The following is a 57671-nucleotide window of genomic DNA, read 5'->3' as shown; positions in this document are numbered from 1 at the left end:
CCCGCCACGCTCGGCGCCTGGCTCGCCGACGGGGCCCGGCGCCTCGCCGACACCCTGCGCGCGGCCGGGCCCGACACCGCGTGCTGGAGCTGGGCCTGGCAGCAGGACTCCGGGTTCTGGGCCCGCCGGATGACGCACGAGACGGTGATCCACCGGGCGGACGCGGCGCTCGCGGCCGAGGCCGAGTACGACGTGGTGCCCGAGATCGCCGCCGACGCCGTCGACGAGTGGCTGCGGATCGTGCGCTACGTGCAGGACATCGACGCCCGGGACGGGGCGCAGGAGCTGAAGGCGGGCGGCCGCACCCTGCATCTGCACGCCACCGACACGGCGCCGGACGCCGCCGCCGAGTGGCTGATCGAGCTGGGCGACGAGGGGATCGTCTGGCGGCGCGACCACGCCAAGGCCGACGTGGCGCTGCGCGGCCCGCTGACCGAGGTGCTGCTCGCGTTCTACCGGCGCCGGCCCCTGGACTCCGGGCGGGTCGAGGTGCTCGGTGACCGCGCGCTGCTCGACTTCTGGCTGGAGCGGGCCACGTTCGGCTGAGCCCGCGTACACATGCGGAAGGGGCCGTACGGGGCACACGCCCCGTACGGCCCCTTCCTTACTGCTAGTTCTGGGCCGCGCCGCGCTTGCGCAGGGCGAAGACCACACCGCCACCGGCGACGACGAGCGCCGCCGCGATGCCGGCGAACAGGCCGGTGTTGCTGCTGGCACCGGTCTCGGCGAGGTCCGAACCACCGGCCGGGGAGGCCGAGTTGTCCGGGGCCGGGGCCGCCGGGGTCTCGGACTCGGGGGCCGACGGGGTCGGCTTCTCGGTCTCGGCCGGGGTCGAGGTCTCCGGGGCCGGGGTCGGCTTCTCGGTGGCCGGAGGGGTCGGCTTCTCGGTGACCGGCGGGGTCGGGGTCGGCTTCTCGGTGGCGCAGGCCGTCGCCGGCGTCTTCACGTCGCCCTTGATGTAGTCGTCGACGTTGTACCGGTCGGTCTTCACGTGGACGCGGTAGGTGGTGTTCGGGGCCCAGTTCTCCTCGAACGTGATGGTCTTGCCCTCACGGGAGCCCACCACGACCTGGTGGCCGAGTTCCTTGCCCGACGCGTCCTCGAGCGTGACGGTCGCCGGCGTGCCGGAGGCGTCGACGTCCGTGACGGTGATGACACCCTTGTCACCGACGCAGGAGGCCTTGGCGGTGAACTCGTTGATGTTGCACGCCGAAGCGGTACCGGCGACGCCCAGCGTCAGCGCGGTCGCGGCAGCCGCCACACCGGCGAAACGGGCGGCGCGTGCGGATATACGGGGGGTTACGGACACGGTTGTCCTTCACGGGATCAGTGCAGAAAAATATGAGGTGCCGCGAGGGGAGCGCGTAGCTCCCGCCTCAGCACCCTCACGGTCCCCTCACGTTTACAAGTGGGCATGACGCAGCGTCAATGGGGAAAGAGGTTTAACCCGCGACTCTTGACCTGTACGTGACCTAACGTGGCTCAGACCAGCCCTAGTTGATCTTCATATGCCCCGGATCCGCTCCAGCGCCTCGCCCGCCTCCTCCACCGAGTCGACGAGCGCGATGCGCGACTCCATCGACCGGCCGCGCGCGAGCGCCCGCAACAGCGGCCAGGCGGGCAGGGTTTCGGTCCAGTGCTCGCGGTCGACCAGGACCATCGGCGTCGGCTCGCCGCGCGACTCGTAGTAGTTCGGCGTGGCGTTGTCGAAGATCTCCTGCACCGTGCCGGCCGCGCCGGGCAGGAAGATGACGCCCGCGTTCGAACGGGCGAGGAGGCCGTCCTCGCGGGTGGCGTTGGCGAAGTACTTGGCGAGGTGCGCGGCGAACGCGTTGGGCGGCTCGTGCCCGTAGAACCAGGTCGGAATGCCCACCGACGGGCCGCCCTGCGGCCAGCGGGAGCGCACCTCGAACGCGGCCCCGGCCCAGTCCGTGACCGACGGCGTGAACGACGGGTGCTTGGCGAGGATCCGCAGCGCCTCGTCGAGGGCGCCGTCGGCCAACGGGGCGGCGTAAGCGCCCAGGTTGGCCGCCTCCATCGCGCCCGGGCCGCCGCCCGTCGCCACCGTGAGCCCGGCGCGCGCGAGGGCGCGGCCGAGCCGGGCCGCGCCCGCGTACTCCTCGGTGCCGCGCGCCATCGCGTGGCCGCCCATCACGCCCACCACCCGCGCCCCGGCGAGCAGTTCGTCGAGGGCGTCGGAGACGGAGTCGTCGTGGACGGCGCGCAGCATGGACGCGAACACGTCGCCGTCGGCCTTGGTGCGCTGGAACCAGGCGTACGCGCGGGCGTCCGGTGTCGCCTCGTACCCGCCTTCCGTGGACAGCCCGTCGAAGAGCTCGTCCGGCGTGTAGAGATGGCCGCGGTACGGGTCGAACGGCAGCCCCGGGACCGGCGGGAAGACGAGCGCCCCCTCGGCCCTGAGCCGGGCGTCCGCCGCCGGGTCCATGGGGCAGCCGAGGAAGACGGCGTCCGCGACGTCGGCGGCGAGCAGCCGGTCCGTGCGCCCCGTCAGGTCGACGGCCTGCACCCGGTGTCCGGCGAGCGTGCCGCGGGCGGTGAGCACCTCGTCGAACTCGGCGAGCGTCTCGATCTCGCGGTCGGACCGGTCCGGCAGATCCGGCAGATCCGGCAGGTCCGGCAGGTCCGGCAGGTCGGACCGGTCTGCCAGGTCCGACAGATCGGATCGGTCCGGGGGGACGGCCGCGCCGCGCGGGGCCGGTACGGACGGTGGTGTTGCTGAGGTCGGCTGCACCCGCCCATGCTAAGCACCGCCGCAACCGGCCCCCGGGCCCCGGTGGTTGCTCAGCTCTCGATGACCGACGGGTCCATCCAGGCGACCTCGAAGGTGTGGCCGTCCAGGTCGTCGAAGGCGCGCCCGTACATGAATCCGTGGTCCTGCTTCTCGCCGGACTCGGTGCCGCCCGCCGCGACGGCCTTCTCGACCAGCTCGTCGACCTTGTCCCGGCTCTCCGCGCTGAGACAGAGCAGCACCTCGCTGCCGGTCGTCGAGTCGATGATCGTCTTCTTGGTGAAGCCCGCGTACTTCTCCTTGGTCATCAGCATCAGCACGATGGTGTCGCTGATCTCCACGGCGGAGGCGGTCTCGTCCGTGAACTGCTTGTTGATGGTGTAGCCCAGCGCGGTGAAGAACTTCTTGGAGGCATCCAGGTCGTTCACGGCCAGGTTCACGAAGATCATCTGCTGGTACATGGGAGGCCCGTCGCCTTCTCTGTGTCGGTGAGGTCTTGCGCGTACGCAGGATTAGACGGACCCCGGCGGCAAAAGTCATCGCCAAGTCATCGGGAAATCAGGGGAATCGCCGAAAGCTCCGCGACGGCCCAGGTCAGTGGCGTGAAGACGAGCAGCAGAGCGCCCGCGCGCAGCGCCGCGACGGCGCGCAGGGACACCGCGGGGGCGCCCAGGCGCAGCAGCGCGGCGGTCGTGTGCCTGCGCGCCTGACGCGCCTCGGCGGCCGCGGTCAGCAGGGTGGCGAGGGTGCAGCCGATGACCAGTACCGCGCCGAGGGCGGTCAGCGGGCCGAGCCCGGGGGCCGACTCGGGGGCGTGCCCGTAGAGGACGTTCGCCGCGTACGCGCCCGACGCCACGGCGCAGACGACGCCGATCGGGCGGCCGATGCGCCGCGCCTCCTCCTGGAGCACGCGCCCGGCGAGCAGCCGCACCGCGCCGGGGCGCACGGCCTGCAGCGCCCATCCGGTCAGGTAGGTGAGTCCGGGCCCGGCGAGCGCCAGGCCGAGCGCGGTCAGTGCCCAGCCGGCGAGGACCGCGCTGGGGCTGCCGCCGAGGCCGCCCGGCATCCGCAGGCCGTCGCCCGCGCCCGCGCGCGCGGCGTACGTCTCCACGGCGAGCCCGGCGGCGAGCAGCGCGACGCCCCACGGCAGGCCGGACGGCGCGGGCACCGGTTCGGCGAAGAGTTCCTCGGGTTCGCCCGCGGACGGCTCCGCGGCCCTGGGTGCTCCGCCGTACCGGCCGCCGCCCTTCGCAGGCGCCGCGGACCTGCGCGGGCGGAGCACGATCGCGCTCGCGCCGGACGCGAGGAGGGGCACGAACGTGAGCAGCGTGAGCGTGGCGGGCAGCGGCAGGGGCCGGTCGGCGGCGAGCAGGCCGCGCGCCGCGCCGTCGAACGGCAGCCCCGACAGGTCGCCGCGCAGGTGCAGGAAGAACAGCAGCGCGAGGAGCGAGCCGAGCGTGCAGGCGATCGCCGTGGAGATCGCGGCGAGGAGGGTGAGGCGGGCCGGGCCGAGGCCGACGGCGGAGAGTCCGGAGCGCGGCTGCGTGCCCGGGTCGGAGCGGGCGACGGCGACCGCGAAGTACACGGTGGCGGCGAGCGGCACGGCGCACCACAGGAGGCGGGCCGCGGCGCCGGTCGCGGCCCCGGGGTGGCCGAGGGCGTAGCCGAGCGTGCAGAGCAGCAGGAAGCCGGTGCCCGCGGAGGCGGCGGCCACCAGGAGTCTGCGGAGCTGGACCAGCGGCCGGCCGCCGCGTACTAGACGGAGAGCGAGCACTCGGCGAGCCCTTCGGGACCGGCGGCCGCGGTGGGCAGCTGCACGGTGGTGACGCGGCGCCCGTCGAGCAGCGGCACCGTGCGGTCGGCGTGCGCGCTGACGTCCGGGTCGTGCGTGGCGAGGACGACGGTGATGCCGTGCGAGCGGGCCGCCGCCGTCAGGGTGCGCAGGACGTGGGCCCGGTCGGCGCGGTGCAGGGTCGCGGTCGGCTCGTCGGCGAAGACCACGTCCGGGGCGTGCACGAGGGCGCGCGCGATGGCCACGCGCTGGCGCTCGGCCATCCGCAGGGCGCCGGGCCGCTTGCGCGCGAGGTGCCCGACGTCGAGCCGCTCCAGCCACTCCTGGGCGGCGTTCTTCGCGGCGCGGCGGCCCGTGCCGCGCAGCATCAGCGGCAGGGCGGTGTTCTCCCAGGCGTTCAGCTCGGGGACCAGGGCGGGCTCGGGGTCGATCCAGCCGAACCGGTCGCGCCGCAGCCGCTCGCGCACCAGCGTGCCCATGGTGTGCACCGGGGTGCTGTTGAACCACACTTCGCCCTGCTGCGGCAGGAGCTGGCCCGAGAGGCAGCGCAGCAGTGTCGTTTTGCCCGCACCGCGGGGGCCGCTCACGGCCAGGGTCTCGCCCTCGCGGACCTCGATGGAGACGCCCGTGAGCGCGGGGGTGCCGTTGTGCGAGACGTGCAGCGTGCGTGCCCAGAGCACGTCGTTGTCCGGCGGGGCCACCATGGCGTACACCTCGGTTCGGATCAGTTGTGCCGGGAAGGGGATCCCGTCCCCCGTACGTCCCGTCCCCCGTACGGGGGAACGAAGGCGGGGCCGATCGGTTACAGGCACGCTAGGTATTCCGGACGATATGTATGGAAAAGACGCGGCCCGGCCGCGCCCATCTCACTCGGATGGGCGCGGCCGGGCCGCTCACGCACTGGCTCCCGGAGCCACGCATTGGCTCCCGGAGGGCTCAGATCTTCGTCCAGGCCTCCGTGAGCACCTGGCGGACGATGGACTCGATCTCGTCGAACGTCGACTGGTCGGAGATCAGCGGCGGCGAGAGCTGGATGACCGGGTCGCCACGGTCGTCGGCGCGGCAGTACAGGCCGTACTCGAAGAGCTTCTTGGTGACGAAGCCGTACAGGACGCGCTCGGACTCCTCGTCCGTGAACGTCTCCTTGGTGGCCTTGTCCTTCACCAGCTCGATGCCGTAGAAGAAGCCGTTGCCGCGGACGTCGCCGACGATCGGCAGGTCGTGCAGCTTCTGGAGCGTCGTCAGGAAGTTCGCCTCGTTGTCGAGCACGTGCTGGTTGAGGCCCTCGCGCTCGAACAGGTCGAGGTTGGCGAGGCCGACGGCCGCGGAGACCGGGTGGCCGCCGAAGGTGTAGCCGTGCAGGAAGGTGTTGTCGCCCTTGTAGAACGGCTCGGCGATGCGGTCCGAGACGATCGCGGCGCCTATCGGGGAGTAGCCCGAGGTCATGCCCTTGGCGCAGGTGATGATGTCGGGGACGTAGCCGAACTTGTCGCAGGCGAACATCGTGCCGAGGCGGCCGAAGGCGCAGATGACCTCGTCCGAGACGAGCAGCACGCCGTACTGGTCGCAGATCTCGCGCACGCGCTGGAAGTAGCCGGGCGGGGGCGGGAAGCAGCCGCCCGCGTTCTGCACCGGCTCCAGGAAGACGGCCGCGACCGTCTCCGGGCCCTCGAAGAGGATCTCCTGCTCGATCTGGTCGGCGGCCCAGCGGCCGAAGGCCTCGGGGTCGTCGCCGTGGATCGGGGCGCGGTAGATGTTGGTGTTCGGCACCTTGTGCGCGCCGGGCACGAGCGGCTCGAACGGGGCCTTCAGGGCCGGCAGGCCGGTAATGGACAGGGCGCCCTGCGGAGTGCCGTGGTAGGCGACCGCACGGGAGATGACCTTGTACTTCGTGTGGTTGCCGGTCAGCTTGTGGTACTGCTTCGCCAGCTTCCACGCGGTCTCGACGGCCTCGCCGCCGCCGGTGGTGAAGAAGACCTTGTTGAGGTCGCCCGGCGCGTGGTGGGCCAGGCGCTCGGCCAGCTCCACCGCCTTGGGGTGGGCGTACGACCAGATGGGGAAGAAGGCCAGCTCGGAGGCTTGCTTCGCGGCGACCTCGGCCAGCTCGCGGCGGCCGTGACCGGCCTGCACCACGAAGAGTCCGGCGAGTCCGTCGAGGTACTTCTTGCCCTGGTCGTCCCAGATGTAGGTGCCCTCGCCACGCACGATGGTGGGAACGGGCGCGTTCTCGTACGACGACATGCGGGTGAAGTGCATCCACAGGTGGTCGTACGCGGTTCGGCTGAGGTCCTTGCTCACGGCTATCGGGTTCCCCACATATAGGTCTGCTTCTTGAGCTTGAGGTAGACGAAGCTCTCGGTGGAGCGCACGCCGGGCAGGGCCCGGATGCGTTGGTTGATGACCTCAAGGAGGTGGTCGTCGTCCTCGCAGACGACCTCCACCATCAGGTCGAACGAGCCCGCGGTCATCACCACGTACTCGCACTCCGGCATGGCCGTCAGCGCGTCCGCCACGGGGTCGAGGTCGCCCTCCGCGTGGATGCCGACCATCGCCTGGCGCCGGAAGCCCACGGTGAGCGGGTCGGTGACGGCGACGATCTGCATCACGCCCTGGTCGAGCAGCTTCTGCACGCGCTGGCGCACGGCCGCCTCGGAGAGGCCGACGGCCTTGCCGATGGCGGCGTACGGACGCCTGCCGTCCTCCTGGAGCTGCTCGATGATCGCGAGGGAGACGGCGTCGAGAGGCGGATTGCCGCCACTCCTCGAACGGGGTCCCTTGGGGTCTGCGCTGCGACTGGCCACGACCTCACTCTGCACGAGGACTCGACAGTTCCGCAAGCCCGGATCGATGTAATCCGTTGTTCAAGGCGTCCGTCGTCACGGATTTCGTAGGTGGGGGGCGGTGGGGGGTGTCGAAAGCGTCGGCGTTCCGCATAGGGTGGGTGTCTCAAGCAGTGGACAGGCGTCAAAAGGGACCATCCACGTGCTATCCACGTCCTTTCCATCCGCAAGGAGGCCGGTCAGTGACCAGTGAGCTGCGTCGTCTGCGCAACTACATCGACGGGGAGTTCCGGGACGCCGGCGACGGCCGGACCACCGAGGTGGTCAACCCGGCCACCGGCGAGGCGTACGCGACCGCGCCGCTGTCCGGGCAGTCCGACGTCGACGCCGCGATGGCGGCCGCCGCCGCCGCGTTCCCGGCCTGGCGCGACCTGACGCCGGCCGAGCGCCAGAAGGCCCTGCTCAAGATCGCCGACGCGTTCGAGGAGCGGGCCGAGGAGCTGATCGCGGCCGAGGTCGAGAACACGGGCAAGCCGATCGGGCTCACGCGGTCCGAGGAGATCCCGCCCATGGTCGACCAGATCCGGTTCTTCGCCGGCGCGGCCCGGATGCTGGAGGGCCGCGCGGCCGGCGAGTACATGGAGGGCCTCACCTCCATCGTCCGGCGCGAGCCGATCGGCGTCTGCGCGCAGGTCGCGCCGTGGAACTACCCGATGATGATGGGCGTCTGGAAGTTCGCCCCGGCGCTCGCCGCGGGCAACACCGTCGTCCTCAAGCCGTCCGACACGACGCCCGCCTCCACGGTCCTGATGGCCGAGATCATCGGCTCGATCGTCCCCAAGGGCGTCTTCAACGTCGTCTGCGGCGACCGCGACACCGGCCGCCTCATGGTCGAGCACGACACCCCGGCGATGGCCTCCATCACCGGCTCCGTGCGCGCCGGCATGCAGGTCGCCGAGTCCGCCGCCAAGGACCTCAAGCGGGTCCACCTGGAGCTGGGCGGCAAGGCGCCGGTCGTCGTCTTCGAGGACACCGACATCGCCAAGGCCGTCGAGGACATCGCGATGGCGGGCTACTTCAACGCAGGCCAGGACTGTACGGCCGCCACCCGCGTGCTCGTCCAGGAGTCCATCCACGACGAGTTCGTCACCGCGCTCGCCAAGGCCGCCGCCGACACGAAGACCGGCATGCCGGACGACGAGGACGTGCTGTACGGCCCGCTCAACAACCCCAACCAGCTCAAGCAGGTCTCCGGGTTCATCGAGCGGCTGCCCGCGCACGCCAAGGTCGAGGCGGGCGGCCACCGCGTCGGCGAGAAGGGCTTCTTCTACGCCCCGACCGTCGTCTCCGGCCTCAAGCAGGACGACGAGATCATCCAGAACGAGGTCTTCGGCCCCGTCATCACCGTCCAGTCCTTCACGGACGAGGCGCAGGCCACCGAGTGGGCCAACGGTGTCGACTACGCCCTCGCCTCCTCGGTGTGGACCAAGGACCACGCGCGCGCGATGCGCATGTCCAAGGTCCTCGACTTCGGCTGCGTCTGGATCAACACCCACATCCCGCTCGTCGCCGAGATGCCGCACGGCGGCTTCAAGAAGTCCGGCTACGGCAAGGACCTGTCCGCGTACGGCTTCGACGACTACACGCGCATCAAGCACGTGATGACGTCCCTCGACGCGTGAACCTCACGTACGAGGAAGTGGGCGCGACCCTGGCGGAGGGTGCCGAACTCCCGCCGGGGTACGCCCACCTGGACCGCCGCGTCCGGCTCGGCTCGGGGCAGGAATGCTTCGAGCGGGCGGGCGCGGCGGTCCTGTCGTGGGGCGCGCAGCGCGGCGCGGGCATGTCGGTCTCGCCCGGCGACGACGCCCGTGAGGGCCAGGACATCGTCATGCGCCTGCTGTGGCTGCGGATCCCCTGCCGGGTGGTGGGGGTCGTCCGCGACGGCACGCGTACCGGCTTCGCCTACGGAACCCTGCCCGGCCACCCCGAACGCGGCGAGGAGGCGTTCCTCGTGGTCCGGGAACCGGACGGATCCGTGTGGTTCCGCATCCGCGCGTTCTCCCGGCCCGGCCGCTGGTACACGCGGGCGGCGGGGCCGGTGGGGCGGATGGTGCAGAGGTGGGCCACGCGGCGGTACTTGCGGGCGATCGTCAGAGCCGCCGGGGACGGCAAGCGGTAAGGCGGCGCCCTGTCGACAGGGTGTCGCTCCGGGCCCCCGCCGCTCGACGCAGCGTCCATTGCGGGGCATCCGGCGCGGCGGCATTCTGCCTGCGTGCGAGCCAAACACCTCTCCTCCCAGGTCACCCGTCGGTCCTTGCTGCGCGCCCTGGGCGGTGGTGCCGGGGCGCTGGCCGTCGGCGCGTTCGCCACGGGGTGCGGGGTGCCCGCCGCCTACGTCGAGCCCGGGGACCGCGCAGGCCGGGACCTCTCGTCCGCCGAGAAGCGGCTGACCTGGGCCAACTGGCCGCTCTACATCGACGTCGATGACGAGGACCCCTCCCGGCGGCCGACCCTGGACGCCTTCGAGAAGCGGACCGGTCTCCAGGTGACGTACACCGAGGAGATCAACGACAACGACGAGTTCTTCGGGAAGATCAGCCCGTCGCTGATGAACCACCAGCGGACCGGGCGCGATCTCATCGTCATCTCCGACTGGATGTGCTCACGGTTCGTGCGGCTCGGCTGGGTGCAGGAGATGGACCGCGCGCGGCAGCCGAACGTCACCGAGTACCTCGACCCGCTGCTGCGTTCGCCCGCCTTCGACCCCGGGCGCAAGTTCACCGTGCCCTGGCAGTCCGGGATCACCGGGATCGCGTACAACAAGCGGCGCCTCGGGCGGGAGATCCGGCACGTCGGCGACCTGTGGGCGGACGACCTCAAGGGGCGCGTCACCCTGCTCTCCGGGCTCGACGAGTCCTTCGCGCTGCTCATGCAGGGCAACGGGGTCGACATCACCAAGTGGACCACCGACGACTTCCACCGCGTCTGCGACCAGGTCGAGAAGCTCGTCGAGTCCCGGCACATCCGCCGCTTCACCGGCAACGACTACATCAAGGACCTGTCCAGCGGCGACGTCCTCGCCTGTCAGGCGTACAGCGGCGACGTCATCCAGCTCCAGGCCGACGACCCGGACATCGCGTTCGTCGTCCCCGAGGAAGGCGCCGAGCTGTGGGCCGAATCCCTGATGATCCCCAACCTCGCCGACCACAAGGCCAACGCCGAGCGGCTCATCGACCACTACTACGCGCCCGAGGTCGCCGCCGAGCTCGCGGCGTGGGTCAACTACGTGTGCCCGGTCCCGGCGGCCAGGGACGTCCTCGCCGCCGCCAAGGACCGGGAGACCGCCGAACTCGCCGAGGACCCGCTGATCTTCCCCGACGACGCGATGCGGTCCCGGCTCGCCATCGCCCGGGACATCGGGCCGTCGGAGCGGACGGAGTTCGCCAAGCGGTGGAACGCGATCGTGGGGCTGTAGCGCTCGGTCCAGGGACACGTTGTCAGTCCAGGTTCCTGAGCGCCGCGTACACGATGCGCTGGGCGACGGGGTTCATGTCCGCGCCCTTAGCGTCGGTGGAGTTGACCGAGTAGACGAGGGTGCGGGAGAGGTCGCGGGTGGCGCCGACCACCGAGCTGTAGCCGTAGCGGCTGCCCGTCTTCACCCAGACGACCTTGCCGTCCTCCGTCACATAGCGCTGCAGGCCCGCGCTCATCGTCGCGCCCTCGATGTCCGACGGCACGGTGAACATCTCCTCCAGCTGGGGCCGCGGGACGATCCGGCCCCGGAACAATGCCGTGATCAGGCGCTCCAGGTCGGCCGTCGTGGAGATCATGTCGCCGCCCGCGAACCGGTCGTACTGGTTCCATTCGGTCACGTCGAGCAGCGTGCCGTCCTCGCGGAGCTGGTAGCCGTGGTGGTGCGGGCCGCGGATGCGGGTGTCCGTGCCGGGGAAGTACGTGTGCCGCATTCCGGCCGGGCGCAGGACGAGCCGTTCGGCCTCGGCCGCGTACGAGCGGCCCGTGACCTTCTCCACGAGGAGGCCGAGCAGGGTGTAGTTGATGCCGAGGTACTCCTGGACCTCGCCCGGGGCGTGCGCCGGGCCCGCGGCGACCGAACCGGCGACCACCTGGCGCGGGGTCAGGGTGTCGAAACGGTGCGGGTACTCCTCCTCGAAGTTCTTGCCCCAGCTCGTTCCCGGCTTCAACCCGCTGGTGTGGTTGAGCAGTTGGCGTACGGAGATGGGGTCGGGGAAGGCGGCGGCGTTCGGGGCGAACAGGTCGGGGAGGTAGCGCTGGACGGGGGCGTTCAGGTCGACCTCGCCGTCGGCGGCGAGGCGCAGGACCGTGGCCGCCGTCACCACCTTCGTGGTCGAACCGGCCCGGAACCGCGCGTTCTCCAGCGCCTTCGCGCCCGTCCGCAGATCGCGGACGCCCGCGACGCCGCGCCAGGAGCCGCCCGTGCCGCCGACGCGGACCAGGGCCGCGGTGGCGTCGGCGTTGGGCAGACCGCTGATGGATTCCCGCAGGGCCGCGGCGTCGGGGGCGGAGTGCGGAGAGCGGGCGGAGGCGTGCGCGGAGGTGTATGCGGAGGTGTGTGCGGCCGGGTGCGGGGCGGCCGAGGCCAGCGGGGCGGCGACGGCTCCGAGAGCGAGGACGGTTGTGACGGCGAGGGCGCGCATGGTGTGACGCTGCAGCTTCAACTGATGCTCCCAGGACAGTGGTTGGGCCGGGCGGGCCGGTGTGCACCATCCTGTGCGGCCGTCGTGGTCCGGAGATCGTCGTGGGGGAGGAGCGCCGACCCTGGTAGTCGCCCGGGCGGCGCCCTAGGGGCTGCCGCCGGACGGGCCCTAGGGGGCCCGTGCTCACTCCTCCCTGAGCGCCGTCAGCAGGTCGACGCGGTTGGTCGTGATCGAGTCGGCACCCGCGTCGATGAGCCGTCGCATCGCCCTGCGGGTGTCCGGCGTCCAGGCGGAGACCAGGCAGCCGTCGCGGTGGACGCGGGCCGCGAGGTCGCGGGTGACCAGCGGGAAGCGGTAGTTGAGCCAGCGCGGGCGGACCGCGTCGAGCAGGGCGCGGCGCGGCGGGGCCAGGGACGTCCAGGTCAGGGCGATCTCGGCGGCCGGATCCGCGGCGCGTACGAGGAGCATGGTGCGGGCGCCCGCGCAGTACTGGACACGCTCCTCGGCGCCCGCGTCGCGCACCGTGGAGACGACCGTGCGGACCGTCTCCGCGTCGGCACCGGGCAGGTCGATCATCAGGCGCGCCGCCGACGCCTGTTCGAGGGCGTCGACGAGGGTGGGCACGCCGCCCGCCGTGAGGCCGCGCACCTCGTCGGCGGAGAGCGCGGAGAGCGGGCGGTCGTGGCGCCACAGGCGTTCGAGCGTCGCGTCGTGGAGGAGGACGGGGGTGCCGTCGCGGGTCAGGCGGACGTCGACCTCCACCGCGTCCGCGCCCAGGGCGAGCGCCGAACGCAGGGAGGGGAGGGTGTTCTCGCGGACGCGGTAGGGGTCGCCCCGGTGGGCCACGGCGGTGACGGTGCGCATGGCCCCCATTGTGGGGCGGAACCCTCGCTTACGCGTCGGCCAGCCAGGCGGCCGTGTACGTGTCGATCTCCGCGGCGATCCGGGCCTTGCCGGGCTCGTCGAGGAAGGAGGCGCGGACCGCGTTCTTCGCGAGGTCGGCGAGGCCGCGCTCGTCGAGGTCGAGGAGGCGGGCGGCGACGGCGTACTCGTTGTTGAGGTCCGTGGAGAACATCGGCGGGTCGTCGGAGTTGATGGTGACGGTGACGCCCGCGTCGACGAAGCGCCGCAGCGGGTGCTCGTCGAGGGTGGCGACCGCGCGGGTCGCGATGTTCGAGGTCGGGCAAACCTCCAGGGGGATGCCGCGCTCGGCCAGGTGTGCGAGGAGCTTCGGGTCCTGGGCGCTGGAGGTGCCGTGCCCGATGCGCTCGGCGCCGAGGTAGGTCAGGGCGTCCCAGACGGTCTCGGGGCCCGTCGTCTCGCCCGCGTGCGGTACGGAGTGCAGGCCGGCGGCGATCGCGCGGTCGAAGTACGGCTTGAACTGCGGCCGGGGCACGCCGATCTCGGGGCCGCCGAGGCCGAACGAGACCAGGCCCTCCGGGCGCAGCGCGTCGTCCGTGGCCAGCCGCGCCGTCTCCTCGGCCGACTCCAGGCCCGCCTCGCCGGGGATGTCGAAGCACCAGCGCAGGACGGTGCCGAACTCGGACTCGGCGGCCTTGCGGGCATCCTCGATGGCGTCCATGAAGCCGCGGGCGTCGATGCCGCGCCGGGTGGAGGAGAAGGGGGTGATGGTCAGCTCGGCGTAGCGCACGTTCTGCCGGGCCATGTCGCGGGCCACCTCGAAGGTGAGGAGCCGTACGTCCTCCGGGGTCCGGATGAGGTCGACCACGGACAGGTACACCTTGATGAAGTGCGCGAAGTCCCGGAACGTGAAGAAGTCCACGAGCGCCTCGGGGTCCGTCGGCACGGCCGAGTCGGGGTGCCGGGCGGCCAGCGTCGAGACGATCCTGGGGGACGCCGAGCCCACGTGGTGCACGTGCAGTTCGGCTTTCGGCAGCCCGGCGATGAAGGTCTGCAGGCTCTGGCTCAACGGTTCCTCCCCAGGAACGTGGGTGATCGGCTGATCGGGGTCACCGGCATCGTATGCGGGCGGCTCCGCCGGTGGGCGGGCGCGGGGTGAGGCCGTGCGCCGAGGACGGGGTGAGGCCGTGCGCCGAGGGCGACGGGCGGCCCGCTTCCGGGCGCCCGGGACCGTGGCCCGGCCGCCCCGTAGCATGTCGGGACCGACACGACGAAGGGGGCGCTTCACATGGGAGGCGAAACCACACCGCAGGGCGACACTCCCTGGGCGGCGCCGCAGGACGCGGCGGCAGGACAGCCGGACGGGTCCCGGGACCGCGCACGTCCGCAGGCCCCCGGGAGTCCGGCGGGTGCCGCGAGCCCGGACCCCCGTGGCATCCATGAGAGCCAGACGGTGACCGCGATGCCGGCGCATCAGATGGCCAAGCCCCCGCAGGCACCGCAGGCACCGCAGCCTCCGCAAGCGCCTCAGCCGCCCCGGTCGCCGTACTCCGCGCAGGCGCCCCAGCCTCCGCAGGCCCCCCAGCCTCCGCAGGTGCCGCAGCAGCCGCACGCGGCGCACAACCCGTACGCCCCGCAGCCGCCCGCCTCCCCCTATGCGGCTCCCCCGAGCGGCAGCGGTTCCGTGCCGCCGCCGCCCGTCTCGCCCGCCGGTCCCGGCATGCCGGCCTACGGCGGCTACCAGGGCGGGCCGCAGTACGGCTACCCGGTGCAGCAGCCCGCCCCGTACGGAGTGCCGCAGTACGGGTATCCGGGCGGGATGCCGATGCAGCCGAGCAACGGGATCGGCGTCACCGCCATGGTGACCGGCATCGTCTCCGCCGTGATGTGTCTGGCCTGGTTCATCTCGCCGATCCTCGGCATTCTCGGCATCGTCTTCGGCATCATCGGCCGGGGCAAGGCCAAGCGCGGCGAGGCGACCAACCCCGGCCAGGCGCTGACCGGGATCATCTGCGGCTCGTTCGGCCTCGCCGTCGGGATCGGGTTCTTCACCCTGGTGTTCGTGCTCAGCAACAGGTGACCCGCCGGGCCCGCCGCCTCAGCGCAGGCGGGCCCGCGCCTCCATCAGCGCGAACCCCAGCAGGTTCGGCCCTCTCCACCCCTGCGGGTTCTCCGCGTCCGCGTCGTCCGCCGCGAGGCCGATGCCCCAGATCCGGTCCACCGGACTCGCCTCCACCAGGACGCGCTCGCCCGTGCGCAGCAAGTACTCCCGCAGGGCCGGGTCGGACCCGAACTTGTGGACGCTGCCCTCGACCACGATCCCGTAGCGCTCCCGCCGCCACACCGTGTCGTCGAACCCCTGGACCAGGCGGCCTTCCTTCTTGGCCTGGGAGGGGTGCCCAGCCGCGAGCACGCGCCGCTCCGCCTCCGCGTCGCCGAAGAGCCGCGCCTTCGCCGCCATCATCCAGTGCTCCGCCGTCGCGTACTCCACCCCGCCCACGGCGAACGGCGACGGCCACCACTGGCTCAGGCAGCTCGGTCCAAGAGTCCCGTCCTCCCGTGCCGTGTGGCCCCAGAAGTGCAGGTACTTCACCCGTGCGCCCGCGCTCACCGCCGCCACCAGCGATTCCCTGCTGTCGATCTCCATGCACGCGAGTCTGGCACGCACCACTGACACTCCGTCCTGCCTTTTCCAGGGAGACTCGACACCTGGTCGACAGATTCCGTCGCGTAACCAAAAGGCAACAACGGAATCACTTGTTGGAGTACAAGTGCTCTGCCAGGATCGGCACTCAAATCGAGCTGGAGCCACGCCGGTGCCCGCGGGACGGGACACCGGCGGCGAAGAGCGAGAGCGAGCACTCATGCACAACCCCACCCCGGCCCGCCCCCCGACGGCCGCGTCGGTCGCCGCCACCGCCCGGGAACGATTCGCGGACGGAGCCGACTTCGTCGCCGGACGCCTGGTCAAGGGCGGATCCGGCCGCACCCACGCCGTCGTGGACCCCGCCACGGGCGAGGACGTGTACACGTACGAACTCGCGGGCCCGGCCGACGTGGACGCCGCCGTCGGCGCCGCCCGCGCCGCCTTCCCCGAGTGGTCCGGCGCGACGCCGGGCGAGCGGTCCGACGCGCTGCACCGGTTCGCCGGGGTGCTCGCCGAGCGCGCCGAGGAGTTGGCGGTCCTGGAGTCGCTGCAGTGCGGCAAGCCGCTCAAGCTGAGCCGGGAGTTCGACGTCCCGGGCACGGTCGACAACACCGCCTTCTTCGCGGGCGCGGCCCGGCATCTGCAAGGGCAGTCGGCGGGCGAGTACAGCGGCGACCACACCTCGTACGTACGCCGTGAGCCGATCGGTGTCGTCGGGTCCATCGCCCCCTGGAACTACCCGCTGCAGATGGCCGCCTGGAAGGTGCTGCCCGCCATCGCCGCCGGGAACACGATCGTCCTCAAGCCCGCCGAGCTGACCCCGTTCACCTCGCTGCTGTTCGCGCAGGCGGCGACCGAGGCGGGCATCCCCGACGGCGTCGTCAACGTCGTCACGGGCGCGGGCCGCGACGCCGGTGAGCACCTGGTCGGGCACCCGGACGTCGCCATGACCTCCTTCACCGGCTCCACGGGCGTCGGCAAGCGCGTCGCCGAGATCGCCACCGCCACCGTCAAGCGGCTCCACCTGGAGCTGGGCGGCAAGGCGCCGTTCGTCGTGTTCGACGACGCCGACCTGGAGGCCGCCGTGCACGGCGCCGTCGCGGGCGCCCTCATCAACACCGGGCAGGACTGCACCGCCGCCACGCGCGCGTACGTGCAACGCCCGCTCTACGACGCCTTCGTGAGCGGGGTCGCCGACCTGATGGCGACGGTCCGCCTCGGCGATCCGTTCGCCGACGGGACCGATCTCGGGCCGCTCATCTCGCACGCGCAGCGCGACCGCGTCGCCGGTTTCGTCGACCGTGCGCGCGGCTACGCGCGCGTGGTCACCGGCGGCAGGGCCCCGCAGGGCGACCTCGCCCGTGGCGCCTACTACGAGCCGACCCTCATCGCCGACGCCGCGCAGGACAGTGAGGCCGTGCAGTCCGAGATCTTCGGGCCCGTCCTGGTCGTGCTGCCCTTCGACAGCGACGAGGAGGGCATCCGGCTCGCCAACGACACCCCGTACGGGCTCGCCGCCTCCGCCTGGACCCGCGACGTCTTCCGCGCGAACCACGCCACCCGCGCCATCAAGGCGGGCTGCGTCTGGATCAACGACCACATCCCGATCCTCAGCGAGATGCCGCACGGCGGCTACAAGGCGTCCGGCTTCGGCAAGGACATGTCCGCGTACTCCTTCGAGGAGTACACCCAGATCAAGCACGTCATGTTCGACAACACCGCGACCGCCAGGAAGGACTGGCACCGCACGATCTTCGGGGACCGCTAGCCAGTGACAGGCCGCCCGACCAGCGGCCGCCGCACCTCATACGAAGACCTCCCGTAAGGGCCTCCCGAAAGGCACCACGCGCATGGAGCAGTACGAGCCCGACCGCCTGTCGCCGGCCCAGGTGGCCGCTGTCCGCCGAAGTCTCGCCCACAGCCGGGCGAGGGCGGCCCTCTCCCGCCGCTCCCTGCTGCGCGGCTCGGCGGGCGGCGCCCTCGCCGTCGGCGGGCTCGGGGCGCTGACCGCCTGCGGCATCCCCGCCGCGAGCAAGTCGGGCGGCGGTGTCTCGTCCGAGGACCACTCGGCGAAGGAGAAGGAGGTCGCCTTCTCCAACTGGACCGAGTACATCGACATGAGCGACGACGAGAAGCACCGGCCCAGCCTGGAGGCGTTCACCAAGCGGACCGGGATCAAGGTCAAGTACACCGAGGACATCAACGACAACGTCGAGTTCTTCGGCAAGATCAAGCCGCAGCTCGCCGCCGGTCAGGACACCGGCCGCGACATCCTCGTCCTCACCGACTGGCTTGCCGCCCGCCTCATCCGCTTCGGCTGGGCGCAGAAGCTCGATCCGGCCCACCTGCCGCACGCGTACACCAACCTGGCCGGCCAGTTCCGCAACCCGGACTGGGACCCGGGCCGCGCCTACTCCTACCCCTGGCAGGGCATCGCGACGGTCATCGCGTACAACACGAAGGCCACGGGCGGGAAGAAGGTCACGTCGGTCTCGCAGCTCCTGGACGACCCGAAGCTGAAGGGGCGGGTCGGGCTGCTCTCCGAGATGCGCGACACCGTCGGCATGACCCTGCTCGACCTCGGCAAGGACCCCGCCGACTTCGGAGCGGACGACTTCGACGCGGCGATCGCCCGCCTCCAGAAGGCCGTCGACGGCAAACAGGTGCGCCGCTTCACCGGCAACGACTACATAGCCGACCTCAGCAAGGGCGACCTGGCGGCCTGTCTCGCCTGGGCGGGCGACGTGGTGCAGCTCCAGGCGGACAACCCGCACGTCCAGTTCGCGATCCCGGACGCCGGTTACATCTCGTCGACCGACAACATGCTGGTCCCGAACAAGGCGCGGCACAAAACCAACGCCGAGAAGCTCATGGACTACTACTACGAGCCCGCCGTCGGCGCCGAACTCGCCGCCTGGATCAACTACGTCACGCCGCTCGACAGCGCCGTCGTCAAGCCGGAACTCCTCAAGATCGACAAGGACGTGGCCAACGACCCGCTCATCGTCCCCGACAAGGAGATGTCGGCCAAGGCGCACAGCTTCCGCTCGCTGACCGCGAAGGAAGAGACGGCGTACGAGGAGAAGTTCGCCCAGCTCACCGGCGGCTGAGCCGAACGGCAGCCCCCTACATCGCCCAAGCCCTCAGACCTCCTTGGACTCACCATGACGACCGACCACGGCGGCGACGTCCGTCTCACCGGGATCAGCAAGACGTACGACAACGGGTTCACCGCCGTCCGGCCGCTGGACCTCACCGTGCCGCAGGGCTCGTTCTTCGCGCTGCTCGGCGCCTCGGGATGCGGCAAGACGACCACCCTGCGCATGATCGCGGGCCTGGAGGAACCGACCACGGGAACGGTTCACCTCGGCGACCAGGACGTCACCGGCCTTCCGCCCTACAAGCGCCCGGTGAACACCGTCTTCCAGTCCTACGCGCTCTTCCCGCACCTGGACATCTTCGAGAACGTCGCCTTCGGCCTGCGCCGGCGCGGCATCAAGTCGGTGAAGAAGCAGGTCGAGGAGATGCTCGACCTGGTGCAGCTCGGCGAGCACATCCGCAAGAAGCCGCAGCAGCTCTCCGGCGGCCAGCAGCAGCGCGTCGCCGTGGCCCGCGCCCTCATCAACCACCCCAAGGTGCTCCTGCTCGACGAGCCGCTCGGCGCCCTGGACCTCAAGCTGCGCCGCCAGATGCAGCTGGAGCTCAAGCGGATCCAGACCGAGGTCGGCATCACCTTCATCCACGTCACGCACGACCAGGAGGAGGCCATGACGATGGCCGACACGGTCGCCGTGATGAACCAGGGCCGCGTCGAGCAGCTCGGCGCCCCGACCGACCTCTACGAGAACCCGGCCTCCACCTTCGTCGCCAACTTCCTCGGCACCTCGAACTTCATCGAGGCCGAGATCGCGGGCCGCGCGGGTGACGACCTCACGCTGAAGGCGGGCGACGGCAAGCTCGTCCTGCCCGTCGCGCGCTGTTCCGCCGCCACGACGACAGGCGGCAAGGTGCTGCTCGGCGTACGGCCCGAGAAGATCTCGCTGACCCACGCCGACGACGCGGGCACCGTCCCCGACGGCCGCAACCGCATCACCGGCCGCATCGCGGACTCCAGTTTCATCGGCGTCTCCACGCAGTACGTCGTCGACAGCCCGCTCTGCGACGCCTTCGAGGTCTACGCCCAGAACATCGAGCGCGATCCCCGTCTGGTGCCCGGCGCCGAGGTCGTCCTGCACTGGAACCCGGCGCACACGTTCGGGCTCGACGCGGGTCAGGATGCCGGGGCGGGCGTGGAGAAGGTCGCGGAGGAGACCGCCGCATGAGCACGAGTGCGATCACCGACGCGCCCCCGGCGCCCACCGAGACCCCGCGCAAGCCCCGGCGGCGCGGCCGCCTCGTCCCGTACTGGCTGCTGCTGCCCGGCATCCTCTGGCTGGTCGTCTTCTTCGCCCTGCCGATGGTCTACCAGGCCTCCACCTCCGTACAGGAGGGCTCCCTGGAGGACGGCTTCAAGGTCACCTGGCACTTCGCCACGTACTGGGACGCGCTCTCCGACTACTACCCGCAGTTCCTGCGCTCGGTCCTGTACGCGGGCTGCGCCACGCTCCTGTGCCTGCTGCTCGGCTATCCGCTCGCCTACCTGATCGCGTTCCGCGCGGGCCGCTGGCGCAACGTCGTCCTCGTCCTGGTCATCGCGCCGTTCTTCACCAGTTTCCTCATCCGTACGCTCGCCTGGAAGACGATCCTCGCGGACGGCGGGCCGGTCGTCGGCGCCCTCAACAGCCTCCATCTGCTCGACGTCACGACCTGGCTCGGGATGACCGAGGGGGACCGGGTGCTCGCCACACCGCTCGCGGTGGTGTGCGGCCTCACCTACAACTTCCTCCCCTTCATGATCCTCCCGCTCTACACGTCGCTTGAGCGCATCGACGGGCGGCTGCACGAGGCCGCCGGTGACCTCTACGCCTCGCCCGCGACCACCTTCCGCAAGGTGACCTTCCCGCTGTCGATGCCGGGCGTCGTCTCCGGCACGCTGCTCACCTTCATCCCGGCGGCCGGCGACTACGTCAACGCGGACCTGCTCGGCTCCACCGACACCCGCATGGTCGGCAACGTCATCCAGACGCAGTTCCTGCGCATCCTCGACTACCCGACCGCCGCCGCCCTCTCCTTCATCCTCATGGCGGCCATCCTCCTCATGGTCACCTTCTACATTCGCCGGGCCGGAACGGAGGACCTCGTCTGATGCGCTGGCTCCGGAGAAATCTCGTGGTGATAGCGGGCCTCATCACGCTCGCCTATCTCCTCCTCCCGAACGTCATCGTCACGGTCTTCTCCTTCAACAAACCCAAAGGCCGCTTCAATTACGCATGGCAGCAGTTCTCGCTCGACGCCTGGAAGAATCCGTGCGGCGTCGCCGACATGTGCGGTTCGCTCTCGCTCAGCCTCCAGATCGCCGTCTGGGCGACCATCGGCGCGACCGTCCTCGGCACGATGATCGCCTTCGCGCTCGTCCGCTACCGGTTCCGGGCGCGGGGCGCGGTCAACTCGCTGATCTTCCTGCCGATGGCGATGCCCGAGGTCGTGATGGCGGCCTCGCTGCTCACACTCTTCCTCAACATGGGCGCCCAGCTGGGCTTCTGGACCATCCTCATCGCCCACATCATGTTCTGCCTCAGCTTCGTCGTGACGGCGGTGAAGGCGCGCGTCATGTCGATGGACCCGCGCCTGGAGCAGGCCGCGCAGGACTTGTACGCGGGCCCCGTCCAGACCTTCCTCCGCGTCACCCTGCCGATCGCGGCGCCGGGAATCGCGGCGGGCGCGCTGCTCGCCTTCGCGCTCTCCTTCGACGATTTCATCATCACCAATTTCAACGCGGGCTCGACCGTGACGTTCCCCATGTTCGTATGGGGTTCGGCGCAGCGCGGAACGCCCGTACAGATCAATGTCATCGGTACGGCGATGTTCCTCGTCGCCGTGGCATGCGTCCTTGCCGGAATGATGGTCGGCAGGCGGAAGAACAAAACAGCGCACTAGATACGACTGAGTTTCGAGGGAGTTGGAATCATGGCCGCACGCGCCATGAATCGCTGGACCGCGTCGCTCGCCGACGCCAAGCCCGTCCCGTACTGGCTGGACGACCCCGGCAGGCCCGAGGCGCGCCCCGCCCTCACCGGCGACGAGCGCTGCGACCTCCTTGTCGTCGGCGGCGGGTACAGCGGACTGTGGACGGCGCTGCTCGCCAAGGAGCGCGACCCCGGCCGTGACGTGGTCCTCGTCGAGGCCAAGGAGATCGCCTGGGCCGCCTCCGGGCGCAACGGCGGGTTCTGCGCCGCCTCCCTCACCCACGGCACGGCCAACGGGCTCGCGCGCTGGCCCGGCGAGATCAAGAAGCTGGAGCAGCTCGGCGCCGCCAACCTCGACGCCATCGAGGACGCGGTCGCCCGCTACTCCATCGACTGCGACTTCGAGCGCACGGGCGAGCTGGACGTGGCGACGCAGCCGCACCAGATGACCGAACTGCGTGCTTTTCACGGGGAGTTGAGCGAGGCCGGTCTGGCCGACGGCCTCGAACTGCTCGACGCCGACCAGGTACGGGAGCAGGTCGCGTCCCCGACGTTCCTCGGCGCCCTGTACGACCGCGACGGTGTCGCCATGCTCCATCCGGCGAAGCTCGCGTGGGGCCTGAAGCGGGCCTGCCTCGACCTCGGCGTCCGGATCTACGAGCACACCCCGGCCGTCCAACTCGCCTCCCGCGCGACCGGTGTGGCCGTCCGCACCCCGTACGGCCGGGTCTTCGCCCGGCACGCGGCCCTCGGTACGAACGTCTTCCCGTCGCTGGTCAAGCGGGTGCGCGCGTACACGGTCCCGGTGTACGACTACGCGCTGACGACCGAGCCCCTCACCGGTGCCCAGCTGGAGTCCATCGGCTGGAAGAACCGCCAGGGCCTCGGCGACTCCGCCAACCAGTTCCACTACTTCCGGCTGACGGCGGACAACCGCGTCCTCTGGGGCGGCTACGACGCGATCTACCCGTACGGGGGCCGGGTCCGGGCCGAGCACGACCACCGGCCCGAGACGTACACGCTCCTCGCCGAGCACTTCTTCACCTGCTTCCCGCAGCTGGAGGGGGTGCGGTTCACGCACGCGTGGGGCGGCGCCATCGACACGTGCTCCCGCTTCTCGGCGTTCTTCGGCACCGCGCACGGCGGGCGGGTCGCGTACGCCGCCGGGTACACCGGGCTCGGCGTCGGCGCGACACGGTTCGGGGCGGATGTGATGCTCGATCTGCTGTCGGGGGAGCGGACGGAGCGCACCGCGTTGGAGATGGTCCGCTCCAAGCCGCTGCCGTTTCCTCCGGAGCCTTTCGCCTATACGGGGATCGCCCTGACGAAATGGGCCCTGGCGCGGGCCGACGACCACGGGGGCCGCCGCAATCTCTGGCTGCGCGCGATGGACAGGCTGGGCCTGGGCTTCGACAGCTGAGTCGCGGCCGCGGCGCCGTCGTGGCTGGTCGCGCAGTTCCCCGCGCCCCTGAGCGGCGCTTCTGCCGGCCCGCAAGAAATTGGCCCGCGAGAAATTAGTTGCCCTGAGCCGCGTAATGCCCGGCCCCTCTCGGCCCTCTCCCTCGTGCGCCTCCGCGCAGGAGTGGAGGGCGGACTTGAGAGGGAGGCTTCGTATGGCTGGGTCGTCCAGGGCTGTCGCGGCGGTCGAGTGGCTCGTGGGGGTGGCGCCCGATCCGGTGGCGTGCCGGGAGGAGTGGGAGCGCAATCCGCTCGGGGTGGCGCTGCTGCCCGCCGGAAAGCAGTGGGACGTGCTGATTCTGCCGGGTGACCTCGGCACGTCCACGCTCGATGTGCTGAGCCGCGTCGTCGACCGGACGGGGCCGGTGCTCGCGGACTTCGGCGACGCCCGGATGGGCTTCTTCGTGCCCGCCGGGACCGTGGCCCGGTGGCTCGGCACCGGGGTGCGCGGCGCCGGGCTCGGCACCTGGATCGTCGTGCCGTACCCGGGCCGCACCGTCGGCGGCGTCCGCTGGGTGGTGGCGCCGGACGGCTCCGGCACGCTCAACGATCCGGGGCTCCTCGAACTCGCGATGCACGAGGCCGCCGCCCAACGCGCGCAGGAGGCGGAGGAGCAGGGCTTCGGGGAGTAGAGCCGCGCAAACCCTTGACAACCAAATTGGTCTGGACCAAGTTGAGCGCACCTCGCTCCGCCCCGCCCCGCCCCGGAGGCCCCCATGGACCGACCCAGACCCGGCACCCGTATCCGCAGACGCGTGCTCACCGCCTTCACGGCCACCGCGCTCGCCGCGACCGGCCTCACCGCGCTGTCCGCCACCTCGGCCCGCGCGGCCGACGCCGATCTCGCCAGGAACGGCGGCTTCGAGTCGTCGCTCGACGGCTGGAGCTGCTCGGCGAACACCGGTGCCGCCGTCACCTCACCCGTGCGGACGGGGACCGCGTCCCTGCGCGCCACCCCGACCGCCGCCGACAACGCCCAGTGCGCGCAGACCGTCAACGTCAAGCCGGACTCGGCCTACACCCTGTCCGGCTATGTCCGGGGCAGCTACGTCTACCTCGGCGCGAGCGGCACCGGCACCACCGACGTGTCGACGTGGACGGCCTCCGCCCCCGACTGGCAGAAGCTGACCACGACGTTCCGCACCGGCCCGTCGACGACGAAGGTCACGATCTACACGCACGGCTGGTACGGCACCCCGGCCTACAACGCCGACGACATCAGCCTCGTCGGCCCCGGCACGGAGGCCCCGACCCCGCCGACCGCGCCCACCGGCCTCAAGACCGGCGCGGTGACCTCGACGAGCGTCGCCCTGTCCTGGAACGCGGTCCCGGGCGCGACGAGCTACGCGCTCTACGCCAACGGGACCAAGTCCCGCACGGTCACCGGCACCTCGACGACCGTCACCGGGCTCACGCCCGCCACCGCCTACAGCTACCAGGTGGCGGCGGTCAACGACGCGGGCGAGTCCCCGAAGTCCGCGACGGTCACCGCGACCACCTCCCCGGGCTCGGACAACGGCGGCGGCTCCTCCGACCTGCCCGCCCACGCCCTGGTCGGCTACCTCCACGCGAGCTTCGCCAACGGCGCCGGCTACACCCGCCTCGCCGACGTCCCCGACAGCTGGGACGTCATCGACCTCGCCTTCGGCGAGCCCACCTCCACCACCTCGGGCGACATCCGCTTCAACCGCTGCCCGGTCACCGAGTGCCCCTCGGTCGAGTCGGACGCCGAGTTCAAGGCGGCGATCAAGGCCAAGCAGGCGGCGGGCAAGAAGGTGCTCATCTCGATCGGCGGCCAGAACGGCCAGGTGCAGCTCACCACCACCGCCGCCCGCGACGTCTTCGTCTCCTCCGTCTCGAAGATCATCGACCAGTGGGGGCTCGACGGCCTCGACGTCGACTTCGAGGGCCACTCCCTCTCCCTGAACACCGGCGACACGGACTTCAAGAACCCGACCACCCCGGTCGTCGTCAACCTGATCTCCGCGCTCAAGACCCTCAAGGCCAAGTACGGAGCCAAGTTCGTGCTGTCGATGGCCCCGGAGACGTTCTTCGTGCAGAACGGCTACCAGTTCTACGGCAGCGGCAAGTGGGGCGGCCAGGACCCGCGCTGCGGCGCCTACCTCCCGGTCATCCACGCCCTGCGCGACGACCTGACGCTGCTGCACGTCCAGGACTACAACTCGGGCCCGATCATGGGCCTCGACAACCAGTACCACTCCATGGGCGGCGCCGACTTCCACATCGCCATGACCGACATGCTCCTCACGGGCTTCCCGGTCGCCGGTGACGCGAACAACGTCTTCCCGCCGCTTCGCCCCGACCAGATCGCCATCGGCATGCCCGCCTCGACCAACGCGGGCAACGGCTACGTCTCCCCGGCCGAGACGAGGAAGGCGCTCAACTGCCTCACCAAGAAGACCGACTGCGGCTCCTACACCACCCACGGCACCTGGCCCGCGCTGCGCGGCCTGATGACGTGGTCGGTCAACTGGGACCGCTTCAACAACTGGGAGTTCCAGAAGAACTTCGACGCCTACTTCGGCTGATCACGTATCCGGCGGCGGTCAGCAGCACCACCGCCAGACACCAGCTCCCCACCACGTCGACCGGCCAGTGATACCCCTGCCGGACGAGCCCGAGGCCCACGGCCGCGTTCACCAGGACGCAGCCGTGGGCCGCCGCGCGTCCTGGGTGCGCCTCGCGCAGCAGCAGGACGCAGAGCCCGTACGCGACCGCCGCCGTCGCCGTGTGACCCGACGGGAAGAACCCGGTCTCCGGGGCCATCGGCGGCGGCCCGGGGCGGGCGAGCCAGGACTGGAGCGGGGCGACCAGGGCCGGGACCAGCGCCATGGTGACGAGCGCCGCGAGTACGGGGACGAAGCGCCGCACACGCCAGGTGACGTACGCGAGGGTCAGGGCGAGGACCGGCAGCGCCACGGACGGATTGCCGAGGTCGGCGAAGAGTTCGGCCGGGCCGGCGGGGATGCCGCTCGTGCGGAGGGCGTCGCCGAGCCGCTCGTCGGGGGAGAGGAGCGGGCCGTCCACAGCGACCTGCCAGGCGAGCGCGGCGAAGGCGAGCAGCGCGCAGAGCGCCGGAAGGAGGAAAACGGTCGGCCGGCCCGGAACAGGGGGGGTGGTTCCGGGCCGGCCGAACTGACCGGTGTGCCGCGCGCCCCGGGGGGTTTGGGGCGGGCGACCGTCCGATCGGTGAGGAGTTCCGGAGCCGGAAGCTCCGGGTGTGTGCGCGAGGGCACGACCAGGGCGGGGCTGGGGAGGCTCCGACCCGGTTTCGCCCACAGTCCCCTGTGGGCGGGGTGTTTCTCTCATCTGCAGAAACCGTACGGCAGGGGACGGGGGACGCGACAGCGGCTTGGCCGATCTGCCATCGGCCCCCCACACCTTCTTCACATGGCCCGACACTCGCCGGGCCGCACGGAATGGACGCCGGTGCGACGGGCGCGCACCGGCGGTCCGGGGTCAGAGCGCGGCGAGCGCGGCCTCGATGATGTCGAGACCCTCGTTCAGGAGGTCCTGGCCGATCACCAGCGGGGGCAGGAAGCGCAGGACGTTGCCGTAGGTGCCGCAGGTGAGGACGAGGAGGCCCTCGGCGTGGCAGGCCTTGGCGAGCGCCGCCGTCGCCTCCGGGTGCGGCTCCTTGGTGGCCGGGTCCTTCACCAGTTCGATGGCGATCATCCCGCCGCGTCCGCGCACGTCGCCGATGACGGAGAACTTCTCCGCCATGGACGACAGGCGCGCCTTCATCGTCTGCTCGATCTCCTTCGCGCGGGCGTTGAGGTCGAGCTCCTTCATCGTCTCGATGGCACCGAGCGCACCCGCGCACGCCACCGGGTTTCCGCCGTAGGTGCCGCCGAGGCCGCCCGCGTGCGCGGCGTCCATGATCTCGGCGCGGCCCGTCACGGCGGCGAGCGGCAGACCGCCCGCGATGCCCTTGGCGGTGGTGATCAGGTCGGGGACGATGCCCTCGTCCTCACAGGCGAACCACTGGCCCGTGCGGCAGAAGCCGGACTGGATCTCGTCGGCGACGAAGACGATGCCGTGGTCGGCGGCGTACTGCCGGATCGCGGGCAGGAAGCCCTTGGCCGGCTCGATGAAGCCGCCCTCGCCGAGCACCGGCTCGATGATGATCGCGGCGACGTTCTCCGCGCCGACCTGCTTGGAGATCTGGTCCATGGCCTGGGCGGCGGCCTCGGGGCCGGCGTTCTCGGCGCCGGTCGGCCACCGGTAGCCGTACGCCACGGGCACGCGGTAGACCTCGGGCGCGAACGGGCCGAAGCCGTGCTTGTACGGCATGTTCTTCGCGGTCAGCGCCATCGTCAGGTTGGTGCGGCCGTGGTAGCCGTGGTCGAAGACGACGACCGCCTGGCGCTTGGTGTAGGCACGGGCGATCTTCACCGCGTTCTCGACGGCCTCGGCGCCCGAGTTGAACAGCGCCGACTTCTTGGCGTGGTCGCCCGGGGTCAGCTCGGCGAGCGCCTCGGCGACGGCCACGTAGCCCTCGTACGGCGTGACCATGAAACAGGTGTGGGTGAAGTCCTGGAGCTGGGCCGAGGCCCGGCGCACGACCGCCTCGGCGCTGGCGCCGACCGAGGTGACCGCGATGCCGGAGCCGAAGTCGATCAGACGGTTGCCGTCGACGTCCTCGATGATGCCGCGGTCCACCTTCGCGGTGAACACGGGCAGCGTGGAGCCCACGCCGGCGGCGACGGCCGCCACGCGGCGGGCCTGCAGCTCCTGCGACTTCGGGCCGGGGATGGCGGTGACGACGCGGCGCTCCTGCGGGATGTCGCTCATGCGGGGCTCCTGGTTCTGGCTGGTCCTGATGCAGGATCTGGTCCTGTCTCCGGATCTGGCGGGTTCGGGGGTTTCTCCGCAGGTTAGGTGCGGGATGAGGAGGGGGTCTTGCTCCATCGGGGTGAGATTGCGCGGGGGTGTTGTCCGCCTTGGACACATACCCGGGGCGGCGCGCGGAACCCGGTGAGGCGCTCAAACAGTGAACTCCCCAGGCACGGGCACTAGATTGAGCCCGGATTCACGCGCGGAGCACAGACGGACCGGCAGGTCAGGGGGCAAGGCCATGAACAGCGAGGGCACGCAGGGCACGGACGGCGTCGCCGGGGAGCACGGGCTTCCCCCCGGCGGCGCGGTACCGCCGCCGCGCCCCGCCCACGCACCGGGGGAGCAGGCCGCCCAGCCGTCCTCCGCGGGCGCCACCTTCCTGACCTGGCTGCGCACACCGCGGCCCGCCGCCGCGCCCGGCGTGTGGCGGTTCGGGCACCGGCCGCGCGCGGCGCAGGAGCCCGAGCGGACCCCGACCCGGCAGCTCCTCAGCGGCGCCCTCATCGCGTTCCTGGTGGGCTGGCTGGTGTGGTCGCTGCTGTGGAACGGCTACCTGGGCGGCTGGTGGCTCCTTCCGCTCTACGCGATGATCCCGGACTCCTGGGTCGACCCGCACTCGTTCACCTCGGTGATCGTCGTCTACCTCTACTACGGGGTGTTCGCGGTCGGCATCGCCGTCGCGGTGGGCCGCCTCGGCCGGTGGGGCGAGGTCTGGCGGCGCTTCGGCTGGCCCGCCTGGCGCCGGGCCGTGCCCGTACAGGCGGAGCGCCCGCCCGCCCCCGAGGAGGACCCGGCGCAGTGGCCGCAGCTGCGCGAGGCCGGGGCCGTCGAGGCCGCCGAACGGCTCGGGGCCGACGCGCGCGCCGGGCTCATGCGCGACGTCGACCACGCCCGCATCGCCCGCGCCTGGCAGGGCGTGAAGCGCGGACGGCACAGCCTCGCCTCGTTCGCCGCCGCCGTCGTCAGGGACGGCGCCGCCGCCTGCCCGCATCCCTCGGGCACCCGCGACCTGCCCGCCCGCTCGGCCCGCCACGACCTCGCCACCGCGCAGGTCCGGATCGGCACGGCCGCCGACGACGCCCGCAACCCGTACGCGTACCGGGGCGTCGGCCTCGCCCTCGGCCCCGACCTGCTCGGCACCTCCCTGCTCGCCGTCGGCCCGCCCGGCGCGGGCAAGACCGGCAGCGTCGTCTGGCCCCTCACCGAGTCGCTGTGCCTGGGCGCGCTCGCCGGACGGGCCGCCGTGGTCGTCGTCGGGGCGGCGGGTACGGGCCTCGGCTCGCCGGACACCTACGACGTCGTCGTCCGCGTCGGCCGGCCCGACTCCGTCTACGACCTCGACCTCTACGGCGGCACCACCGACCCCGACGAGGCCGCCGCCGTGCTCGCCGAGGCGCTCGTCGGCGACCTCGCCGACCCGCACCCCGGCGGGGACAGCCGCCGCTCCACGACCGTCCTCGCCCAGCTCCTCGGCCCCTTCCACGCGGTCCACGACCGCTTCCCGTCCGTGCCCGAGCTGCGGCAGCTCCTCGACGGGTCGCCGGCCGCGCTCGGCGCGCTGCGCACCGCGCTCACCGAGGCGGGGCACCAGGCGATGCTCCGCGAGCTGGACGCCCGCGAGCGGCAGCTCTCCCATCCGGGCGATGTCGGTGCCGTCCTCGCGGACCGGATCGCCCTGCTCGACCGCCCGGCCTTCGCCCCGTTCTTCGACACCTCGGGGAACACGCGCCCGTTCTCGCTGCGCGCCCTCGACCACCCCGTCCGGGTCCGCATCGACCTGCCCGAACGCGGGCACGCCGACGCCTCCCGCGTCCTCGCGCGGCTGATCCTCGCCCAGTTCATGACGAGCGTCGCCGTCCGCGAGGACCGCTCCCTCTTCGCCTGCCTCGTCCTCGACGACGCCACCGGGGTCGTCACCCCGCAGGCCGTCCGGGGGCTCCAGCGGCTGCGCTCCGCCAACGCGGGCGCCGTCCTCACCCTGCGCACCCTCGACGACGTGCCGCGCCCGCTGCGCTCCCCGCTGCTCGGCTCCGTCGGCTGCCGCATGGCCCTGTCCGGGCTCACCCCCTGGGACGGGCAGGACTTCGCCGAGGTCTGGGGCAAGGAGTGGACCGAGGCGCGCGACGTCACCGACCGGCAGATCATCGCCGAGACCCCGGCGGGGAAGGCGCTGCACGCCGTGCGGCGGGTGATCACCGGGCGGGCGCCGACCGCCCGCGCCGTCACCGTCCGCCAGGTCGAACGCGAACGCTGGTCCGCCTCCGACCTCGCGCACGCCGTCCCGCCGGGCCACGCGGTGCTCTCGCTCACCACCGTGCGCGGCGAGCACGCGCCCCCGCTGCTCGTCGAGCTACGGAACTGACTGCCCCGGGGGCGGCCCTGTGTGGTACGTACGGTGAGGCAGAATCGGCACCGGTCGTTCATACGGACCGGCCAAAAGCTTCACAGGTCGCGTCCGTCGCGCCCGGTGCCCCCCACGTAGCTCCAGCACACCACCTGAAGGCCCGATGCCGCCCACGCTCGCCTCCCTCGTCCACCACTCGTCGCTCAAACTCACCGTGCGCGCGGGCGAGGACCATCTGGACACCCCCGTCCGCTGGGCCCACGTGAGCGAACTCGCCGACCCCGTCCCCTACATGGAGGGCGGCGAGCTGCTGCTGATCACCGCCCTGAAGCTGGACGCCGAGGACCCCGAGGCGATGCGGCGGTACGTGAAACGGCTGACCGGCGCGGGCGTCGTCGGCCTCGGCTTCGCGGTCGGCGTCAATTACGACGCCGTACCCGAGGCACTCGTACGGGCGGCCGGGGAAGAGGGCCTGCCGCTGCTCGAAGTGCCGCCCCGCACGCCCTTCATCGCCATCAGCAAAGCCGTCTCCGCCGCCATCGCCGCCGATCAGTACCGGGCCGTCACCACCGGGTTCGCAGCCCAGCGCGAGCTGACCAAGCAGGCGCTGAGCGAGGGCCCCGAGGGGCTGCTCGCCGTGCTCGCGGGCCAGGTGAACGGGTGGGCGGCGCTCTACGACGCGTCCGGCGCCGTCGTCGCCACCGCCCCCGAGTGGGCGGGGCGCCGTGCCGCCCGGCTCACCGCCGACGTCGAACGGCTCCGGGAGCGGCCCGCGCCCGCCAGCGCCGTCGTCGCGGGCGGCGCCGACGACCGCGTCGAACTGCACTCCATCGGCACCGGACGGCGGGCCCGCGCCGCCCTCGCCGTCGGCACGGCCGCGGCCCTCGGCACCGCCGAGCGGTACGCGCTGCACTCCGCGATCGCCCTGCTCACCCTCGTCACCGAACGCTCGCGGGCGCTGTACGCGGCCGAGCAGCGGATCGGGGCGGCGGTGCTTCGGATGCTGCTCGCGGGGGAGCCGGATCATGCGCGGGCCGTCGCCGGGGATCTGTACGGGGCGCTGCTGGACGCGCCCTTCCGGATGGTGGCGGCCGAGGCGACGGCGCCGCCGCCGAACGGGGTGGCCGCGCCCACGGAGGCCTCGGCGGCGCCGGGGATGGCGTCGCTGCTCGGCGAGGCGATGACCGGGGCGTCCGGGGACCCGCTCTCCGTCCTGGCCGACGTCGTGGAGTCGGCGGCGGCGCGGGCGGGTGAGGCCGTGCTCGTCGTCCCCGACGGGGGGCGGAGTGTGCTGCTCGTCGTCGACGGGGGTGCGGCGGCGGAGGCGTGCGTCCAGTACGCGGAGGTGCTGGAGGCGACCCGGGCGGATGGCTCCGCGGCGGACGAGCTCGTCATCGGGTTCTCGGCGCCGGCCGGGCCGATCGCGGCGGTGACCGCGTTCAAGCAGGCGGAACAGGCGTTGTCGGTCGCTCGACGGCGAGGGCGGGTGCTTGTCGAGCACGAGGACGTGGTCGCCGGGTCGGTGTTGCCCTTGCTGGCGGACGACGCGGTGCGGGCGTTCGCGGACGGGTTGCTGCGGGCGCTCCGCGACCATGACGCGACGGGGCGCGGGGATCTTGTCGCCTCGCTGCGGGCGTGGCTGTCGCGGCACGGGCAGTGGGATGCGGCCGCTGCGGATCTCGGGGTCCATCGCCACACGCTGCGGTACCGGATGCGCCGGGTCGAGGAGATCCTGGGCCGCTCGCTGGACGACCCGGATGTCCGGATGGAGCTGTGGCTGGCGCTGAAGGCGACCGGGATCTGAGCTTTGTCGGGTGCGGGTCGTCAGTGGCTGGTCGCGCAGTTCCCCGCGCCCCTGGAATGCGCACTGCGTGCGGCATTCCCCCGTTGTCGACCGCGGGTCACGTCGTGGCTGGTCGCGCAGTTCCCCGCGCCCCTGAGATGCGCACTGCGTGCGCCATCTCAGGCCCCGCGTCCGAGCCGATCGCGCTCCGGTGCGGAGGCGCGGCGAAGCCGCATGCCACCAGGGGCGCGGGGAACTGCGCGACCAGCCACCACCCAGCCGCGCTCGGCGACGTACCGGCGGTCCTAGGCCGATCCGGCGAAGAGGGGGCGGTCGGCGCTCCATCTCGGCCAAGTCGTCACGCGCCCGGCCCCGCCTAACGTGAACCCGAACGAACACCCGCTTCGCGAAAGGCCGGTATCAGACATGACCGCCGCCCACACCCCCTTCTGGCTCGCCGGCCGCCAGGCCACCGGGGACGCCGCCTTCGACGTCACGAACTCCTACGACGGGCGACTCGTCGGCACGGTCAGCGTGCCGACCGAGGCACAGGTGGAAGAGGCCGTCAGCGCCGCGCACGCGATCCGCGAGGAGTTCGCCGCGACCCCGGCCCACGTCCGCGCGAAGGCGCTGAACCACGTCGCGGACCGCCTCGGCGAGCGGACGGAGGACATCGCGCGGCTGATCTCCGCCGAGAACGGCAAGCCGATCAAGTGGGCCAGGGGCGAGGTCGGCCGTGCGGTCAGCGTGTTCCGGTTCGCCGCCGAGGAGGCCCGCCGCTGGAACAGCGGTGACGCCCAGCGCCTCGACACCGACCAGGGCGGCACGGGCCGCCTCGCCCTGACCCGCCGCATCCCCAAGGGCGTCGTCCTCGGCATCGCCCCCTTCAACTTCCCGCTCAACCTGAGCGCCCACAAGGTCGCCCCGGCCCTCGCGGTCGGCGCCCCGATCATCCTCAAGCCCGCCCCGGCGACCCCGCTCTCCTCCCTCCTCCTCGGTGAACTGCTGGCCGAGACGGACCTCCCCGCGGGCTCCTGGTCGGTGCTGCCCGTCCCGAACGACCGGATGCCCGCCCTGGTCCAGGACGAGCGCCTCCCCGTCATCTCCTTCACCGGCTCGGGCCCCGTCGGCTACGCGATCATGGACAGCGTCCCGCGCAAGCACTGCACCCTCGAACTGGGCGGCAACGGCGCGGCGGTCGTCCTCGCCGACTACGCCTCCGAGGCCGACCTGGACTGGGCGGCGGGCCGCATCGCCACCTTCTCCAACTACCAGGGCGGCCAGTCCTGCATCTCCGTGCAGCGGGTCATCGCGGACGCCGCCGTGTACGACCGCCTGCTCCCGAAGATCGTCGCCGCCGTCGAGGCGCAGGTCACCGGCGACCCGGCCGACGACGCCACGGACGTGGGCCCGCTCGTGAGCGAGGACGCCGCCAAGCGCGTGGAGACGTGGGTCGGGGAGGCCGTGGACGCCGGCGCGTCCCTCCTCGCGGGCGGCAAGCGCGACGGCGCCACCTACGCGCCGACCGTCCTGGCCGACGTACCGGAGAACGTGACGATCTCCTGCGAGGAGGTCTTCGGCCCGGTCCTCACCGTCAGGAAGGTGGACGGGGAGGACGCGGCCTTCGCCGCCGTCAACGACTCCAAGTACGGCCTCCAGGCAGGCGTGTTCACGCACGACCTCCAGGCCGCGTTCCGCGCCCACCGCGCCCTCGAGGTCGGCGGCGTCGTCATCGGCGACGTCCCGTCCTACCGCGCCGACCAGATGCCGTACGGCGGCGCCAAGCAGTCCGGCGTCGGCCGCGAGGGCGTCCGCTACGCGATGGACGACTACACGTACGAGCGGGTCCTCGTCCTGACCGGGCTTGCCCTGTAGGGACGGGTCCGAGGGCGGACGGCCCGAGCCCACTGCGCGGGGCTCGGGCCGTTCGACGTCGCGCGAGGGCTGGCCGACCTGTCCCGGATCGGGTACATACGATCCAGTAGCACCAGCCGGTAACGGACCGGCCCGGTGCCCCCGACGCGCGGCGAGGTGAACCTCATGTCCGCAACACCACAGCCCCGGGCCAAGGTCTCCGAACGGGAGGCGCGGCAGGTCGCCGAGGCCGCCCGCGAGCAGGACTGGCGCAAGCCCAGCTTCGCCAAGGAGCTGTTCCTCGGCCGGTTCCGGCTCGACCTCGTCCATCCGCACCCGATGCCCCCCGACGAGGACGCGCGGCGCGGCGAGGCGTTCCTCGCCCAGTTGCACGACTTCTGCGAGACGAAGATCGACGCGGCCCGCATCGAGCGCGAGGCGCAGATCCCGGACGAGACGGTCAACGGGCTCAAGGAGCTCGGCGCGTTCGGCATGAAGATCGACCCGCAGTACGGCGGTCTCGGCCTGACGCAGGTGTACTACAACAAGGCGCTCGCCCTGGTCGGCTCGGCCAGCCCCGCCATCGGAGCACTGCTCTCGGCGCATCAGTCGATCGGCGTACCGCAGCCGCTGAAGATGTTCGGCACCCAGGAGCAGAAGGACGCGTTCCTGCCGCGGTGCGCCCGCACGGACATCAGCGCGTTCCTGCTGACCGAGCCGGACGTCGGCTCCGACCCCGCGCGCCTCGCCACCACCGCCGTGCCCGACGGCGACGACTACGTCCTCGACGGGGTCAAGCTGTGGACGACCAACGGGGTGGTCGCGGACCTCCTCGTCGTCATGGCCCGTGTCCCGAAGTCCGAGGGGCACCGGGGCGGCATCACCGCCTTCGTCGTCGAGGCCGCCGACGAGGGCATCACCGTCGAGAACCGCAACGCCTTCATGGGGCTGCGGGGCCTGGAGAACGGCGTCACCCGCTTCCATCGGGTACGGGTCCCCGCCGCCAACCGGATAGGGCCCGAGGGCGCCGGGCTGAAGATCGCCCTGACCACGCTCAACACCGGGCGCCTGTCGCTGCCCGCGATGTGCGTCGGCGCGGGGAAGTGGTGTCTGAAGATCGCCCGCGAATGGTCGGCGGCGCGCGAGCAGTGGGGCAAACCGGTCGCGTTCCACGAGGCGGTCGGCGCGAAGATCTCCTTCATCGCCGCCACCACCTTCGCCCTGGAGGCGGTCCTCGACCTCTCCTCCCAGATGGCCGACGAGGACCGCAACGACATCCGCATCGAGGCCGCCCTCGCCAAGCTGTACGGCTCCGAGATGGCCTGCCTGATGGCCGACGAACTCGTCCAGATCCGCGGCGGCCGCGGCTTCGAGACCGCCGAGTCCCTCGCGGCGCGCGGCGAACGCGCCGTCCCCGCCGAGCAGGTCCTGCGCGACCTGCGCATCAACCGCATCTTCGAGGGCTCGACGGAGATCATGCACCTGCTGATCGCCCGCGAGGCCGTCGACGCACACCTCTCCGTCGCCGGTGACCTCATCGACCCGGAGAAGTCCCTCACGGACAAGGCGAAGGCGGGCGCGAAGGCGGGCGGCTTCTACGCCAAGTGGCTGCCGAAGCTCGTCGCGGGGCCTGGCCAACTCCCGCGCTCCTACGCCGAGTTCCACCCGGAGGGCCACCCGGACCTCTCCACCCACCTGCGCTACGTCGAACGCTCCGCCCGCAAGCTCGCCCGCTCCACCTTCTACGCCATGTCCCGCTGGCAGGGCCGCATGGAGACCAAGCAGGGCTTCCTCGGCCGGATCGTCGACATCGGCGCCGAACTGTTCGCCATGAGCGCCGCCTGCGTCCGCGCCGAGCTCCTGCGCACCACCGAGCCCCACGGCCGCGAGGCCTACCAGCTCGCCGACGCCTTCTGCCGCCAGGCCCGCATCCGCGCCGACGAACTCTTCGAACGCCTGTGGACCAACACCGACGACCTGGACCGCAAGGTCGTCAAGGGCGTCCTCGGCGGCACGTACACCTGGCTGGAGAACGGCGTCGTCGACCCGAGCGGCGAGGGCCCGTGGATCGCGGACGCGACCCCCGGCGAGTCGAAACGGGAGAACGTCCACCGCCCGATCCGCTGACGCGACGGGGCCCGCGCGGCCGTGCGAGGTCCGCCAGTAGAGTCCGGCGGATCCGTCACCACGACACCGGGGGCCCCATGCGCGACGAGACGACATACCGCGACGACCTGGAACGCGGCTTCCTCGCCGAGAGCCGGCGGCTGCGCGGCCGCGGTCTGTTCCTGCTGTGGGCCGGCGGCCTGCTCTGGCTGTACGTCGTGCTCCGGCTCGTCCTGCCGTGGTCCGTCCTCGGCGCCGACCCGGACTGCGGCGCCCCGCTCTTCGAGCGGCTCGAACCCGGCAACGGAGACGGCGTCCGCAACCCGTGCTCGGTGGTCCCCTGGCCCACCCTCCTCGGCGTCCTCGCGGTCTCGGTACCCGTCCTGGTCACGGGCGCCGCCCTCTACGTACGAGGCACGGTGGCGGCCAATCTCAGCCATTACGTCCGCTCCATGACCCGGTGACGCCGGGCCCCCGGACCCGTACGGGCGCATCCTCGGGGCACCCTGTCAACCTCACAGGAACGCGGGGCGACAATAGGGCAATGACCGACAGCCCATCGCCGCTCGCCGATCCGCACCTCGTCTTCGACCCCGCGCCCGGCGACGCCCCCAGGGACATCGTTGTGCTCGGCTCGACGGGATCGATCGGCACGCAGGCCATCGACCTCGTGCTGCGCAACCCGGACCGCTTCCGCGTCACCGCCCTCAGCGCCGCGGGCGGCCGGGTCGACCTCCTCGCCGAGCAGGCGCACCAGCTGCGCGTCCGCACCGTCGCCGTCGCCCGCGAGGACGCCGTGCCCGCGCTGCGCGAGGCGCTGACCAAGCGGTACGGGGCCGGGGAGCCGCTCCCCGAACTCCTCGCCGGGCCCGACGCGGCCACCGAGGTCGCCGGGCGCGGTGACTGCCACACGGTCCTGAACGGCATCACCGGCTCCATCGGCCTCGCGCCGACGCTCGCCGCCCTCGAAGCGGGCCGCACCCTCGCCCTCGCCAACAAGGAGTCGCTGATCGTCGGCGGCCCCCTGGTGAAGGCGCTCGCCAAGCCGGGCCAGATCATCCCGGTCGACTCCGAGCACGCCGCCCTGTTCCAGGCGCTGGCCGCCGGAACCCGGGCCGACGTGCGCAAACTCGTCGTCACCGCGTCCGGAGGACCGTTCCGCGGCCGGACGAAGGCGGACCTGGCGAACGTCACCGTCGAGGACGCGCTCGCGCACCCCACCTGGGCGATGGGCCCGGTCATCACGGTCAACTCGGCGACCCTGGTCAACAAGGGCCTTGAGGTCATCGAGGCGCACCTGCTCTACGACATCCCCTTCGACCGCATCGAGGTCGTCGTCCACCCGCAGTCCTACGTGCACTCCATGGTCGAGTACACCGACGGCTCCTCGATCCTCCAGGCGACCCCGCCCGACATGCGCGGCCCCATCGCCATCGGCCTCGGCTGGCCCGAGCGGATCCCCGACGCGGCGCCCGCCTTCGACTGGACGAAGGCGTCGAGCTGGGAGTTCTACCCCCTCGACAACGACGCGTTCCCGTCGGTGAACCTTGCCCGTCACGTCGGGCAGCTCGCGGGCACGGCCCCGGCGGTGTTCAATGCCGCCAACGAGGAGTGCGTGGACGCCTTCCTGAAGGGCGCCCTGCCGTTCAACGGGATCATGGAGACCGTCACCCGGGTCGTCGAGGAACACGGCGCCCCTTCCGCGGCGGCGGGAACTTCCCTGACCGTCGCGGACGTCCTCGAAGCGGAGACCTGGGCGCGCGCCCGGGCCCGTGAACTGACCGACCGGGACGAGGCAGCCGCGGAGGCTCGTGCATGACGACCTTGATGATCATCCTGGGCGTAGTCGTCTTCGTGGTGGGCCTGCTCATCTCCATCGCCTGGCACGAGCTGGGCCACCTGTCGACGGCGAAGATGTTCGGCATCCGCGTCCCGCAGTACATGGTGGGCTTCGGACCCACCCTCTTCTCGCGGAAGAAGGGCGAGACCGAGTACGGCGTCAAGGCGATCCCGCTCGGCGGCTACATCCGCATGATCGGCATGTTCCCGCCCGGCGAGGACGGCCGGATCGAGGCCCGCTCGACCTCCCCGTTCCGTTCGATGGTCGAGGACGCGCGCGCCGCCGCGTTCGAGGAGGTCCGGCCCGGCGACGAGACCCGCCTCTTCTACACGCGCAAGCCCTGGAAGCGCGTCATCGTGATGTTCGCGGGCCCGTTCATGAACCTGATCCTGGCGGTCGGCCTGTTCTTCACGGTCCTGATGGGCTTCGGCATCCAGCAGCAGACGAACATGGTCGAGTCCGTCTCGAAGTGCGTCATCGACGCCAGCGCCCACCGTGACCACTGCGAGGCGTCCGACGCCGAGTCCCCGGCCGCCGCCGCGGGCCTGAAGGCCAAGGACAGAATCGTCTCCTTCGACGGCGTCACCACGGACAAGTGGAACGTCCTGTCCGACAAGATCCGCGAGAGCGCCGGCAAGACGGTCCCGATCGTCGTCGAGCGCGACGGGCAGCGGAAGACGCTGACCGCGAAGATCGCCACGAACACGGTCGCGAAGAAGGACGCCAGCGGCCAGATCGTCGACGGCTACGTCCAGGCCGGCTTCCTCGGCTTCACCGCCGCCACCGGCGTCGTCCACCAGGACTTCGGCGAGTCCGTGACCTGGATGGGCGACCGGGTCGGCGACGCCGTCGACTCCATCATCGCCCTCCCGGCGAAGATCCCCGCCCTGTGGGACGCGGCCTTCGGCGACGGCCCGCGCGAGCAGGACTCCCCGATGGGCGTGGTCGGCGCGGCCCGCGTCGGCGGCGACATCGCGGCGCTCGACATCCCGGCGACGCAGAAGGTCGCGATGTCGCTGATGCTGGTAGCGGGCTTCAACCTCTCCCTGTTCCTCTTCAACATGCTGCCGCTGCTGCCGCTCGACGGCGGGCACATCGCGGGCGCCCTGTGGGAGGCGCTGCGGCGCAACCTCGCCCGCGTCTTCCGCCGCCCCGACCCGGGCCCGTTCGATGTGGCGAAGCTCATGCCCGTCGCGTACGTGGTCGCCGGGATCTTCGTCTGCTTCACGATCCTCGTCCTCATCGCGGACGTGGTGAATCCGGTGAAAATCTCCTGATCCCGTAGGACATGAGGCGGCCGGGCACCCTATGTGTCCGGCCGCCCCTCTTTGGGTGGATGTACGGGGCGCAGTGTGCTCGGGCGCGCGCCGGTGACGTAATCTCGGAAGCCTCTGGACTCGATCCTCGATCCATACCTTGGGGTTGCACAGCAGATGACTGCGATTTCACTCGGCATGCCGGATGTACCGCTCAAGCTCGCCGAGCGGCGCAAGAGCCGGCAGATCCAGGTCGGCACGGTCGCCGTCGGCGGTGACGCCCCGGTCTCCGTGCAGTCGATGACGACGACGCGTACGTCCGACATCGGAGCCACCCTCCAGCAGATCGCCGAGCTGACCGCCTCCGGCTGCCAGATCGTGCGCGTCGCCTGCCCGACGCAGGACGACGCCGACGCGCTGCCGATCATCGCCAGGAAGTCGCAGATCCCGGTCATCGCCGACATCCACTTCCAGCCGAAGTACGTCTTCGCCGCCATCGAGGCGGGCTGCGCGGCCGTCCGGGTCAACCCGGGCAACATCAAGCAGTTCGACGACAAGGTCAAGGAGATCGCCAAGGCGGCCCGTGACCACGGCACCCCGATCCGCATCGGGGTCAACGCGGGCTCCCTCGACCGGCGCCTGCTCCAGAAGTACGGCAAGGCGACCCCCGAGGCGCTCGCCGAGTCGGCCCTGTGGGAGGCGTCGCTCTTCGAGGAGCACGACTTCCGGGACATCAAGATCTCGGTCAAGCACAACGACCCCGTCGTGATGGTCAACGCGTACCGGCTGCTCGCCGAGCAGTGCGACTACCCGCTCCACCTGGGTGTGACGGAGGCGGGGCCCGCCTTCCAGGGCACGATCAAGTCGGCCGTCGCGTTCGGGGCGCTGCTCTCCGAGGGCATCGGCGACACCATCCGCGTCTCCCTCTCGGCCCCGCCGGTCGAGGAGATCAAGGTCGGCAACCAGATCCTCGAATCCCTGGGTCTGCGCCCGCGCCGCCTGGAGATCGTCTCCTGCCCGTCCTGCGGGCGGGCGCAGGTGGACGTCTACAAGCTGGCGGAGGAGGTCACGGCCGGCCTCGACGGTATGGAGGTGCCGCTCCGCGTCGCCGTCATGGGCTGCGTGGTGAACGGCCCGGGCGAGGCCCGCGAGGCCGACCTCGGTGTCGCCTCCGGCAACGGCAAGGGCCAGATCTTCGTCAAGGGCGAGGTCATCAAGACCGTCCCCGAGTCGAAGATCGTGGAGACGCTGATCGAGGAGGCGATGAAGATCGCCGAGCAGATGGAGAAGGACGGCGTGGCCTCCGGCGAGCCGACCGTGGCCATCGCGGGCTGACATCGTCTCGGCCCGCTCCCGCCCCGTCCGGCAGCCGTCCGACTGCGGGCCTCGCGGTGGCTGGCCGCGCCGTTCCCCGCGCCCCCGGGATGCGCACTGCGTGCAGCCCTCAACCCGGCAGTCGTTCGGCTGCGGGCCTCGCCGTGGCTGGTCGCGCCGTTCCCCGCGCCCCTGGGAATGCGCACTGCGTGCGGCATTCCATCCGGTAGTCGTCCGGGCGCGGGCCTCGCCGTGGTTGCTCGCGCAGTTCCCCGCGCCCCTGAAGGCCTGCGGCTGCGCCGCGCCTCCTCCGACGACGCGCCCTGCGATGACGCACGAAGTGCGCACCGCAGGGGCGCGGGGAACGGCGCGACTAGCCACGGCGGTGGTGCGGTCGAAAGGGACCGGTATGGGGCAGACGCCCGGAGGGGCGCGGGGAACTGCGCGAGCAGCCACGAGGGTGGTGCGGTCGAATGAGGCTGGTATGGGGCAGACGCTCCGAGGGGCGCGGGGAACGGCGCGACTAGCCACGACGGTGGCGCGGTCGAATGAGGCCGGTATGGGGCAGACGCCCGGAGGGGCGCGGGGAACTGCGCGAGCAGCCACGACGGTGGTGCGGTCGAATGAGGCCGGCATGGGGCAGACGCTCCGAGGGGCGCGGGGAACTGCGCGACTAGCCACGACGGTGGCGCGGTCGAATGAGGCCGGCATGGGGCAGATGCCCCGAGGGGCGCGGGGAACTGCGCGAGCAGTCGGCCCGGCGGGGAGGCCGGGGAACGATCGCTCGGCGCCGCCCCAAGGCACGCCTCACGCGTGACCCGCCCCCACCGGGGCACACGACCCCGGTCCGGAAGACCCCGGCCAGGGCAGAGGCGGCTCAAATCACCGGCAGGTACAGTGCGGAGATCAGCGGCCCACCCGAGCCCAGCTCAAAACCCCGGCCCGCAACTGACCCACCCGAGCCCAGCTCAAAACCCCGGCCCGCACCTGACCCGCCCCATAAAAAGGCCCGCCCGTGTTGACTCAGACCACCACCCGGGTCCTCGAACCGAGTGACCTGGACGCCGCGCTCGCCGTGCTTGACCGCGAGCCCGTCGCCAACGCCTTCGTGACGGCCCGCGTCCGCATCGCGGGCCTGGACCCGTGGCGGCTCGGCGGCGAGATGTGGGGCTGGTACGAGGACGGCATGCTGGAGTCCCTCTGCTACGCGGGCGCGAACCTGGTCCCGATCTGCGCGACGGACCGCGCGGTCCGCGGCTTCGCCGACAGAGCGCGCCGCGCGGGCCGCCGCTGCTCCTCGATCGTCGGCCCGGCGCAGCCGACCGCCCTGCTCTGGCGGCTCCTCGAACACAGCTGGGGCCCGGCCCGCGACGTCCGCCCCCACCAGCCCCTCATGGTGACCGACCGGATGCCCGCCGACATCGCCCCGGACCCGTACGTCCGCCGCATCCGCAAGGACGAGATGGACGCGATCATGCCGGCGTGCGTGGCGATGTTCACCGAGGAGGTCGGCGTCTCCCCGCTGGCCGGCGACGGCGGCCTGCTCTACCAGGCGCGCGTCGCCGAACTGGTCGGCTCGGGCCGTTCCTTCGCCCGCCTCGACGAACACGGCAAGGTCATATTCAAGGCGGAGATCGGCGCCGCGACCGACCAGGCGTGCCAGATCCAGGGCGTCTGGGTCGCCCCGGAGCACCGCGGCCGCGGCCTCGCCGCCCCCGGCATGGCAGCGGTCCTGCGCTACGCCCTCGCCGACGTCGCCCCCGTCGTCAGCCTCTACGTCAACGACTTCAACACCCCGGCCCGTGCCGCGTACCGCCGGGTGGGCTTCGAAGAGGTCGGCGCGTTCATGAGCGTCCTCTTCTGAGCCTCCTCGGAGCTTCCCCTCCGAGCCTCCTGAAGCCCCCTCTTCTGAGCCTCCTCCGCTGAGAAACCGTCCCCGGGGTACCCTCCGGGCATGCCGCACCGGAACCGTACGGACGACACCGCCGTCACCATCGGCCCCCTCGATCTGCAGGCCCGCGTCGACGAGGCGCTCGCCGTCCAGGCGCACGCGTTCGGCCTGAGCGACGAGGAGATCGCCGTACGCCGCCAGATCGTGCTGCGCCACATCACATACGCGGGCGCCCGCGCGCTCGGCGCGACCACGGAGACCGGCCGCCTGGTCGGCTTCGTCTACGGGATGCCGAATGACCGCACCCACTGGTGGTCCACGGTCGTCGAGCCGTACCTGCGCGCCCGTGGCCACGACGAGTGGCTTGACGACTCCTTCGTCATCACGGAGCTGCACGTCCACCCCGGCTACCAGAACCGCGGTGTCGGCCGCCGCCTCATCACCACCATCACCGACGGCGCCACCCAGCCCCGCTCGATCCTCTCCGCGATCGACTTCGACAGCCCGGCCCGCGGCCTGTACCGCTCCCTCGGCTACGAGGACCTGGCCCGCCAGGTCCTCTTCCCGAGCGCCCCGAGGCCGTACGCGGTGATGGGCGCCCCGCTCCCACTCCTGCGCTGAGCCGGAACCGATTTCCGGCGGCGCCACCCGCCCGGCTAACCTCCTGAGCACAACCCTTTCGTCGCAGGAGTCAAGAATCATGGCCAAGGTCCAGGTCCAGCGCATGTCCCGGTTGATGGTGAAGACACTGCGCGACGACCCGGCGGACGCCGAGGTGCTGAGCCACAAGCTCCTGGTCCGCGCCGGTTTCGTGCGTCGTACCGCCGCCGGTGTCTGGTCTTGGCTGCCGCTCGGCCGCAGGGTCTACGCCAACGTGGAGCGCGTCGTCCGCGAGGAGATGGACGCCATCGGCGCCCAGGAGGTCCTCCTCCCCGCCCTCCTGCCCAAGGAGCCCTACGAGGCGACCGGCCGCTGGGAGGAGTACGGCGCCGAGCTGTTCCGCCTCAACGACCGCAAGGGCGGCGACTACCTCCTCGGCCCGACGCACGAGGAGATCTTCACCCAGCTGGTCAAGGACCAGTGCACGTCCTACAAGGACCTGCCGGTGATCCTCTACCAGATCCAGACGAAGTACCGCGACGAGGCGCGCCCCCGCGCGGGCATCCTGCGCGGCCGCGAGTTCCAGATGAAGGACTCCTACTCCTTCGACCTGACCGACGAGGGCCTCGCCGAGTCCTACGCCCTGCACCGCGCCGCCTACCAGCGCATCTTCGAGCGCCTCGGCCTCGACTACCGCATCTGCGCCGCCACCGCGGGCGCCATGGGCGGCTCGAAGTCGGAGGAGTTCCTCGCCCCGGCCGGCGCCGGTGAGGACACCTTCGCCGACTGCCCGCACTGCGACTACGCGGCCAACACCGAGGCCGTCACGTACCCCCTGAAGCCGGTCGACGCCGCCGACGCGCCCGCGCTCGAGGAGATCCCCACGCCCGACACCCCGACCATCGAGACGCTCGCCGCGTACCTCGACGTCCCGGCGTCGGCCACGCTGAAGAACCTCCTGGTCAAGGTGGACGGCGAGATCGTCGCCGTCGGCGTCCCCGGCGACCGTGAGGTCGACATGGACAAGGTCGAGGCGCACTTCTCCCCGGCCGCCGTCGAGCTGGTCACGGCCGAGGACTTCGAGGGCCGCGACGACCTCGTCCGCGGCTACGTCGGCCCGCAGGGCCTGGAGAAGGTCAGCTACCTCGCCGACCCGCGCGTCGCCCCCGGCACCGCCTGGATCACCGGCGCCAACAAGTCCGGCGTCCACGCGAAGAACGTCGTCGCGGGCCGTGACTTCGAGGTCTCCGAGTACGTCGATGTCGTCGTGGTGGAAGAGGGCGACCCCTGCCCCAAGTGCGGGACGGGGCTCAAGCTGGACCGCGCCATCGAGATCGGCCACATCTTCCAGCTCGGCCGCAAGTACGCCGACGCCTTCCAGCTCGACGTCCTCGGCCAGAACGGCAAGCCGGTCCGCGTGACCATGGGCTCGTACGGCATCGGCGTCTCGCGCGCCGTCGCCGCCCTCGCCGAGCAGCACGCCGACGACAAGGGCCTCATCTGGCCCGAGGAGATCGCCCCGGCCGACGTCCACGTCGTCGCGGCGGGCAAGGCGCTCCAGACCGAGCTGGCCCTGGAGGTCTCCGAGAAGCTGGCCGAGGCCGGTGTCCGCGTCCTGGTCGACGACCGTCCCGGCATCTCGCCCGGCGTGAAGTTCACCGACTCCGAGCTGATCGGCGTGCCGAAGATCCTGGTCGCGGGCCGCCGCAGCGCCGACGGCGTCGTGGAGCTGAAGGACCGCCGCACCGGCGAGCGCGAGGAGCTGACGGTCGAGGAGGCCGTCGCCCGCCTCACCGCGTAAGCACCGAGTCGACGAGGAAGCGCCCCGGGTCTTCGGAACCCGGGGCGCTTCCTCGTCGCAAGACCTCTCAGAGCCAGCCCGCGAACTCCAGCAGGTTCTCCCCGTCCCGCTCACGCCCCACCCGCAGCGCCCGCACCCCGGACTCCACCGCCCGGAACAGCGTCCAGCCGCGCAGCCGCTCCTGGTCCACGTCCAGCGACTCGGCGAGGCGCTTCACCCGGCGGCGCGTGATCGCGGGACCGGACGGGGAGCCGATCAGGTCCTCGACGCGGTCGCGCACGAGCCGCGCCAGATCGAAGGCCCGCTCGCCGACGACCGGGTCAGGGCCGATGGCCAGCCACGGCATCCGCTCGCCGGACAGCACCTTGGACTGCCGGAACGTACCGTGCAGGAGCCGCACCTCGGGCGGGTCCCCGACGAGCGCCGCGCGGGCCTCCAACGCCGCCTCGACCAGCGGCGCGACCTCGGGGAACGCGGCCACGCCCGCCTGCATCGCCGTCGCCTGGCGGCCCGTGCGCTCGGGCACGGTCTCGCAGTTGCGCCCGGCGGGCGGCTCGGTCCACAGGCGGCGCAGCGTCCCCGCCGCCTCCAGGAGCGCCTTCGCCTCCGGCAGCGTCCGCACCGAGACCTCGGGGTGCAGCCGCTCCAGGAGCAGCGCCCCGTCGTCGCACCCGGGGTCGAGCAGGCGCACCGCGCCGAACCCGTCCCACCGCGTGAGCGCCGCCCGCTCCGCCTCGGGGCGGAACCGCTCCGGGGCCAGCTTCAGGATCGCGGGCGAGCCGTCCGCCGTACGGACCTGGGCGACCAGGCTGCTGCGCCCGCCGGGCAGATGCACCCGCTCGACGGTCACCTCACGCCGCGCCGCGGCCTCGGCGAGCAGGGCCCCGACCCGGCCGAGCCAGGCCGTCGCCCCGTCGTCGCGCACCTCGCCGAGCGCGTTCACCAGTCGCTGCGGAGGTTCGAAAGCCATGCGCGAGAGATCCCTTCCACACCAACTGCCCGGCCGCTGAAGTGCAGCGACCGCACCGACGGCCCGGCCGCCGACACACAGCGACCGCACCACTTGCCCGGCCGCTGAGATCCAGCGGCCGCTTACGTACGCGGCGCCGCCGTGGGGGTCGCGGAGGGCACCGCGGCCCGTTCGGCGAGCCCAGGGAAGGCTACGCTCCCGCCGCGCCAGCGCACCGCACGGACCGCCGCCTCGCGCAGCGCGTCCGCCGCGGCCCGGCGCCGGGTGCCGCTCGCCGCGCGGACGAGGTCCGAGTAGGCCCCGGCGACCTTGTCCTCGATGTCGGCGGCGAGCCGGGCCGCCGCGGCCGGGTCCGGCACCGGGAAGGGGAGCGCGTACGCCCCCGCGGACTCCTCGGGCGTGCCGCCCAGGTCCCGTACGGTGCGCCGCAGCTCGTCCCGGCGCGCGCGGTGCGCGTCGTACGCGGCTTTCGCCTCCGCGCGCCGGCCCTCGCGCGCCCGGCCGCCGACGACTCCGTAGCCGTAGACGGCCGCGTGCTCGGCGCGCAGGGCCGCCTGCACCGCCGCGAGCAGCGCCTTGTCGCTCTCCGTGTCGCTCATCCCCGTAAGCCTTCCCGTCAGCCGTCAGGCGTCTTCTGTCAGCAGGTACGCGTGCCCGGCGCCGGCCGCCGCCACCGAGGCCAGCAGCCGCGCCTGTTCGGCGGGCGTGTCGGGGTCGGCGAGCGCCGTCATCCGCCGGTCCGACAGCGCCCGCTCGGCCGCCGCCAGCGCCTTCAGCACGTCCTCCTCGGCGACCGGGGGAGTGCTGGCGGAGGGCTTGAGCGCCTTGGGCCGTGCCGCGCCGCCGAACGCCTGGACGTGCCGCTCGACCTCCGCGCGCAGCGGGCCGAGCCGCGCCGCGAGCCCGGGGTGCGCGGTGAGCACCTGGTCGTACTGGCCGAGCAGATCGGCGCTCTCCCGGGCCGCCCGCGCCCGGACCCGCTTGACCTGCGAGAGGGAGGGCGCGCCCTGGGCGCCGTCGTCGCCGCCGCTCGAACAGCCGGTCAGGAGCGCGGCCCCGGCCAGCGAGGTGAACAGGGTCCTGCGGCGTGGCCCCCGTGGGGCCTCAGCGGTGAGCGGCACGGGCGGTCGTCCTCGGCAGACTGGGGCGGTTTCGGCACGACCGGGACGGCGCGGCCGGTGATCACCGTACCGTCGCCGCACGCCCGGTGGACCGCAACACCCCCCTGGACCGGATACCCTTTGACCTGACGCGCATGAAATGCCGACACACCACAACAGCACACGCGGCCGAGGAGTCACCCGGATGAGCACGACCCAGAACGAGAGGCTGCGGGAACTACTGGAACCGCTCGTCAGCTCACAGGGGCTCGACCTCGAAGAGATCGAGATCGCCTCGGTAGGACGCAAGCGGGTGCTGCGCGTCGTCGTCGACTCCTACGAGGGGGCCGACCTCGACAAGGTCGCCGATGTGAGCCGCGCGCTCTCGGCGAAGCTCGACGAGACGGACGCCATGGGTGACGGCGAGTACGAGCTGGAGGTCGGGACACCGGGCGCCGAGCGCGCCCTCACCGAGCACCGCCACTACGTCCGCGCGACGGACCGCCTCGTGAAGTTCCAGCTCAGCGACGACTCCGAGCTGGTCGCGCGCATCATCGAGGTCGACGACGACGGCCTCGACCTCGAAGTACCGGGCGTGAAGGGCCGCAAGGCCACCGCCCGACGGCTCGCCTTCAGTGACATCGCCAAGGCGCGGGTCCAGGTCGAGTTCAACCGCAAGAACAAGAACGACGCATCAGAAGCAGAGGAGGCGTAGCCGTGGACATCGACATGAGTGCCCTGCGGGGTCTGGTCCGGGAGAAGGAGATCTCCTTCGATCTGCTGGTCGAGGCGATCGAGTCGGCCCTCCTCATCGCCTACCACCGCACCGACGGCAGTTTCCGCCGCGCACGCGTGAAGCTGGACCGCGAGAGCGGCCACGTGACGGTCTGGGTGACGGAGGACCCGGCGGACCTCGAAGAGGGTCAGGAGGCCAAGGAGTTCGACGACACCCCGTCCGACTTCGGCCGCATCGCCGCCACCACCGCCAAGCAGGTCATCCTGCAGCGCCTGCGCGACGCGCAGGACGACGCGACGCTCGGCGAGTACGCCGGCCGCGAGGGCGACATCGTGATGGGCGTGGTCCAGCAGGGCCGCGACCCGAAGAACGTCCTGGTCGACATCGGCAAGCTGGAAGCGATCCTGCCGGTGCAGGAGCAGGTGCCGGGCGAGGAGTACCCGCACGGCATGCGCCTGCGCAGTTACGTCGTCCGCGTCGCCAAGGGTGTGCGCGGCCCGTCCGTGACCCTGTCGCGCACCCACCCCAGCCTGGTGAAGAAGCTCTTCGCCCTGGAGGTGCCGGAGATCGCCGACGGCTCGGTGGAGATCAGCGCCATCGCGCGCGAGGCCGGCCACCGTACGAAGATCGCCGTGCGGTCGACGCGCAGCGGGCTCAACGCCAAGGGCGCCTGCATCGGCCCGATGGGCGGCCGTGTGCGCAACGTCATGGGTGAGCTGAACGGCGAGAAGATCGACATCGTCGACTGGTCGGACGACCCGGCGGAGATGGTCGCCAACGCGCTCTCGCCGGCCCGCGTCTCCAAGGTCGAGATCGTCGACCTCGGCGCCCGCTCCGCGCGCGTGACGGTCCCCGACTACCAGCTCTCCCTCGCCATCGGCAAGGAGGGGCAGAACGCCCGGCTGGCGGCCCGGCTCACCGGCTGGCGCATCGACATCCGCCCCGACACCGAGCAGGGCGCGGAATAAATCCGGGCGCTCCGCGCTTGGACCACGACAGTATGTGACGACGGGCGTGGCGACGATGTGGCGCCCGTCTGTGACAAGAAACAGCCGTTCGATTCTTGCCCCGAAAGGGGTGAGGTCGGTACGGGGAGGTAGACTTAAGCGTGTCTGGCCGGACGCATGCCCGCGCATGCCCTGAGCGAACCTGTGTGGGATGCCGGGAGCGAGCGGCCAAGAGCGATCTGCTGCGGATCGTGGTGACCGAGGGCCGATGTGTCCCCGATGATCGCGGTACGCTGCCCGGCCGGGGTGCCTACGTGCACCCCGCCCTGGTCTGTCTCGACCTGGCGGTCCGCCGCCGGGCGTTCCAGCGGGCCTACAAGGCCCCTGGACCGTTCGACACGGAGGCGCTCCGCCACCGGATCGAGCAGGCGACACCGTAAGAAGCGCCGCACGGAGCCCCCGTGCGGCCCTGGTACCCCGCGAGTTGGAAGTAGGTCGAGATTGCGATGAGCACTCGATGAGCACGCGATGAGTACGCCCATGAAGTAGCGACGGTCCGGCGGAACCCGGACCTAAAAGGAGCGAAGTGGCTAAGGTCCGGGTATACGAGCTCGCCAAGGAGTTCGGCGTAGAGAGCAAGGTCGTCATGGCCAAGCTCCAGGAACTCGGTGAATTCGTACGTTCCGCGTCCTCGACGATCGAGGCGCCGGTAGTACGCAAATTGACTGACGCCCTCCAGCAGGGCAATGGCGGCAAGCCCGCCGCGAAGAAGGCGCCCGCGAAGCCCGCGGCGCCGCGTCCCACCCCCTCGCCCGCGCAGGCCGCGAAGCCTGCCGCGCCGCGTCCGCCGGCCCCGAAGCCGGCCGCCGCCGAGCAGGCCCCGGCCGCTCCGGCAGCCCCCGCAGCGACCCCGGGTCCGCGCCCGACGCCCGGTCCGAAGCCGGCTCCCAAGCCCGCTTCGCCGGCCCCGGCCGCGCCCGAGTTCACGGCGCCCCCCGCCGCCCCGGCCGCCTCGTCGGCCCCGGCGCAGAGCGGCCCGCGTCCCGGCGCCCGTCCCGGTGCCCCCAAGCCCGGTGCCCGTCCGGCGCCCGGCCAGGGCCAGGGCGGCCAGGGCCGTGACAACCGCGGTGAGCGCGGCGACCGTCAGGGCGCCCCGCGCCCCGGCGGCCAGGGTGCGCAGGGTGGTCCTCGTCCCGGTGGCGCCCGTCCCGCGGGCCCGCGTCCGGGCAACAACCCCTTCACCTCCGGCGGCTCCACCGGCATGGCGCGCCCGCAGGCGCCCCGTCCGGGCGGCGCGCCCCGTCCCGGCGGCCAGGGTGGCCCGGGCGGTCCGCGTCCGCAGGGCGGCGGCCAGGGTGGTCCCCGTCCGCAGGGTCAGGGCGGCGCCCGTCCGACCCCGGGCGGCATGCCTCGTCCGCAGGGCGGCGCGGCCGGTCCGCGTCCCGGCGGCGGCCCCGCCGGCAACCGTCCGAACCCGGGCATGATGCCCCAGCGTCCGGCCGCGGGCCCGCGTCCCGGTCCCGGTGGCCGTGGTCCGGGTGGCGGCGGTCGTCCGGGTGGCGGCGGCGGTCGTCCCGGTGGCGGCGGCTTCGCCGGCCGTCCCGGTGGCGGTGGCGGCGGCGGCTTCGCCGGTCGTCCCGGCGGTCCCGGTGGCGGTGGCGGCGGTTTCGCCGGCCGTCCCGGTGGCGGCGGTGGCCGTCCCGGCTTCGGTGGCCGTCCCGGTGGTCCGGGTGGCCGCGGTGGCACACAGGGTGCGTTCGGCCGTCCCGGCGGGCCCGCCCGTCGTGGCCGCAAGTCGAAGCGGCAGAGGCGCCAGGAGTACGAGGCCATGCAGGCCCCGTCGGTCGGCGGCGTCATGCTGCCTCGCGGCAACGGACAGACCGTCCGCCTGTCGCGCGGTGCGTCGCTCACCGACTTCGCCGAGAAGATCAACGCCAACCCGGCGTCGCTCGTCGGCGTGATGATGAACCTCGGCGAGATGGTCACTGCCACGCAGTCCGTCTCCGACGAGACGCTGAAGCTCCTCGCGGACGAGATGAACTTCATCCTCGAGATCGTCAGCCCCGAGGAGGAGGACCGCGAGCTGCTCGAGTCCTTCGACATCGAGTTCGGCGAGGACGAGGGCGGCGAGGACATGCTCGTCTCGCGTCCGCCGGTCGTCACGGTCATGGGCCACGTCGACCACGGAAAGACCCGCCTGCTCGACACCATCCGCAAGACGAACGTCATCGCGGGCGAGGCCGGCGGCATCACGCAGCACATCGGCGCGTACCAGGTCACGACGGAGGTGAACGAGGAGGAGCGCAAGATCACCTTCATCGACACCCCCGGTCACGAGGCCTTCACCGCCATGCGTGCCCGTGGTGCGAAGTCGACCGACATCGCGATCCTCGTGGTCGCGGCCAACGACGGCGTCATGCCGCAGACGGTCGAGGCGCTGAACCACGCCAAGGCCGCCGAGGTCCCGATCGTCGTCGCGGTCAACAAGATCGACGTCGAGGGTGCCGACCCGACCAAGGTGCGCGGTCAGCTGACCGAGTACGGCCTCGTGGCCGAGGAGTACGGCGGCGACACCATGTTCGTCGACATCTCCGCCAAGCAGGGGCTGAACATCGAGGAGCTGCTCGAGGCCGTGGTCCTGACCGCGGACGCCTCGCTCGACCTGCGGGCCAACCCGGAGCAGGACGCGCAGGGTATTGCGATCGAGTCGCACCTCGACAAGGGCCGCGGTGCCGTCTCGACGGTCCTGGTCCAGCGAGGCACGCTGCGCATCGGCGACACGATGGTGGTCGGCGACGCCTACGGCCGTGTCCGCGCCATGCTCGACGACAACGGCAACAACGTCGAGGAAGCGGGTCCCTCGACCCCCGTCCTCGTGCTCGGTCTCACCAACGTCCCGGGTGCCGGCGACAACTTCCTGGTGGTCGACGAGGACCGTACGGCCCGTCAGATCGCCGAGAAGCGTGCCGCCCGTGAGCGCAACGCCAACTTCGCGCGCCGCGGCGTCCGGTTCTCCCTGGAGAACCTGGACGAGGCCCTCAAGGCCGGTCTGGTGCAGGAACTCAACCTCATCATCAAGGGCGACGCGTCCGGTTCGGTGGAGGCTCTCGAGTCCTCGCTGCTCCAGCTCGACGTCGGCGAAGAGGTCGACATCCGCGTCCTGCACCGCGGTGTGGGTGCGGTCACCGAGTCCGACATCAACCTGGCGACCGGCTCCGACGCCATCGTCATCGGCTTCAACGTCCGGGCAGCCGGCCGTGCGCAGCAGATGGCGGAGCGCGAGGGCGTCGACGTCCGGTACTACTCGGTGATCTACCAGGCCATCGAGGAGATCGAGGCGGCCCTCAAGGGCATGCTCAAGCCGGAGTACGAGGAGGTCGAGCTCGGCACGGCGGAGATCCGCGAGGTCTTCAAGTCGTCCAAGCTGGGCAACATCGCCGGTGTGCTCGTCCGGTCCGGCGAGGTCAAGCGCAACACCAAGGCGCGCCTCCTTCGCGATGGCAAGGTCATCGCGGAGAACCTCAACATCTCCGGTCTGCGTCGCTTCAAGGACGACGTCACCGAGATCCGCGAAGGGTTCGAGGGCGGTATCAACCTCGGCAACTTCAACGACATCAAGGTCGACGACGTCATCGCGACGTACGAGATGCGCGAGAAGCCGCGCGCCTGATCCCCAGCGGATCGGATCCACGCGGCAGCAGGTTCGGGGCCGGTCGGCGGAGCATATTTCCGTCGATCGGCCCCGGCCGTTGCGTGTACGGTTCCTGTATCGGGCGTCGCGTCAGCCACGCCCATACGAACCCGAACCGGCGGGACATCCGGACACACATGTATGTGGGGACTCTGTCCTTCGACCTGCTCCTCGGCGACGTCCACTCGCTGAAGGAGAAACGCTCCCTGGTCCGCCCGATCGTGGCCGAACTCCAGCGCAAGTACGCGGTGAGTGTGGCGGAGACGGGGAACCAGGACCTCCACCGGCGGGCCGAGATCGGGCTCGCGGTGGTCTCCGGGGACACGGGACACCTCTCCGACGTGCTGGACCGCTGTGAGCGGCTGGTCGCCGGACGGCCCGAGGTGGAACTGCTCTCGGTTCGACGCAGGCTCCACAGCGACGAAGACTGAAGCAACAAGCGAGATCAGTTACTAAGGAGACGGACCAGTGGCCGACAACGCGCGTGCCAAGAGGCTGGCGGACCTCATCCGAGAGGTGGTGGCGCAGAAGCTGCAGCGCGGGATCAAGGACCCGCGCCTCGGTTCCCACGTCACCATCACGGACACCCGCGTCACGGGTGACCTGCGGGAGGCGACCGTCTTCTACACGGTCTACGGGGACGACGAGGAGCGCGCCGCGGCCGCGGCCGGGCTGGAGAGCGCCAAGGGCGTCCTGCGGTCCGCGGTCGGCGCGGCGGCGGGCGTGAAGTTCACCCCGAGCCTCACCTTCGTCGCGGACGCCCTCCCGGACAACGCCAAGACGATCGAGGACCTCCTCGACCGGGCGCGGCAGTCGGACGAGAAGGTGCGCGAGACGTCCGCGGGCGCCACGTTCGCCGGCGGCGCCGACCCGTACCGCAAGCCGGAGGCCGACGACGCCTCCGACGACGATGACACGGACGGCGACGCCTGAGCATGTCCGACCGCACCCCACCGCCCGACGGCCTTGTCATCGTCGACAAGCCGTCGGGCTTCACTTCGCACGACGTCGTGGCCAAGATGCGCGGGATCGCCAAGACCCGCCGCGTCGGCCACGCGGGCACCCTCGACCCGATGGCGACGGGCGTGCTCGTGCTCGGCGTCGAGCGCGCCACCAAGCTCCTCGGCCACCTCGCGCTGACCGAGAAGGAGTACCTGGGCACCATCCGCCTGGGCCAGAACACCCTCACCGACGACGCCGAGGGCGAGATCACCTCGTCCACCGACGCCTCCGGTGTGCGGCGTGAGGCGATCGACGCGGGCGTCGCCAAGCTGACCGGCCGCATCATGCAGGTGCCGTCCAAGGTCAGCGCCATCAAGATCAACGGTGTCCGCAGCTACAAGCGGGCCCGTGAGGGCGAGGAGTTCGAGATCCCGGCACGCCCGGTCACCGTCTCCTCGTTCACGGTCTACGACATCCGGGACGCGGTCGCCGAGGACGGGACCCCGGTCCTCGACCTGGTCGTCTCCGTGGTCTGCTCCTCCGGCACCTACATCCGGGCGCTCGCCCGCGACCTGGGCGCCGACCTCGGCGTCGGCGGGCATCTGACCGCGCTGCGCCGCACGCGCGTGGGCCCGTACAAGCTCGACACGGCGCACACCCTCGACCAGCACCAGCAGGAGCTGTCCGTGCTGCCGGTGGCCGACGCCGCCGCTGCCGCGTTCCCCCGCTGGGACGTCGACGAGCGCCGCGGGAAGCTGCTGCTCAACGGGGTGCGCCTGGACATGCCCGAGGAGTACGCGGGCCGGGGCCCGGTCGGCGTGTTCGACGGGGCCGGGCGCTTCCTCGCCCTCGTCGAAGAGGTGAAGGGCAAGGCCAAGAGCCTCGCCGTGTTCGGCTGAGCGCCGCGCCGCCGCAGGGCGGTGTTCCGTGGAGCGACGGTCCACCGGCCCTCGGGGCGGCCGCCGCTCCACGTTCCCCCTTGCTCCCCCTCACAGGGTCCATCCGCCGCGCCCATCGGTTCACCCCTTCGAGCAGGCGCTCGGAGTGATTCGGGGAGTGCAAGGGGGCGCGTTCGCTCCGCGTCCTGTCCGGCTGATCACCGCGCGCCTACCGTCAGGACATACGGGGCGTAACGGCAGGCGGCAGGAGGGGCGCGGCATGGTGGATCCGCCTCTGGTACGGATCTGTGACCCGGCCGGACGGCCCCGCGGGGCGGGGTTCGTCGCGGACGACAGCGGGACCGTCGTCACCAGCCACGAGGCGGTGGCCGGGCCCGGCGGCGTGGTGGTCCACGCACCGGACGGGGCCAGGTGGGCGTCGGACCCGGCGTCGGTCGTCGAGCTGCCCGCCGTGGACCTGGCGCTGGTGCGCACCCAAGGGCTCGGCGTGGCGCCGCTGCCCGTCGGGGCGGAGCCGCGCGAGAAGCCCGGGACCTATCTGCGGATCCCCGCGGCGGGCTGGCGCGAGGCGCGGATCCTCGGCCGGGTCGACGCCACGTACACCGTCGCCGACCGCTCCCACCTGCTGCGCGGCGCCATGGAGCTGGCCGTCGGGACCGCCGGGGCCGACGCGTTGCGCCCCGGTGGCGGCGCCGCGGGCGGGCCCGTGCTCGACGCCGCGACCGGCGCGGTCGTCGCCGTGCTCGCCACCGCACCGGACGCCGGGCACCCGGCGGCGGGGCTCGCGGTGCCGCTGCGCGGGGCCGCCGCCGTCGAGCCGCGCCTCGCGGAGTTCCTGGCCCACGCCGACGCCACGGTGCCCGCGTACGGGGCCGGGCTCAATCTGGCCGGGGTGCTGCACCTGACGGCGGTCTCGGTGGGCAGCGACGGACCGGGGCCCGTGCCGGTGGACCCAGTCGAACGGCCGGACGTAGCACGGGAGTTGGCGGAATTCGCGGCGGGGGAAGCGTCCGTCCTCGCGCTCGTCGGCGACCCCGGATGCGGCCGTACGACGGAGCTGGCGGCGTTCGCCGCGCGGCGGTCCGCGGGCGCCACGCCGACGCTGTGGCTGCGCGGCGCCGACCTGGAGGGCGACGACACCTCCGTGGACGACGCGGTGGCCCGCGCCCTCGACCGGGCGGGCCGGATCGTCGCGGCGTCCATGGGGGCGGAGCCCGGCGCGCTGGGGGAGCTGACCCTCGGGCGGATCGCCGGGGCCGCACGGGCCGCGGGACAGCCGCTCGTGCTGCTGCTCGACGGGCCCGAGGAGATGCCGCCCGTCTTCGCGCACCGGCTCGCCGCGTGGTCCCGCGCGACCGAGGACCGGCTGGCGGCGACCGCGGCGCGGCTCGTCATCGCCTGCCGCGCGGAGCACTGGGAACAGGTTGGGCCGCTGTTCGGCGCCGGGGTGCTGCACGGGCGCGCGGGACGGCTGCCCGCCTGCGTACGCCTCGGCGACCTGGCGCCCGCACAGGCGCGGCAGGCCCGCGAGCGGTACGGCATCCCCGAGGACGCGCTGCCGCCCGAGGACGCGGGGCATCCGCTCGCGCTGCGGCTGTTCGCCGAGGTGCGGGCGGCGCTGCCCGCCGGCGCGGCCGGGTGCCCGGACCGCGACGAGGTGTTCGCCGCCCACCTCGACCTGCTGTGCCTGCGGGTCGCGGTGCGGCTCGCCGCGGGCGGCCCCCTGCGCGGCAACGCGGTGCGCCGCCTGGCCGCCCGCGTCTCCGGGCAGCTCCACGAGGCGGCGCGGCGCAGCCTCGGCCCCGGGCAGGGCGACCTCGACCGCGCGACGTTCGAGGACCTGTTCCCCTGGGGTGCGCGGGACGGCGTCACCGGCTGGGCGTCGGCCGTCCTCACCGAAGGCGTCCTCGTCCCGGCGGGCGGTGGTTACCGCTTCGCCCACGAGGAGCTCGCCGACTGGCTCCAGGGCATGCACCTGGACGTGGACGCGGCCCTCGACGCGCTCGTGTTCCGACGCCGCGGCAACGGCTCGGTACCGGTCCCACGCCACCGGGCGGGCCCGGTGGTCCGGGCGCTGCTGCTGGTGGAGCGCCAGGAGGGGGCCGGGGAGCTGGCGCGGCGGCTCGGGCGGTTGTGCGGGTGGGTCGGACAGTGCGCGGATGCGACGGCGGCCGGAACCCCCGCGCCCGCGGCCGAGGCCGGCTGGTGGGCCTCGCACCTTCTCGGCGCGGTGCTGCCGCGCGTGCGTGATCTGGGAGCCTGCCTGCCCGTGCTCGAGGAGCTGGCCGATCGCGGAGCCTTCGGGCCCTGGTTCTGGGACGCGCTGCCGGTCGACGACGAGGTCCGCTTCGAGCTGCTGCGGCGCCTGGTCGTGCACGACGGACCGGAGCCCGGCGGCCGGTACCTCGACACGGTCGCGGACATCCTCGCCGCTGAGCCAGGCCGGGCCCAGCCGCGGCTCATCCGCTGGTTCGACGACGAACGGCCGCTGCCCGCGCTCCCCGACGCCACCGTGGCGACGGCGGCACAGGCCCTGCTCCACACGCACCGGCACGGAGCCGTCGACGACCTCGTGGAGCACCTGGCCGACTGCGCCCACCCGCGCGCCGGTGAACTCCTCGCCAGCCTCGCCGACGAGGAACCCGCCGCGCTGTGCCGGGCCGTCGACCGCTGGGCGCACGACGCACGCCCCGAGCGGCACGTGGCGGCGATGGCGTACGGGCTGCGGGCCGCCGCCCGTGTCACCGCCGAGGCCGACGCGGCACTGCTGCGCCGCGCCGCCCTGGACGTACTGGCCAGCCCCGCCGACGCCGCGCTGCACAGCGCCGCGCTGGCCCTCCTCGTGCGCGACCCCCGCTCGCGCGCGGAGCGGCTTGAGCAGGCCCTGCGGGAGTTCGCGGCCGATCCAGGGGTACCGGCTTCGGCGCTGCGGCACACTTGACGGAACCGGGGCCGGGGCCCCGCCCGAGCCCGCCCGATGAGAGCGCCGGGCAGTCGGCATGGCACTCTTAGACCTGCGAATTCGGCACGGGACGGGCAGCGCGCCAGGACCGCCGGGATCGCAGGGACGGATTCGTCGTACACAGTTTCGCGAGGAGCAATCACCGTGCAGCGCTGGCGTGGCTTGGCGGACATCCCCCAGGACTGGGGGCGCAGCGTCGTCACCATCGGCTCCTACGACGGGGTGCACCGCGGGCACCAGCTGATCATCGGCCGGGCCGTGGAGCGCGCCCGTGAGCTGGGGCTTCCCGCGGTCGTCGTCACCTTCGATCCGCACCCGAGCGAGGTCGTGCGCCCCGGCTCGCACCCCCCGCTGCTCGCGCCCCACCACCGGCGCGCCGAGCTGATGGCCGACCTGGGTGTCGACGCCGTCCTCGTCCTCCCCTTCACCACCGAGTTCTCGAAGCTGTCGCCCGCCGAGTTCGTGGCGAAGGTCCTCGTCGACAGGCTGCACGCGCGCGTGGTCGTCGAGGGCCCCAACTTCCGCTTCGGCCACAAGGCCGCGGGCACGGTCGACTTCCTGGCCGAGCAGGGTGGTACGTATGACTTCGAGGTCGAGGTCGTCGACCTGTACGTGAGCGGTGCCGCGGGCGGCGGTCAGCCGTTCTCCTCGACGCTGACCCGGCGCCTGGTCGCCGAGGGCGACGTCGAGGGGGCCCGCGAGATCCTCGGCCGCCCGCACCGCGTCGAGGGCGTCGTCGTGCGC

The 57671-nt window shown here is 72.2% G+C and carries 48 protein-coding genes and 1 pseudogene (2 of these 49 cut by a window edge); 33 read left to right on the top strand and 16 right to left on the bottom strand.

What is annotated here, in order from left to right; all coding sequences use genetic code 11:
* Positions 1 to 546 carry the 3' portion of a maleylpyruvate isomerase N-terminal domain-containing protein gene (locus tag N5I75_RS00465; RefSeq protein WP_476673086.1) on the top strand. Its footprint begins 267 nt before the window's first position, so the window shows 546 of its 813 coding nt (coding positions 268–813); its start codon lies beyond the left edge, outside the window; it ends in the stop codon at positions 544 to 546.
* Between the two features lie 64 nt (positions 547 to 610).
* Here N5I75_RS00465 and N5I75_RS00460 read toward each other — a convergent pair whose 3' ends face one another.
* From N5I75_RS00460 to N5I75_RS00430, 7 genes are all read right to left on the bottom strand, one after another.
* Positions 611 to 1309, bottom strand: coding sequence for an LAETG motif-containing sortase-dependent surface protein (locus N5I75_RS00460; protein ID WP_476673084.1), 699 nt, complete (start codon positions 1307 to 1309; stop codon positions 611 to 613).
* A 195-nt stretch (positions 1310 to 1504) separates the two neighbouring features.
* On the bottom strand, positions 1505 to 2632 hold the full coding sequence (locus N5I75_RS00455; RefSeq protein ID WP_476673822.1) for an LOG family protein: 1128 nt from the start codon (positions 2630 to 2632) through the stop codon (positions 1505 to 1507).
* Positions 2633 to 2802: 170 nt separating this feature from the next.
* The gene (locus N5I75_RS00450) at positions 2803 to 3210 is read right to left on the bottom strand and encodes a VOC family protein (RefSeq protein ID WP_476673082.1); all 408 of its coding nucleotides are present in this window, start codon (positions 3208 to 3210) and stop codon (positions 2803 to 2805) included.
* A gap of 86 nt (positions 3211 to 3296) precedes the next feature.
* A complete protein-coding gene (locus tag N5I75_RS00445; RefSeq protein WP_476673080.1) occupies positions 3297 to 4523 on the bottom strand; it encodes a hypothetical protein in 1227 nt (408 codons plus the stop codon).
* On the bottom strand, positions 4505 to 5245 hold the full coding sequence (locus N5I75_RS00440) for an ABC transporter ATP-binding protein (protein ID WP_476673078.1): 741 nt from the start codon (positions 5243 to 5245) through the stop codon (positions 4505 to 4507). Before N5I75_RS00440 ends, N5I75_RS00445 begins: the two co-directional genes overlap by 19 nt.
* 232 nt (positions 5246 to 5477) lie before the next feature.
* Complete coding sequence (locus tag N5I75_RS00435; RefSeq protein ID WP_476673076.1) at positions 5478 to 6857, bottom strand: aspartate aminotransferase family protein; 1380 nt, start codon at positions 6855 to 6857, stop codon at positions 5478 to 5480.
* Entirely contained in the window at positions 6842 to 7357 is a 516-nt protein-coding gene (locus tag N5I75_RS00430; protein ID WP_476673074.1) for an Lrp/AsnC family transcriptional regulator, read from the bottom strand. The genes N5I75_RS00435 and N5I75_RS00430 overlap by 16 nt, the downstream gene beginning before the upstream one ends.
* Positions 7358 to 7563: 206 nt before the next feature.
* Here N5I75_RS00430 and N5I75_RS00425 point away from each other — a divergent pair, with 206 nt between their 5' ends.
* From N5I75_RS00425 to N5I75_RS00415, 3 genes are all read left to right on the top strand, one after another.
* Positions 7564 to 9003, top strand: coding sequence for a gamma-aminobutyraldehyde dehydrogenase (locus N5I75_RS00425; RefSeq protein ID WP_476673072.1), 1440 nt, complete (start codon positions 7564 to 7566; stop codon positions 9001 to 9003).
* Complete coding sequence (locus tag N5I75_RS00420) at positions 9000 to 9503, top strand: DUF1990 family protein (protein ID WP_476673070.1); 504 nt, start codon at positions 9000 to 9002, stop codon at positions 9501 to 9503. The genes N5I75_RS00425 and N5I75_RS00420 overlap by 4 nt, the downstream gene beginning before the upstream one ends.
* 93 nt (positions 9504 to 9596) lie before the next feature.
* On the top strand, positions 9597 to 10799 hold the full coding sequence (locus N5I75_RS00415; protein WP_476673068.1) for a polyamine ABC transporter substrate-binding protein: 1203 nt from the start codon (positions 9597 to 9599) through the stop codon (positions 10797 to 10799).
* A gap of 22 nt (positions 10800 to 10821) precedes the next feature.
* Here N5I75_RS00415 and N5I75_RS00410 read toward each other — a convergent pair whose 3' ends face one another.
* The 3 genes from N5I75_RS00410 to N5I75_RS00400 form a co-directional block, all read right to left on the bottom strand.
* Positions 10822 to 12021 carry a serine hydrolase domain-containing protein gene (locus N5I75_RS00410; RefSeq protein ID WP_476673066.1) on the bottom strand — a complete coding sequence of 400 codons (1200 nt, stop codon included), beginning with the start codon at positions 12019 to 12021 and terminating at the stop codon, positions 10822 to 10824.
* Positions 12022 to 12183: 162 nt separating this feature from the next.
* A complete protein-coding gene (locus tag N5I75_RS00405; protein WP_476673064.1) occupies positions 12184 to 12864 on the bottom strand; it encodes a glycerophosphodiester phosphodiesterase in 681 nt (226 codons plus the stop codon).
* Between the two features lie 28 nt (positions 12865 to 12892).
* Positions 12893 to 13957: an adenosine deaminase gene (locus N5I75_RS00400; protein ID WP_476673820.1), complete on the bottom strand. Its 1065-nt coding sequence runs from the start codon at positions 13955 to 13957 to the stop codon at positions 12893 to 12895.
* Between the two features lie 498 nt (positions 13958 to 14455).
* Here N5I75_RS00400 and N5I75_RS00395 point away from each other — a divergent pair, with 498 nt between their 5' ends.
* Positions 14456 to 14941: a DUF4190 domain-containing protein gene (locus N5I75_RS00395; protein ID WP_476673062.1), complete on the top strand. Its 486-nt coding sequence runs from the start codon at positions 14456 to 14458 to the stop codon at positions 14939 to 14941.
* An 18-nt stretch (positions 14942 to 14959) separates the two neighbouring features.
* Here N5I75_RS00395 and N5I75_RS00390 read toward each other — a convergent pair whose 3' ends face one another.
* The gene (locus N5I75_RS00390) at positions 14960 to 15508 is read right to left on the bottom strand and encodes an NADAR family protein (protein WP_476673060.1); all 549 of its coding nucleotides are present in this window, start codon (positions 15506 to 15508) and stop codon (positions 14960 to 14962) included.
* A gap of 217 nt (positions 15509 to 15725) precedes the next feature.
* On the opposite strand from N5I75_RS00390, the gene N5I75_RS00385 reads away from it, so the two are divergent.
* The 8 genes from N5I75_RS00385 to N5I75_RS00350 all read left to right on the top strand — a co-directional run bounded on the left by N5I75_RS00385 (position 15726) and on the right by N5I75_RS00350 (position 25580).
* Positions 15726 to 17276 (top strand): gamma-aminobutyraldehyde dehydrogenase, encoded by a 1551-nt coding sequence (locus tag N5I75_RS00385; protein ID WP_476673058.1) that lies wholly within the window; start codon positions 15726 to 15728, stop codon positions 17274 to 17276.
* 82 nt (positions 17277 to 17358) lie between these two features.
* The gene (locus N5I75_RS00380; RefSeq protein WP_476673056.1) at positions 17359 to 18618 is read left to right on the top strand and encodes a polyamine ABC transporter substrate-binding protein; all 1260 of its coding nucleotides are present in this window, start codon (positions 17359 to 17361) and stop codon (positions 18616 to 18618) included.
* Between the two features lie 54 nt (positions 18619 to 18672).
* Positions 18673 to 19830 carry an ABC transporter ATP-binding protein gene (locus N5I75_RS00375; protein ID WP_476673054.1) on the top strand — a complete coding sequence of 386 codons (1158 nt, stop codon included), beginning with the start codon at positions 18673 to 18675 and terminating at the stop codon, positions 19828 to 19830.
* Positions 19827 to 20753: an ABC transporter permease gene (locus N5I75_RS00370; RefSeq protein WP_476673052.1), complete on the top strand. Its 927-nt coding sequence runs from the start codon at positions 19827 to 19829 to the stop codon at positions 20751 to 20753. The genes N5I75_RS00375 and N5I75_RS00370 overlap by 4 nt, the downstream gene beginning before the upstream one ends.
* Positions 20753 to 21544 carry an ABC transporter permease gene (locus N5I75_RS00365; protein WP_476673050.1) on the top strand — a complete coding sequence of 264 codons (792 nt, stop codon included), beginning with the start codon at positions 20753 to 20755 and terminating at the stop codon, positions 21542 to 21544. The genes N5I75_RS00370 and N5I75_RS00365 overlap by 1 nt, the downstream gene beginning before the upstream one ends.
* Positions 21545 to 21574: 30 nt before the next feature.
* Entirely contained in the window at positions 21575 to 22993 is a 1419-nt protein-coding gene (locus N5I75_RS00360) for an NAD(P)/FAD-dependent oxidoreductase (RefSeq protein ID WP_476673048.1), read from the top strand.
* 193 nt (positions 22994 to 23186) lie between these two features.
* Entirely contained in the window at positions 23187 to 23663 is a 477-nt protein-coding gene (locus N5I75_RS00355; RefSeq protein WP_476673046.1) for a hypothetical protein, read from the top strand.
* An 84-nt stretch (positions 23664 to 23747) separates the two neighbouring features.
* A complete protein-coding gene (locus tag N5I75_RS00350; RefSeq protein WP_476673044.1) occupies positions 23748 to 25580 on the top strand; it encodes a chitinase in 1833 nt (610 codons plus the stop codon).
* Here N5I75_RS00350 and N5I75_RS00345 read toward each other — a convergent pair.
* Together N5I75_RS00345 and gabT are read right to left on the bottom strand one after the other, a co-directional pair.
* Entirely contained in the window at positions 25534 to 26079 is a 546-nt protein-coding gene (locus tag N5I75_RS00345) for a phosphatase PAP2 family protein (protein ID WP_476673042.1), read from the bottom strand. The two genes, N5I75_RS00350 and N5I75_RS00345, sit on opposite strands and share 47 nt — an antisense overlap.
* 432 nt (positions 26080 to 26511) lie before the next feature.
* The gene (gene gabT, locus N5I75_RS00340) at positions 26512 to 27846 is read right to left on the bottom strand and encodes a 4-aminobutyrate--2-oxoglutarate transaminase (protein WP_476673040.1); all 1335 of its coding nucleotides are present in this window, start codon (positions 27844 to 27846) and stop codon (positions 26512 to 26514) included.
* Between the two features lie 283 nt (positions 27847 to 28129).
* Here gabT and N5I75_RS00335 point away from each other — a divergent pair, with 283 nt between their 5' ends.
* The 11 genes from N5I75_RS00335 to N5I75_RS00285 all read left to right on the top strand — a co-directional run bounded on the left by N5I75_RS00335 (position 28130) and on the right by N5I75_RS00285 (position 44680).
* The gene (locus N5I75_RS00335; RefSeq protein ID WP_476673038.1) at positions 28130 to 30253 is read left to right on the top strand and encodes a type IV secretory system conjugative DNA transfer family protein; all 2124 of its coding nucleotides are present in this window, start codon (positions 28130 to 28132) and stop codon (positions 30251 to 30253) included.
* Between the two features lie 145 nt (positions 30254 to 30398).
* Positions 30399 to 32039 carry a PucR family transcriptional regulator gene (locus N5I75_RS00330; RefSeq protein WP_476673036.1) on the top strand — a complete coding sequence of 547 codons (1641 nt, stop codon included), beginning with the start codon at positions 30399 to 30401 and terminating at the stop codon, positions 32037 to 32039.
* 405 nt (positions 32040 to 32444) lie between these two features.
* The gene (locus N5I75_RS00325) at positions 32445 to 33893 is read left to right on the top strand and encodes an aldehyde dehydrogenase family protein (RefSeq protein ID WP_476673034.1); all 1449 of its coding nucleotides are present in this window, start codon (positions 32445 to 32447) and stop codon (positions 33891 to 33893) included.
* Between the two features lie 165 nt (positions 33894 to 34058).
* On the top strand, positions 34059 to 35999 hold the full coding sequence (locus tag N5I75_RS00320) for an acyl-CoA dehydrogenase family protein (RefSeq protein WP_476673032.1): 1941 nt from the start codon (positions 34059 to 34061) through the stop codon (positions 35997 to 35999).
* A gap of 77 nt (positions 36000 to 36076) precedes the next feature.
* The gene (locus tag N5I75_RS00315) at positions 36077 to 36442 is read left to right on the top strand and encodes a hypothetical protein (protein ID WP_476673030.1); all 366 of its coding nucleotides are present in this window, start codon (positions 36077 to 36079) and stop codon (positions 36440 to 36442) included.
* 80 nt (positions 36443 to 36522) lie between these two features.
* Positions 36523 to 37797 (top strand): 1-deoxy-D-xylulose-5-phosphate reductoisomerase, encoded by a 1275-nt coding sequence (gene dxr, locus N5I75_RS00310; protein ID WP_476673028.1) that lies wholly within the window; start codon positions 36523 to 36525, stop codon positions 37795 to 37797.
* Positions 37794 to 39095, top strand: a complete 1302-nt coding sequence (locus tag N5I75_RS00305) for a M50 family metallopeptidase (RefSeq protein ID WP_476673026.1) — start codon at positions 37794 to 37796, stop codon at positions 39093 to 39095. The genes dxr and N5I75_RS00305 overlap by 4 nt, the downstream gene beginning before the upstream one ends.
* 156 nt (positions 39096 to 39251) lie before the next feature.
* The gene (gene ispG, locus N5I75_RS00300) at positions 39252 to 40409 is read left to right on the top strand and encodes a flavodoxin-dependent (E)-4-hydroxy-3-methylbut-2-enyl-diphosphate synthase (RefSeq protein ID WP_476673024.1); all 1158 of its coding nucleotides are present in this window, start codon (positions 39252 to 39254) and stop codon (positions 40407 to 40409) included.
* A 994-nt stretch (positions 40410 to 41403) separates the two neighbouring features.
* Complete coding sequence (locus tag N5I75_RS00295; protein ID WP_476673022.1) at positions 41404 to 42252, top strand: GNAT family N-acetyltransferase; 849 nt, start codon at positions 41404 to 41406, stop codon at positions 42250 to 42252.
* A 90-nt stretch (positions 42253 to 42342) separates the two neighbouring features.
* Positions 42343 to 42900: a GNAT family N-acetyltransferase gene (locus N5I75_RS00290; RefSeq protein WP_476673020.1), complete on the top strand. Its 558-nt coding sequence runs from the start codon at positions 42343 to 42345 to the stop codon at positions 42898 to 42900.
* 79 nt (positions 42901 to 42979) lie between these two features.
* The gene (locus N5I75_RS00285; RefSeq protein ID WP_476673018.1) at positions 42980 to 44680 is read left to right on the top strand and encodes a proline--tRNA ligase; all 1701 of its coding nucleotides are present in this window, start codon (positions 42980 to 42982) and stop codon (positions 44678 to 44680) included.
* A 67-nt stretch (positions 44681 to 44747) separates the two neighbouring features.
* Here N5I75_RS00285 and N5I75_RS00280 read toward each other — a convergent pair whose 3' ends face one another.
* The 3 genes from N5I75_RS00280 to N5I75_RS00270 form a co-directional block, all read right to left on the bottom strand.
* Complete coding sequence (locus N5I75_RS00280) at positions 44748 to 45650, bottom strand: aminoglycoside phosphotransferase family protein (protein WP_476673016.1); 903 nt, start codon at positions 45648 to 45650, stop codon at positions 44748 to 44750.
* Positions 45651 to 45772: 122 nt separating this feature from the next.
* A complete protein-coding gene (locus tag N5I75_RS00275) occupies positions 45773 to 46249 on the bottom strand; it encodes a ferritin-like domain-containing protein (RefSeq protein WP_476673014.1) in 477 nt (158 codons plus the stop codon).
* Positions 46250 to 46273: 24 nt separating this feature from the next.
* Positions 46274 to 46771 carry a hypothetical protein gene (locus N5I75_RS00270; RefSeq protein WP_476673012.1) on the bottom strand — a complete coding sequence of 166 codons (498 nt, stop codon included), beginning with the start codon at positions 46769 to 46771 and terminating at the stop codon, positions 46274 to 46276.
* 184 nt (positions 46772 to 46955) lie between these two features.
* Between N5I75_RS00270 and rimP the strand changes: the two genes are divergently transcribed.
* From rimP to N5I75_RS00225, 9 genes and pseudogenes are all read left to right on the top strand, one after another.
* Complete coding sequence (rimP, locus tag N5I75_RS00265) at positions 46956 to 47465, top strand: ribosome maturation factor RimP (protein WP_476673010.1); 510 nt, start codon at positions 46956 to 46958, stop codon at positions 47463 to 47465.
* 2 nt (positions 47466 to 47467) lie between these two features.
* Complete coding sequence (gene nusA / locus N5I75_RS00260) at positions 47468 to 48454, top strand: transcription termination factor NusA (protein ID WP_476673008.1); 987 nt, start codon at positions 47468 to 47470, stop codon at positions 48452 to 48454.
* A 140-nt stretch (positions 48455 to 48594) separates the two neighbouring features.
* Positions 48595 to 48873 carry a YlxR family protein gene (locus tag N5I75_RS00255; RefSeq protein ID WP_399066470.1) on the top strand — a complete coding sequence of 93 codons (279 nt, stop codon included), beginning with the start codon at positions 48595 to 48597 and terminating at the stop codon, positions 48871 to 48873.
* A gap of 146 nt (positions 48874 to 49019) precedes the next feature.
* Positions 49020 to 52103: a translation initiation factor IF-2 gene (gene infB, locus N5I75_RS00250; RefSeq protein ID WP_476673006.1), complete on the top strand. Its 3084-nt coding sequence runs from the start codon at positions 49020 to 49022 to the stop codon at positions 52101 to 52103.
* A 158-nt stretch (positions 52104 to 52261) separates the two neighbouring features.
* Positions 52262 to 52555 (top strand): DUF503 domain-containing protein, encoded by a 294-nt coding sequence (locus N5I75_RS00245; protein WP_432838466.1) that lies wholly within the window; start codon positions 52262 to 52264, stop codon positions 52553 to 52555.
* A 37-nt stretch (positions 52556 to 52592) separates the two neighbouring features.
* Complete coding sequence (rbfA, locus tag N5I75_RS00240) at positions 52593 to 53057, top strand: 30S ribosome-binding factor RbfA (RefSeq protein ID WP_476673005.1); 465 nt, start codon at positions 52593 to 52595, stop codon at positions 53055 to 53057.
* 2 nt (positions 53058 to 53059) lie between these two features.
* Entirely contained in the window at positions 53060 to 53965 is a 906-nt protein-coding gene (gene truB / locus N5I75_RS00235; protein WP_476673003.1) for a tRNA pseudouridine(55) synthase TruB, read from the top strand.
* Positions 53966 to 54224: 259 nt separating this feature from the next.
* Positions 54225 to 56894, top strand: a pseudogene (locus tag N5I75_RS00230) (trypsin-like peptidase domain-containing protein); the annotation flags it as partial.
* A gap of 177 nt (positions 56895 to 57071) precedes the next feature.
* A protein-coding gene (locus N5I75_RS00225; protein ID WP_476673001.1) for a bifunctional riboflavin kinase/FAD synthetase crosses the window boundary here: on the top strand, positions 57072 to 57671 show its 5' portion. Its footprint extends 351 nt past the window's final position; the window shows 600 of its 951 coding nt (coding positions 1–600); it begins with the start codon at positions 57072 to 57074; the stop codon falls past the right edge of the window.

Source organism: Streptomyces sp. R818 (genome assembly GCF_056172735.1).
This window is presented reverse-complemented; position numbering and strand designations above follow the sequence as displayed.

What these genes read in the sequence shown, in the direction of transcription:
- N5I75_RS00450 (WP_476673082.1), bottom strand. Translation starts at nt 3,210, where the DNA reads ATGTACCAGCAGATGATCTTCGTGAACCTGGCCGTGAACGACCTGGAT.
- N5I75_RS00440 (WP_476673078.1), bottom strand. Translation starts at nt 5,245, where the DNA reads ATGGTGGCCCCGCCGGACAACGACGTGCTCTGGGCACGCACGCTGCAC.
- N5I75_RS00405 (WP_476673064.1), bottom strand. Translation starts at nt 12,864, where the DNA reads ATGCGCACCGTCACCGCCGTGGCCCACCGGGGCGACCCCTACCGCGTC.
- N5I75_RS00390 (WP_476673060.1), bottom strand. Translation starts at nt 15,508, where the DNA reads ATGGAGATCGACAGCAGGGAATCGCTGGTGGCGGCGGTGAGCGCGGGC.
- N5I75_RS00385 (WP_476673058.1), top strand. Translation starts at nt 15,726, where the DNA reads ATGCACAACCCCACCCCGGCCCGCCCCCCGACGGCCGCGTCGGTCGCC.
- N5I75_RS00380 (WP_476673056.1), top strand. Translation starts at nt 17,359, where the DNA reads ATGGAGCAGTACGAGCCCGACCGCCTGTCGCCGGCCCAGGTGGCCGCT.
- N5I75_RS00375 (WP_476673054.1), top strand. Translation starts at nt 18,673, where the DNA reads ATGACGACCGACCACGGCGGCGACGTCCGTCTCACCGGGATCAGCAAG.
- N5I75_RS00370 (WP_476673052.1), top strand. Translation starts at nt 19,827, where the DNA reads ATGAGCACGAGTGCGATCACCGACGCGCCCCCGGCGCCCACCGAGACC.
- N5I75_RS00365 (WP_476673050.1), top strand. Translation starts at nt 20,753, where the DNA reads ATGCGCTGGCTCCGGAGAAATCTCGTGGTGATAGCGGGCCTCATCACG.
- N5I75_RS00360 (WP_476673048.1), top strand. Translation starts at nt 21,575, where the DNA reads ATGGCCGCACGCGCCATGAATCGCTGGACCGCGTCGCTCGCCGACGCC.
- N5I75_RS00355 (WP_476673046.1), top strand. Translation starts at nt 23,187, where the DNA reads ATGGCTGGGTCGTCCAGGGCTGTCGCGGCGGTCGAGTGGCTCGTGGGG.
- N5I75_RS00350 (WP_476673044.1), top strand. Translation starts at nt 23,748, where the DNA reads ATGGACCGACCCAGACCCGGCACCCGTATCCGCAGACGCGTGCTCACC.
- gabT (WP_476673040.1), bottom strand. Translation starts at nt 27,846, where the DNA reads ATGAGCGACATCCCGCAGGAGCGCCGCGTCGTCACCGCCATCCCCGGC.
- N5I75_RS00335 (WP_476673038.1), top strand. Translation starts at nt 28,130, where the DNA reads ATGAACAGCGAGGGCACGCAGGGCACGGACGGCGTCGCCGGGGAGCAC.
- N5I75_RS00330 (WP_476673036.1), top strand. Translation starts at nt 30,399, where the DNA reads ATGCCGCCCACGCTCGCCTCCCTCGTCCACCACTCGTCGCTCAAACTC.
- N5I75_RS00325 (WP_476673034.1), top strand. Translation starts at nt 32,445, where the DNA reads ATGACCGCCGCCCACACCCCCTTCTGGCTCGCCGGCCGCCAGGCCACC.
- N5I75_RS00320 (WP_476673032.1), top strand. Translation starts at nt 34,059, where the DNA reads ATGTCCGCAACACCACAGCCCCGGGCCAAGGTCTCCGAACGGGAGGCG.
- N5I75_RS00315 (WP_476673030.1), top strand. Translation starts at nt 36,077, where the DNA reads ATGCGCGACGAGACGACATACCGCGACGACCTGGAACGCGGCTTCCTC.
- dxr (WP_476673028.1), top strand. Translation starts at nt 36,523, where the DNA reads ATGACCGACAGCCCATCGCCGCTCGCCGATCCGCACCTCGTCTTCGAC.
- N5I75_RS00305 (WP_476673026.1), top strand. Translation starts at nt 37,794, where the DNA reads ATGACGACCTTGATGATCATCCTGGGCGTAGTCGTCTTCGTGGTGGGC.
- ispG (WP_476673024.1), top strand. Translation starts at nt 39,252, where the DNA reads ATGACTGCGATTTCACTCGGCATGCCGGATGTACCGCTCAAGCTCGCC.
- N5I75_RS00290 (WP_476673020.1), top strand. Translation starts at nt 42,343, where the DNA reads ATGCCGCACCGGAACCGTACGGACGACACCGCCGTCACCATCGGCCCC.
- N5I75_RS00285 (WP_476673018.1), top strand. Translation starts at nt 42,980, where the DNA reads ATGGCCAAGGTCCAGGTCCAGCGCATGTCCCGGTTGATGGTGAAGACA.
- N5I75_RS00280 (WP_476673016.1), bottom strand. Translation starts at nt 45,650, where the DNA reads ATGGCTTTCGAACCTCCGCAGCGACTGGTGAACGCGCTCGGCGAGGTG.
- N5I75_RS00275 (WP_476673014.1), bottom strand. Translation starts at nt 46,249, where the DNA reads ATGAGCGACACGGAGAGCGACAAGGCGCTGCTCGCGGCGGTGCAGGCG.
- rimP (WP_476673010.1), top strand. Translation starts at nt 46,956, where the DNA reads ATGAGCACGACCCAGAACGAGAGGCTGCGGGAACTACTGGAACCGCTC.
- N5I75_RS00245 (WP_432838466.1), top strand. Translation starts at nt 52,262, where the DNA reads ATGTATGTGGGGACTCTGTCCTTCGACCTGCTCCTCGGCGACGTCCAC.
- truB (WP_476673003.1), top strand. Translation starts at nt 53,060, where the DNA reads ATGTCCGACCGCACCCCACCGCCCGACGGCCTTGTCATCGTCGACAAG.